Annotated in this window: 63 protein-coding genes (2 of these 63 cut by a window edge); 9 read left to right on the top strand and 54 right to left on the bottom strand. The window is 41.5% G+C overall.

Translation table 11 applies throughout. The annotated features are described in order from the left end of the window. The 6 genes from EV282_RS03870 to cspD form a co-directional block, all read right to left on the bottom strand. Positions 1 to 801, bottom strand: partial view of a phosphoglycerate kinase gene (locus EV282_RS03870; protein ID WP_130293940.1) — the 5' portion only. Its footprint begins 384 nt before the window's first position; 801 of the gene's 1185 nt are visible here — the first part of the coding sequence; the start codon lies at positions 799 to 801; the stop codon falls past the left edge of the window. Between the two features lie 126 nt (positions 802 to 927). Beyond that, a complete protein-coding gene (gene gap, locus EV282_RS03865; RefSeq protein ID WP_077359737.1) occupies positions 928 to 1935 on the bottom strand; it encodes a type I glyceraldehyde-3-phosphate dehydrogenase in 1008 nt (335 codons plus the stop codon). Between the two features lie 81 nt (positions 1936 to 2016). Then, positions 2017 to 3039 (bottom strand): sugar-binding transcriptional regulator, encoded by a 1023-nt coding sequence (locus EV282_RS03860; RefSeq protein ID WP_130293938.1) that lies wholly within the window; start codon positions 3037 to 3039, stop codon positions 2017 to 2019. Between the two features lie 280 nt (positions 3040 to 3319). Further along, positions 3320 to 3565 carry a glutaredoxin family protein gene (locus EV282_RS03855; RefSeq protein WP_130293936.1) on the bottom strand — a complete coding sequence of 82 codons (246 nt, stop codon included), beginning with the start codon at positions 3563 to 3565 and terminating at the stop codon, positions 3320 to 3322. A 234-nt stretch (positions 3566 to 3799) separates the two neighbouring features. Beyond that, positions 3800 to 5122 (bottom strand): RNA polymerase factor sigma-54, encoded by a 1323-nt coding sequence (gene rpoN, locus EV282_RS03850; protein WP_165389347.1) that lies wholly within the window; start codon positions 5120 to 5122, stop codon positions 3800 to 3802. 208 nt (positions 5123 to 5330) lie between these two features. Continuing rightward, on the bottom strand, positions 5331 to 5531 hold the full coding sequence (cspD, locus tag EV282_RS03845; RefSeq protein ID WP_066245685.1) for a cold-shock protein CspD: 201 nt from the start codon (positions 5529 to 5531) through the stop codon (positions 5331 to 5333). Between the two features lie 334 nt (positions 5532 to 5865). Between cspD and yvfG the strand changes: the two genes are divergently transcribed. Both yvfG and clpP read left to right on the top strand, forming a co-directional pair. After that, positions 5866 to 6081 (top strand): protein YvfG, encoded by a 216-nt coding sequence (gene yvfG, locus EV282_RS03840; RefSeq protein ID WP_130293932.1) that lies wholly within the window; start codon positions 5866 to 5868, stop codon positions 6079 to 6081. A 219-nt stretch (positions 6082 to 6300) separates the two neighbouring features. Beyond that, the gene (clpP, locus tag EV282_RS03835; RefSeq protein WP_066245680.1) at positions 6301 to 6903 is read left to right on the top strand and encodes an ATP-dependent Clp endopeptidase proteolytic subunit ClpP; all 603 of its coding nucleotides are present in this window, start codon (positions 6301 to 6303) and stop codon (positions 6901 to 6903) included. A gap of 53 nt (positions 6904 to 6956) precedes the next feature. On the opposite strand, the gene EV282_RS03830 is transcribed toward clpP, so the two are convergent. The 18 genes from EV282_RS03830 to EV282_RS03745 all read right to left on the bottom strand — a co-directional run bounded on the left by EV282_RS03830 (position 6957) and on the right by EV282_RS03745 (position 23805). Beyond that, positions 6957 to 7934 carry a zinc-binding dehydrogenase gene (locus EV282_RS03830; RefSeq protein WP_130293930.1) on the bottom strand — a complete coding sequence of 326 codons (978 nt, stop codon included), beginning with the start codon at positions 7932 to 7934 and terminating at the stop codon, positions 6957 to 6959. A 120-nt stretch (positions 7935 to 8054) separates the two neighbouring features. Beyond that, positions 8055 to 9596 (bottom strand): anthranilate synthase component I, encoded by a 1542-nt coding sequence (gene trpE / locus EV282_RS03825; protein ID WP_130293928.1) that lies wholly within the window; start codon positions 9594 to 9596, stop codon positions 8055 to 8057. A 231-nt stretch (positions 9597 to 9827) separates the two neighbouring features. Continuing rightward, complete coding sequence (locus EV282_RS03820) at positions 9828 to 10127, bottom strand: hypothetical protein (protein ID WP_130293926.1); 300 nt, start codon at positions 10125 to 10127, stop codon at positions 9828 to 9830. Between the two features lie 135 nt (positions 10128 to 10262). Continuing rightward, positions 10263 to 10520: an HPr family phosphocarrier protein gene (locus tag EV282_RS03815; RefSeq protein WP_130293925.1), complete on the bottom strand. Its 258-nt coding sequence runs from the start codon at positions 10518 to 10520 to the stop codon at positions 10263 to 10265. Positions 10521 to 10563: 43 nt separating this feature from the next. Next, entirely contained in the window at positions 10564 to 11505 is a 942-nt protein-coding gene (gene whiA, locus EV282_RS03810; RefSeq protein WP_130293923.1) for a DNA-binding protein WhiA, read from the bottom strand. 36 nt (positions 11506 to 11541) lie between these two features. Continuing rightward, positions 11542 to 12492: a gluconeogenesis factor YvcK family protein gene (locus EV282_RS03805; RefSeq protein ID WP_130293921.1), complete on the bottom strand. Its 951-nt coding sequence runs from the start codon at positions 12490 to 12492 to the stop codon at positions 11542 to 11544. After that, positions 12493 to 13368 carry an RNase adapter RapZ gene (gene rapZ, locus EV282_RS03800; protein WP_130293920.1) on the bottom strand — a complete coding sequence of 292 codons (876 nt, stop codon included), beginning with the start codon at positions 13366 to 13368 and terminating at the stop codon, positions 12493 to 12495. It lies immediately after the preceding gene. A gap of 50 nt (positions 13369 to 13418) precedes the next feature. Then, positions 13419 to 13877: an NUDIX hydrolase gene (locus EV282_RS03795; protein ID WP_066292588.1), complete on the bottom strand. Its 459-nt coding sequence runs from the start codon at positions 13875 to 13877 to the stop codon at positions 13419 to 13421. A gap of 488 nt (positions 13878 to 14365) precedes the next feature. After that, complete coding sequence (trxB, locus tag EV282_RS03790) at positions 14366 to 15322, bottom strand: thioredoxin-disulfide reductase (RefSeq protein WP_130293918.1); 957 nt, start codon at positions 15320 to 15322, stop codon at positions 14366 to 14368. 84 nt (positions 15323 to 15406) lie between these two features. Beyond that, positions 15407 to 17032, bottom strand: coding sequence for a tetratricopeptide repeat protein (locus EV282_RS03785; RefSeq protein WP_130293916.1), 1626 nt, complete (start codon positions 17030 to 17032; stop codon positions 15407 to 15409). 316 nt (positions 17033 to 17348) lie between these two features. Further along, positions 17349 to 17993: a bifunctional phosphoribosyl-AMP cyclohydrolase/phosphoribosyl-ATP diphosphatase HisIE gene (hisIE, locus tag EV282_RS03780; RefSeq protein WP_130293914.1), complete on the bottom strand. Its 645-nt coding sequence runs from the start codon at positions 17991 to 17993 to the stop codon at positions 17349 to 17351. Then, positions 17990 to 18748 carry an imidazole glycerol phosphate synthase subunit HisF gene (gene hisF / locus EV282_RS03775; RefSeq protein WP_130293912.1) on the bottom strand — a complete coding sequence of 253 codons (759 nt, stop codon included), beginning with the start codon at positions 18746 to 18748 and terminating at the stop codon, positions 17990 to 17992. The genes hisIE and hisF overlap by 4 nt, the downstream gene beginning before the upstream one ends. Further along, positions 18748 to 19479, bottom strand: coding sequence for a 1-(5-phosphoribosyl)-5-[(5-phosphoribosylamino)methylideneamino]imidazole-4-carboxamide isomerase (gene hisA, locus EV282_RS03770; RefSeq protein WP_130293910.1), 732 nt, complete (start codon positions 19477 to 19479; stop codon positions 18748 to 18750). Before hisA ends, hisF begins: the two co-directional genes overlap by 1 nt. Further along, positions 19476 to 20117, bottom strand: coding sequence for an imidazole glycerol phosphate synthase subunit HisH (hisH, locus tag EV282_RS03765; protein WP_130293908.1), 642 nt, complete (start codon positions 20115 to 20117; stop codon positions 19476 to 19478). The genes hisA and hisH overlap by 4 nt, the downstream gene beginning before the upstream one ends. After that, complete coding sequence (gene hisB, locus EV282_RS03760; RefSeq protein ID WP_130293906.1) at positions 20118 to 20711, bottom strand: imidazoleglycerol-phosphate dehydratase HisB; 594 nt, start codon at positions 20709 to 20711, stop codon at positions 20118 to 20120. Further along, on the bottom strand, positions 20712 to 21983 hold the full coding sequence (gene hisD, locus EV282_RS03755) for a histidinol dehydrogenase (RefSeq protein ID WP_425590188.1): 1272 nt from the start codon (positions 21981 to 21983) through the stop codon (positions 20712 to 20714). Continuing rightward, the gene (gene hisG, locus EV282_RS03750; RefSeq protein ID WP_066292604.1) at positions 21980 to 22624 is read right to left on the bottom strand and encodes an ATP phosphoribosyltransferase; all 645 of its coding nucleotides are present in this window, start codon (positions 22622 to 22624) and stop codon (positions 21980 to 21982) included. The genes hisD and hisG overlap by 4 nt, the downstream gene beginning before the upstream one ends. Next, positions 22624 to 23805, bottom strand: coding sequence for an ATP phosphoribosyltransferase regulatory subunit (locus tag EV282_RS03745; RefSeq protein ID WP_130293904.1), 1182 nt, complete (start codon positions 23803 to 23805; stop codon positions 22624 to 22626). Before EV282_RS03745 ends, hisG begins: the two co-directional genes overlap by 1 nt. Positions 23806 to 24013: 208 nt before the next feature. On the opposite strand from EV282_RS03745, the gene cax reads away from it, so the two are divergent. Then, complete coding sequence (gene cax, locus EV282_RS03740) at positions 24014 to 25069, top strand: calcium/proton exchanger (RefSeq protein ID WP_130293902.1); 1056 nt, start codon at positions 24014 to 24016, stop codon at positions 25067 to 25069. Positions 25070 to 25466: 397 nt separating this feature from the next. Continuing rightward, positions 25467 to 26489: a TlpA family protein disulfide reductase gene (locus tag EV282_RS03735; RefSeq protein WP_165389346.1), complete on the top strand. Its 1023-nt coding sequence runs from the start codon at positions 25467 to 25469 to the stop codon at positions 26487 to 26489. A gap of 182 nt (positions 26490 to 26671) precedes the next feature. Here the strand turns inward: EV282_RS03735 and EV282_RS03730 are convergent, their stop codons facing one another. From EV282_RS03730 to EV282_RS03645, 18 genes are all read right to left on the bottom strand, one after another. Further along, entirely contained in the window at positions 26672 to 27211 is a 540-nt protein-coding gene (locus EV282_RS03730; protein ID WP_130293898.1) for a histidine phosphatase family protein, read from the bottom strand. Between the two features lie 18 nt (positions 27212 to 27229). Then, positions 27230 to 27694 carry an SRPBCC family protein gene (locus EV282_RS03725; RefSeq protein ID WP_130293896.1) on the bottom strand — a complete coding sequence of 155 codons (465 nt, stop codon included), beginning with the start codon at positions 27692 to 27694 and terminating at the stop codon, positions 27230 to 27232. Between the two features lie 69 nt (positions 27695 to 27763). Continuing rightward, a complete protein-coding gene (locus tag EV282_RS03720; RefSeq protein ID WP_130293895.1) occupies positions 27764 to 28072 on the bottom strand; it encodes a hypothetical protein in 309 nt (102 codons plus the stop codon). A 56-nt stretch (positions 28073 to 28128) separates the two neighbouring features. Beyond that, the gene (locus EV282_RS03715) at positions 28129 to 28575 is read right to left on the bottom strand and encodes a GNAT family N-acetyltransferase (RefSeq protein WP_130293893.1); all 447 of its coding nucleotides are present in this window, start codon (positions 28573 to 28575) and stop codon (positions 28129 to 28131) included. A gap of 61 nt (positions 28576 to 28636) precedes the next feature. Further along, positions 28637 to 30109: a sodium/proline symporter PutP gene (gene putP / locus EV282_RS03710; RefSeq protein WP_130293891.1), complete on the bottom strand. Its 1473-nt coding sequence runs from the start codon at positions 30107 to 30109 to the stop codon at positions 28637 to 28639. A 511-nt stretch (positions 30110 to 30620) separates the two neighbouring features. Next, complete coding sequence (locus EV282_RS03705; RefSeq protein ID WP_130293890.1) at positions 30621 to 31211, bottom strand: hypothetical protein; 591 nt, start codon at positions 31209 to 31211, stop codon at positions 30621 to 30623. 87 nt (positions 31212 to 31298) lie between these two features. Then, the gene (locus EV282_RS03700) at positions 31299 to 31814 is read right to left on the bottom strand and encodes an acyltransferase (protein WP_066292629.1); all 516 of its coding nucleotides are present in this window, start codon (positions 31812 to 31814) and stop codon (positions 31299 to 31301) included. Then, on the bottom strand, positions 31815 to 32456 hold the full coding sequence (gene ppaX / locus EV282_RS03695) for a pyrophosphatase PpaX (protein ID WP_130293888.1): 642 nt from the start codon (positions 32454 to 32456) through the stop codon (positions 31815 to 31817). It lies immediately after the preceding gene. After that, entirely contained in the window at positions 32431 to 33396 is a 966-nt protein-coding gene (locus tag EV282_RS03690; protein WP_130293887.1) for a nucleoside recognition domain-containing protein, read from the bottom strand. Before EV282_RS03690 ends, ppaX begins: the two co-directional genes overlap by 26 nt. A 16-nt stretch (positions 33397 to 33412) precedes the next feature. Beyond that, positions 33413 to 34228: a prolipoprotein diacylglyceryl transferase gene (gene lgt / locus EV282_RS03685; RefSeq protein ID WP_130293885.1), complete on the bottom strand. Its 816-nt coding sequence runs from the start codon at positions 34226 to 34228 to the stop codon at positions 33413 to 33415. Between the two features lie 22 nt (positions 34229 to 34250). Beyond that, entirely contained in the window at positions 34251 to 35186 is a 936-nt protein-coding gene (gene hprK / locus EV282_RS03680; protein WP_066292637.1) for an HPr(Ser) kinase/phosphatase, read from the bottom strand. A 78-nt stretch (positions 35187 to 35264) separates the two neighbouring features. Continuing rightward, entirely contained in the window at positions 35265 to 35768 is a 504-nt protein-coding gene (locus EV282_RS03675; protein ID WP_130293884.1) for a GNAT family N-acetyltransferase, read from the bottom strand. A gap of 63 nt (positions 35769 to 35831) precedes the next feature. Then, positions 35832 to 36335 carry a cytoplasmic protein gene (locus tag EV282_RS03670; protein WP_130293882.1) on the bottom strand — a complete coding sequence of 168 codons (504 nt, stop codon included), beginning with the start codon at positions 36333 to 36335 and terminating at the stop codon, positions 35832 to 35834. A gap of 358 nt (positions 36336 to 36693) precedes the next feature. Beyond that, the gene (locus EV282_RS03665; protein ID WP_242611826.1) at positions 36694 to 39123 is read right to left on the bottom strand and encodes an immune inhibitor A domain-containing protein; all 2430 of its coding nucleotides are present in this window, start codon (positions 39121 to 39123) and stop codon (positions 36694 to 36696) included. A gap of 423 nt (positions 39124 to 39546) precedes the next feature. After that, positions 39547 to 39921 (bottom strand): phage holin family protein, encoded by a 375-nt coding sequence (locus tag EV282_RS03660; RefSeq protein WP_130293881.1) that lies wholly within the window; start codon positions 39919 to 39921, stop codon positions 39547 to 39549. After that, a complete protein-coding gene (locus EV282_RS03655; RefSeq protein ID WP_130293880.1) occupies positions 39922 to 40113 on the bottom strand; it encodes a PspC domain-containing protein in 192 nt (63 codons plus the stop codon). Positions 40114 to 40128: 15 nt separating this feature from the next. Further along, a complete protein-coding gene (locus EV282_RS03650; protein ID WP_130293878.1) occupies positions 40129 to 41208 on the bottom strand; it encodes a DUF4097 family beta strand repeat-containing protein in 1080 nt (359 codons plus the stop codon). 85 nt (positions 41209 to 41293) lie between these two features. Continuing rightward, the gene (locus EV282_RS03645; RefSeq protein ID WP_077361120.1) at positions 41294 to 41596 is read right to left on the bottom strand and encodes a DUF4870 domain-containing protein; all 303 of its coding nucleotides are present in this window, start codon (positions 41594 to 41596) and stop codon (positions 41294 to 41296) included. Between the two features lie 229 nt (positions 41597 to 41825). Between EV282_RS03645 and EV282_RS20105 the strand changes: the two genes are divergently transcribed. Both EV282_RS20105 and EV282_RS03640 read left to right on the top strand, forming a co-directional pair. Continuing rightward, positions 41826 to 41975: a hypothetical protein gene (locus tag EV282_RS20105; protein ID WP_165389345.1), complete on the top strand. Its 150-nt coding sequence runs from the start codon at positions 41826 to 41828 to the stop codon at positions 41973 to 41975. Positions 41976 to 42081: 106 nt separating this feature from the next. After that, positions 42082 to 42285, top strand: a complete 204-nt coding sequence (locus tag EV282_RS03640; RefSeq protein ID WP_130293877.1) for a hypothetical protein — start codon at positions 42082 to 42084, stop codon at positions 42283 to 42285. Between the two features lie 301 nt (positions 42286 to 42586). On the opposite strand, the gene uvrA is transcribed toward EV282_RS03640, so the two are convergent. Both uvrA and uvrB read right to left on the bottom strand, forming a co-directional pair. Next, on the bottom strand, positions 42587 to 45460 hold the full coding sequence (uvrA, locus tag EV282_RS03635; protein WP_130293875.1) for an excinuclease ABC subunit UvrA: 2874 nt from the start codon (positions 45458 to 45460) through the stop codon (positions 42587 to 42589). 6 nt (positions 45461 to 45466) lie between these two features. Beyond that, the gene (gene uvrB / locus EV282_RS03630; RefSeq protein ID WP_130296890.1) at positions 45467 to 47443 is read right to left on the bottom strand and encodes an excinuclease ABC subunit UvrB; all 1977 of its coding nucleotides are present in this window, start codon (positions 47441 to 47443) and stop codon (positions 45467 to 45469) included. 257 nt (positions 47444 to 47700) lie between these two features. Between uvrB and EV282_RS03625 the strand changes: the two genes are divergently transcribed. Then, positions 47701 to 48576 (top strand): sulfite exporter TauE/SafE family protein, encoded by an 876-nt coding sequence (locus EV282_RS03625; protein WP_130293873.1) that lies wholly within the window; start codon positions 47701 to 47703, stop codon positions 48574 to 48576. Between the two features lie 16 nt (positions 48577 to 48592). On the opposite strand, the gene EV282_RS03620 is transcribed toward EV282_RS03625, so the two are convergent. After that, positions 48593 to 48823 (bottom strand): DUF2198 family protein, encoded by a 231-nt coding sequence (locus tag EV282_RS03620; RefSeq protein WP_165389344.1) that lies wholly within the window; start codon positions 48821 to 48823, stop codon positions 48593 to 48595. A 242-nt stretch (positions 48824 to 49065) separates the two neighbouring features. Between EV282_RS03620 and EV282_RS03615 the strand changes: the two genes are divergently transcribed. Both EV282_RS03615 and EV282_RS03610 read left to right on the top strand, forming a co-directional pair. Next, positions 49066 to 49251: a hypothetical protein gene (locus EV282_RS03615; protein WP_130293870.1), complete on the top strand. Its 186-nt coding sequence runs from the start codon at positions 49066 to 49068 to the stop codon at positions 49249 to 49251. Positions 49252 to 49275: 24 nt separating this feature from the next. Beyond that, a complete protein-coding gene (locus EV282_RS03610) occupies positions 49276 to 50070 on the top strand; it encodes a serine/threonine protein kinase (protein WP_242611825.1) in 795 nt (264 codons plus the stop codon). 29 nt (positions 50071 to 50099) lie between these two features. Here the strand turns inward: EV282_RS03610 and EV282_RS03605 are convergent, their stop codons facing one another. The 9 genes from EV282_RS03605 to EV282_RS03565 form a co-directional block, all read right to left on the bottom strand. Then, positions 50100 to 51491: a DUF2254 domain-containing protein gene (locus EV282_RS03605; RefSeq protein ID WP_242611824.1), complete on the bottom strand. Its 1392-nt coding sequence runs from the start codon at positions 51489 to 51491 to the stop codon at positions 50100 to 50102. 162 nt (positions 51492 to 51653) lie between these two features. Beyond that, positions 51654 to 52142 carry a GNAT family N-acetyltransferase gene (locus EV282_RS03600; RefSeq protein ID WP_242611823.1) on the bottom strand — a complete coding sequence of 163 codons (489 nt, stop codon included), beginning with the start codon at positions 52140 to 52142 and terminating at the stop codon, positions 51654 to 51656. Between the two features lie 24 nt (positions 52143 to 52166). Further along, positions 52167 to 52490, bottom strand: a complete 324-nt coding sequence (locus EV282_RS03595; protein ID WP_130293869.1) for an MGMT family protein — start codon at positions 52488 to 52490, stop codon at positions 52167 to 52169. 68 nt (positions 52491 to 52558) lie between these two features. Beyond that, complete coding sequence (locus EV282_RS03590; protein ID WP_130293867.1) at positions 52559 to 54178, bottom strand: ABC-F family ATP-binding cassette domain-containing protein; 1620 nt, start codon at positions 54176 to 54178, stop codon at positions 52559 to 52561. 248 nt (positions 54179 to 54426) lie between these two features. Then, positions 54427 to 54861: a Dps family protein gene (locus EV282_RS03585; protein WP_130293866.1), complete on the bottom strand. Its 435-nt coding sequence runs from the start codon at positions 54859 to 54861 to the stop codon at positions 54427 to 54429. An 11-nt stretch (positions 54862 to 54872) separates the two neighbouring features. Then, positions 54873 to 55322: a TlpA family protein disulfide reductase gene (locus EV282_RS03580; RefSeq protein ID WP_077359847.1), complete on the bottom strand. Its 450-nt coding sequence runs from the start codon at positions 55320 to 55322 to the stop codon at positions 54873 to 54875. A 57-nt stretch (positions 55323 to 55379) separates the two neighbouring features. Beyond that, positions 55380 to 55922 carry a peroxiredoxin gene (locus EV282_RS03575; protein WP_130293865.1) on the bottom strand — a complete coding sequence of 181 codons (543 nt, stop codon included), beginning with the start codon at positions 55920 to 55922 and terminating at the stop codon, positions 55380 to 55382. Between the two features lie 310 nt (positions 55923 to 56232). Then, positions 56233 to 56907 carry a TVP38/TMEM64 family protein gene (locus EV282_RS03570; protein ID WP_130293863.1) on the bottom strand — a complete coding sequence of 225 codons (675 nt, stop codon included), beginning with the start codon at positions 56905 to 56907 and terminating at the stop codon, positions 56233 to 56235. An 83-nt stretch (positions 56908 to 56990) separates the two neighbouring features. Beyond that, on the bottom strand, positions 56991 to 57352 hold the final stretch of the coding sequence (locus tag EV282_RS03565; RefSeq protein ID WP_130293861.1) for a VOC family protein. The gene runs 493 nt beyond the window's last position; only the last 362 of its 855 coding nucleotides appear in the window; its start codon lies beyond the right edge, outside the window; the stop codon is at positions 56991 to 56993.

Genomic DNA, 57352 nt, shown 5'->3' with positions numbered 1-57352 from the left:
TAAAACATCTTCAGCAATCATTAGGTTTACACCGTTCTTCTTTGCTTTTTCCATGAATGCTTTTGCAGTTTCGATCTTATCTTCTTCTAAAAGAGACTTTCCTACATCATGACCAAGAGCCTTAATGAATGTGTAGCCAAGGCCTCCGCCAATGATCAAGTTGTCTACTTTGTCTAAAAGATTGTCAATTACGTCAATCTTGTCCTTAACTTTTGCACCGCCGATAATCGCAGTGAAAGGACGGTCAGGGTTTGATAGAGCTTTTCCAAGCACTTCGAGTTCTTTTTCCATTAACAAACCTGATACAGCAGGAAGATGTTTTGCGATTCCTTCTGTTGAAGCATGCGCACGGTGTGCAGCTCCGAAAGCATCGTTCACATACACATCAGCCAAAGCTGCGAATTTTTCTGCTAGTTCAGGATCGTTCTTTTCCTCACCAGGGTAAAAACGAACGTTTTCAAGTAAGATTACGCCGCCTTCTTCCAGGCTTGCCAATGCTTTTTCTACTTCTTCTCCGTATGCTTCATCTGTTTTTACAACTTCTTTTCCAAGAAGATCGCTTAAACGCTGTGCAACTGGATCTAAACGGAGCTCTTCCACAACTTGTCCTTTTGGACGTCCTAAGTGGCTTGCTAAAAGAACTTTTGCACCTTGCTCTGTTAAGTATTTAATGGTTGGAAGAGCAGCGTTAATACGCGTTTCATCCGTAATGTTTCCATCTTTCATCGGCACGTTGAAATCAACGCGGCAAAATACAACTTTGCCATTTAGATCGATGTCGCGAACACTTTTTTTGTTCATAAGTACATGAAACCTCCTGACAGTCAAAAAGATTAAAAGAATGACAATCCCAGATTATACATGGGAAAGAGGAGTAGAAGCCCTGAAAAATGACTTCTCCCCCTCCTTATTGTTCTTCTCTATCTATTAAAGTCCTTTTTTAGCGATATAGTCAATTAAATCTACAACACGATTTGAGTATCCAGTTTCATTGTCGTACCAAGATACAACTTTAACCATGTTACCTTCCATAACCATTGTAGAAAGTGCATCGATTGTAGAAGAATGAGTGTCGCCATTGTAGTCAGTTGATACAAGCGGCTCTTCAGAATAGCCAAGGATTCCTTTAAGGTTGCCTTCAGCTTCAGCTTTAAGTGCATTGTTCACTTCGTCAACTGTAACTTCTTTGTCTAATTCAACAACTAAGTCAACTAGAGATACGTTTGGAGTTGGAACACGCATTGCCATACCGTTAAGCTTGCCTTTAAGTTCAGGAAGCACTAGAGATACCGCTTTAGCAGCACCAGTTGAAGTTGGAATGATGTTCTCAGCAGCCGCACGAGCACGACGAAGATCTTTATGTGGAAGATCTAGAATTTGCTGATCGTTTGTGTATGAGTGAACAGTTGTCATCATACCGCGCTTCACGCCGAATTTCTCGTGAAGAACTTTTGCGAATGGTGCAAGACAGTTAGTCGTACAAGATGCGTTAGAGATAACATCGTGGTTAGCAGCATCGTACTTGTCTTCGTTAACACCAAGAACTACAGTGATATCCTCATCTGAAGCAGGAGCAGAAATGATTACTTTTTTAGCGCCAGCTTCTAAGTGTTTTGCAGCGTCAGCACGCTTTGTGAAGCGACCAGTTGATTCAACAACAACTTCTACACCAAGATCTCCCCAGCCAAGTTGTGCTGGATCGCGTTCAGCTAAAACTTTGATTTCTTTGCCATCTACAATTAGTGCATTTTCCTTAACTTCTACAGAACCAGCGAACTTGCCATGAACAGTGTCATGCTTCAAAAGGAAAGCAAGAGTGTCTGCATCTGTTAAGTCGTTTACAGCTACAACTTCTACCTCAGGGTTGTTGAATGCTGCGCGGAATACATTACGGCCGATACGACCGAAACCATTAATACCAATCTTTGTTGCCATGTAAAATGACCTCCTTGATTTAAGAGAGAATTTATTTTTTATATAAAGGGAAAATCCCTTAATAACATAATGAAAATAGACTTACGGGCGAACCAATAGTTTTCGAGCTGCTCCCTCGTCTGTAATGAGTACCTTTTTCGGACCATGTTTCATAAAAGCTGCAATCGCATCTGCTTTAGATGAACCGCCTGCTACTGCCATGATGAAATCACTGTTGTGAAGCTCATCAAGCTGCAATCCGATCGTACGGACGCGATGAACGACTTCCCCTTGCTGGTTAAAGTAGTAGCCAAACGCTTCAGCGACGGCTTTTTCTTCATCCAGTTTTTCCAAAAGGGATGGGTTGGAATTCCTGCGTTCTGCCATTGTTTTAGCATCACCAATCCCGTGCAGCACTATACCAGCGGAGTGTATGAGCTCCATCACTTCTTTAACACCAGGTTCAGCCATTAAAGAAAGATAGGTTTCTTTGCTGAGCTGATCCGGCAAATGAAGCAGCCTGTATTCACCGTTGGCTTTTTGAGCCATTGTTGAACAGATCGTGTTGGCCTGGTTTTCAACTTTCTCGCCAAGTCCGCCGCGAGCTGGAACAAACAGCAATTGCTGGCCTTTTTGAATCGGTGTCATCATCTCTGCAACAGAGGCAAGAGTCGTCCCGCCTGTTACGGCAATGATGTTTTTCGCTGAAAGCTGACGTTTAAGTCTGTCAGCAGCAGCTTTACCCATATCGTTCTTGACCCAAAGATCTTGATCACTGTCACCTGGTACTACGATGACTTCAGAAAGATTTAACATTTCCTTCAGACCTGATTCTAAAACATGCAAACCTGACAATTCCTTCATCATCTCAGAGAGTTCTACTAAAATATCATGCCCCTCTGAAGTTAATGACATGCCAGACGTCTGAATGGTCAGAAGCCCTTGATCTTTTAAAAAGGAAACCTCAGAACGCAAAACCCGTTCTGTCATGTTCAGGGTCGAAGCTAAGCTTCTTCTGCCAATGGGCTCATGGATTCTTACCACATTTAAAACGTTGTAGCGTTTCCGCATCGTATCCAGAAGGTCTGGCAGCAATTTTTTTTGAACATCTAATAGATTCTTCATTGCACATTCTCCTGATCCAATGGGATTACGTTACGTTTGTTTGTTTTGGGTAAAAGATGCCTCATTGGACACTTTTCGTCCCGGTTAGTCATTTTTTGTCCCATCAGCGTAAGAAAATAACTTGGTGTTACCCAAGTATGTCATTGCCAATTGTATAATTCCCTGATCGCATGAATTTCAAACGTGCCAGAAATTACTTTTTGTCATAAAAAAGTCAAATTTCCTTCTGGCAAGTTTATATTATCAAATACTTTCACTACATTTCAACAACTTTTACTTATTAAAAATTAGTAAGCGCTTTCTTTACTTTATCAATGGAGATGATCCCATAATCGATTTCTGCGCCTTCCACTTCTATGACGGGGATCATTAATCCGTATTTTTCAAGAAGTACGTCGTCTTTATATATGTCTACCGTTTCCATTGTGAACGGTATCTCTTTTTGCAGGTCTTGTAATAGTTTATGCGCCTTATCGCAGAGTGGACAATGTTCTTTTGTATAAAATATCAAGTTTTTTGTGCCCATTTTCGATTCTCCTTTTTAAACGATTGTTTAACTATGCTGTTAGTTTATCATGAAATTATTGGTTTAAAGGAAAAACCGTTTTCGTAAGCTTAGTTGCTCTTGAATGTGGTTGATTTCCGCTCCAGTTTGCTTCAATCAACTAGTCAAAGAAGACTACTCAACAAACCAACTCTCTTTAAAATGAATCAAAGAAAAAGACCTCTTCCGCCTGGAAAAGATCTTGGCTAACATTTATCAAGAGTAGCGTTTTCTTTTTGAAGAGGACGGAATGTTTAATTCTTCTCTATATTTTGCAACGGTTCTCCGCGAGATGCTTAGTCCGCTGTTTTGTTCTAAAAGGGCTGCAAGAACTTGATCAGACAATGGCTTTAGTTTGTTCTCGCTTTCTACCAGCTTTTTAATCTCTGTTTTAGCGGATGTTGCTGAAGCACTTCCGCCATCCTGTGTATATATTTTTGCTGAGAAAAAGGACTTTAGTTCAACTGCCCCTTTGGAAGTCTGCAAAACTTTATTCTTCACAGCGCGGCTTACCGTAGATTCATGCACGCCTATTTGATCAGCTACATCTTTTAAGGTTAAAGGGATGAGGTCATTTTTCTCAAATGAATGAAAATATTTCTCTTGGACTCTAACGATCTCAGAAGTAATTTTAAGAAGGGTCTCTTTTCTTTGTTCCAATGCTTTTTTCAGCCAGTTGAACTTTTGATACGATTCATCTATAAATTTTGACCTTATATTTTTATCCCTTAAAAGAGATGAATAGCTGTTATTCAGCTTCATGACTGGTGAATATTGTTCGTTGATCGAAATGTGAAGCTTTCCGTTTTCCATTGACACGGACACATCTGGATATAAATATGACTGCTCATCTGCTGGCGAAAAAGCTGCCCCCGGCCGTGGATCTAATGTCTGCAGGAAATCTGCCGCTTCTTCAATCTGCTGCGGTGAGACTTTAAGCAGTTCAGCTAGTGTTTTAATTTTTCTTTCTCCTAGCAGTTCTAAATACTGATCGACGATTATGTAGCTTAATGTATTTTCAAATTTTAATTCTGAAAGCTGTATTAAAAGACACTCTCTTAAACTGCGGGCACCGATTCCAGTTGGTTCTAACTTCTGCAGCATCGAGATAAGTTCTTCACACTTCTTTATGGAGACTGTAAATCGTGCTGCTGTTTCTTGCGCCGTTACAGTCAGATAACCGCTCTCATTTAAGCTTAATAAAAGATAATTAAATATTTTGCGGTCCTGTTCCTGAAGAGGAAGCAGAATGGATTGCTTATATAGATAGTCATACAATGTTTCTTGTTCAATGATGAGATGGTCGTAACTTTGTTTATCGGCTGATTGACTGCTGACTCCATTTTTACGTCCGCTTTTTTTCAGCGTTGTAAACATGCCTTTAGGCTCCGCAATTTCGATTAACGGATTTTCTAACGCCTGCTCTTGCAGATAGGAAGTAAGTTCATAACTAGGAACTTGTAAAATGGCGATGGCTTGGCGTAGTTCAGTTGTCATGACAAGATTCATGCTCTGTTGCTGGTACAATCCCATTTCCATTTTGTATCCCTCCCCTTTATTTATGATACTACAGATGTAAGCGCTGTACATCCTACAAAATTTGGCGGAGAAATAACTTGACATGAGAATTGACTGGGGTCTGTCCCGGGACAGACCCCAGTCAATTCTCACACAATTATCACGCATTTTAGGATACAAAAAAATGCCAGCACCGCCCTAGGGCAGTCTGGCATTCTAAACTTTACTATTAAAGTTTTGTTACGTTAGCAGCTTGTGGTCCACGCTCGCCATCAACGATTTCGAAAGATACTTCTTGTCCTTCTTCAAGAGACTTGAAGCCTTCTGATTGAATCGCAGAAAAGTGAACGAATACGTCGTTTCCGCCTTCAACTTCGATGAAGCCGAAACCTTTCTCAGCGTTAAACCATTTTACTTTACCATTTTGCATGGGTGTTTCCTCCTTACAAACGCTATGTAAGCGTTTTAACTCTTTTAACCGTATTACTATGTAAATAAAAAGGCATAAAAAAATGCGTACTCATCTGAATAATCAGAAGCGGATTTAAGTGTTCCACTTCTTATTCAAAAAGTACGACCGCTTTAAATCCAAAAAATATTCACACCGTAAATGGTTAAATAAACTATAACATGCCCAAATACAATTGTCAAAACAAGGGATGGATTTTTTTATTTGATTTTGATTAGGCACAAGAATAGGCTATGATAGATAAGGGTTTTATATACATAAAATTTGCTTTCCACTTAAATTTAGGAGGATAAACATGAGCGAAGCATTTTCAGTTCCTTATTTTAAAGAAAACTTTCAGCAATATATAGAAAGAAATAAAGATGTTTTTACAAAAACACATGCGATGAACGCCTATTACCGCTCTATAGTCGGGACACTGATCAACGACAACTTGAATAAAAACAGTGAGATCGTTCGCCGCATCCGTAATTTAGAAACAGCTTATATCGAAATAAAAAATCAGAATTAAGCTTACTTATTTATAAAAAAGGGTAATGTTTTCACATCCAGAGGTTTAAAATCCTACTCCTCGCGGGCATTATGATGATAGCCCATACATAAGGTTTAAGAAGGATATTTCGCAGATTTGGCGAAATGAAAAGTTAAACAGCATATCGTTTGACCTTGTTTGACCTTTTTTGTATGATGACAGTACAGTTTAAAGTGAAAAAGGAGAAGGAGGATTTCCATGAACTTAATTCCAACAGTAATTGAACAAACGAACCGTGGGGAGCGCGCTTACGATATCTACTCCCGATTATTAAAAGATCGTATTATTATGCTAGGAAGCGCGATCGATGATAACGTATCAAACTCTATCGTCGCACAGCTTTTATTCTTAGCAGCTGAAGATCCAGATAAAGACATCTCGTTATACATAAACAGCCCAGGTGGATCGATCACCGCTGGTATGGCGATCTATGACACGATGAACTTCATCAAGCCGCATGTATCAACAATCTGTATCGGTATGGCTGCATCTATGGGTGCTTTCTTGCTTGCTGCAGGTGAAAAAGGAAAGCGTTACGTTCTTCCAAATTCAGAAGTAATGATTCACCAGCCGCTGGGCGGAACTCGCGGTCAAGCGAGTGACATCGAAATCCACGCTCGCCGCATTATTCAAATGCGTGAACAGCTAAACAAAATCTTGGCTGAAAAAACTGGCCAGCCGCTTGAAGTTATCGAGCGTGACACTGATCGTGACAACTTCTTAACAGCTGAAGCTGCTGTAGAATACGGTTTAGTCGATAAGCTGATCACATCAGTAGACAGCACAGATATTAAAAAATAGAACTTATTAAAAACAGGACCGCTGAGGCGATCCTGTTTTTTTGTTGCACATATTTAGATGACAGCGACAATTTTCCCTTTAACATGTCTTTCTGAAAGTTTGATAAGAGCTGCTGGCACTTTTTCTAACGTGACTTTTTCTGAAATCATAGTAGATATCTTGCCTTCAACAACGAGCTTAGCTAATTCCTCATTCATTGTTGCTAGATCTTTTTGCGCTTCTCTATTGTTTGAAAAATGAGCTGCACCAAGTGCGATCTCATGGAAAGACAGAGCCTGGCTAAATGGTTTTACTGCAGAATAATCTGGGTTACCGGCAATGAAAGCAATTCTCCCATTAAAAGCAATGCTTTTAAGTGATTGTGTAGCATTATCACGGCTCACTGTATCAAGAACAGCATCCACACCTGTATTTTCTGTTATTTCTAAAATGCGAGCATGAACGTCTTCTGTTTTATAAAAGATTGCATCATCTGCGCCGAGCTCTTTCACGTACTCTTCATTTTCAGGAGAACATGTTGTAATTACTTTAGCACCGATGTTTTTGGCGAGCTGGATGGCAAACCCGCCAACACCGCCTGCTCCGCCATGAATAAGAATAGTTTCTCCGGTCTGAAGGTTCATTTTACGAATGAGAGCTTGGTAAGCAGTCATACCCGCACAAGGAAGAGCAGCAGCCTCTTCAAAAGATAACTCATCAGGCATTTTTGCAACGGTGTGAGCAGTAGTTACAGCAAATTCAGCAAAACCACCTTTTTTGGTCAAATTGCCATGATAAAATACACGGTCTCCTTTTTGAAAACCTGTAACACTTTCTCCTATTTCTTCGATAACACCTGCTGCATCCACTCCCAGAATGTGTGGATATGACCAGTTCGGATTTCCGTTGGTCGCAGTCTTGTAGTCTACCGGATTAAGACCCGCAGCCTTTACCTTAACGAGTACTTCACCTGGTCCAGGAGCAGGTTTCTCCGTCTCACTTACCTTCATTTCACGCCACATATTTTTATCTTCAAGCAGCAATGCTTTCATATATAAGTCCCCTTTATGTTATGAGTTATATAATCGAAAAAAATTGATACAAGGGACAGTATATCCATTTTCAGAGAAAGCGAGTAGAAAAGTGCTCAGGCCACTAAATGTAGGGTGTCCTCACTGAATGGACAAATGGGGGATTTGTATTTGTGTGGGGTCTGTCCCCCCCTCTATTGCCTTGAGCATGGCTTTGGCTTTGTTGACGGTTTCTTCGTATTCACGCTCCGGTACAGAATCTGCTACAACTCCTGCTCCGGCTTGGACATACGCTTTTCCGTCCTGGAAAACGATTGTCCGAATAGCGATACATGAATCCATTTGGCCATTAAAACCAAGATAGCCGATTGCACCTCCATATACACCGCGTGCTTCTTTTTCAAGTTCGGAGATAATCTGCATCGCTCTTACTTTAGGTGCACCTGATACGGTGCCTGCTGGCATACATGAACGAAGCGCATCAAAGAAATCTTTGTCTTCTCGCATTTTTCCTTTCACATGCGAAACGATGTGCATCACATGGGAATATCGTTCGATCTCCATGTAAGAGTCGAGTTCAACTGTTCCAAATTCGCTCACCCGGCCAACGTCGTTACGCCCCAAGTCAACAAGCATCACATGTTCCGCACGTTCTTTTTCATCTGCTAAAAGGTCTTCTTCAAACGCCAAGTCTTCTTCACGCGTTTTACCTCTTGGCCGAGTTCCTGCGATCGGCCGGTTCTCTATGCAGCCCTTATCCACTTTAACAAGAAGTTCAGGTGACGCTCCAACGATGTAAGTATCTCTCGACTTGTAATAGTACATATATGGTGAAGGATTCATCGAACGAAGCAGTCTGTACACATCAAAGGGATCTGCTTCCGTTTCCTGCTCGAACCGCTGTGATAGAACGACCTGGAAGATGTCACCTGTTTTAATATACTCCTTTGCTTTTTCCACCATTGAGCAGAACTCTTCTTTTGTGTGAGAAGAACGGACTTTTCCGGTTTGCTTATTATTTTCAAATCCCAAGTCGCTTTTTATAAAAGTCTTTTTTGAAGTCTCCTGTAATTCCCGATAGGTCTTACGGATGTTTTCGCAAACTAGTTCATATTTCGTTTGAATGGTATCTTCTTGGTCGTCAGGATTAACGTGCATATTGCAGAGTATCGTTGTTTTTTGTTTAAGATGATCAAAAACGATCATTTCATCTGTAAATAAAAATTCCATTTCATTTGTCTGATTGGATGGGGTTGGAGGTGAAGGAACATTTTCAAAAGTATGAATAAGATCATAGCCGAAGAATCCGACAGCACCTCCTGTAAATGGCGGCAGATCAGAGAGTTTAGGAGATTTGTAGCGTGTTATATGCTGTTTAACTATGTCTAAAGGAGAACCCTGTTCTTGAATGGTTTTGCTTTCATTACCGTTTAAATAGGTTAGATTCACCTCATACCCTTTTGAAGAGATTACAAGGAAGGGCTTCCTGCCAATATAAGAATACCTCGCCCATCGTTCTCCGCCTTCTACACTTTCGAGTAAAAACGAATAGGTTTCATGACGGACCTTTTCAAATTGCGAGATACACGTTTCATGATCGGATAAGTATGTAAAACCGATCGGGATAACATTATAATTTTGTTTTGTAAGAGACTTAACGTCCTCTATCGATGGGGTAAACATTTTGAACCACCTCTTTCCAATAATAAAAGCCTCGCGCTTTTTACAGCGGAGGCTTGGCTTTTAATGCAACATTAATAAACTAAGAAAGAGGTTTAATCCAGGATTAAATACTCTCAGCTCAGCTCAAGCTATGCTCTCTTCTCTCCACTCATCTCAACTAACTGCTATTCTCCTGATTAGTGATTAATATAAAGGCTAGCCCTTTGTCTGTCAACTGTTCTTTAGAGCGGATCAGCGGTAAAAGGAATGCCTGATGACCCAGATCCAGCACACACTGAAAAATAATAGGATGCTGAAGGTTGCCGTGATCCCGAAGGCAAGACTTAAGAATAGACCGGGGTTTGAAGGGTCTTCAAATGAATAACTGAGCAATGCGAGCGGATAGATAATGATGAAAATAAGCATGAACACCCAATAGATTCTCCTGAGCGTGCTCTTCTTAGGTTTAAGGATATACAGGGTTAAGAGGATGTTGATCAGTGTTAAACCAGCGGCAAACGACCAGTCATACATAATGCTCGTATGGTCCAAAGCAATCGCCCCCCCTTTCCTCTTTATTACTATATTAAGAAACTGTATGCGGCCAACCCTGTAAAATAAAAAAACCGCCACTCGTCCTTCCCATATGGACAAAATGGCGATTTGTATTTGTCTGGGGTCAGACCCCTACTCAGTTTTTGAGACAAACTCCGCGAGAGCTTCGATTGCTTCCTCTTCATCAGGGCCGTCTACAGCTAACACAAGCTCAGATCCAGAACCCACCGCTAAGCTCATGATCCCCATGATGCTTTTTGCATTGACCTTCTTGCCTTCTTTTTCAACGAAAACATCTGAAGTGAAACGGTTTGCTTCTTGAACAAAAAGTGCTGCTGGACGTGCCTGAAGTCCGCTTTTCAACTGGACAGTTACTTTTTTCTCAACCATTCTATTCTACCTCCTCTAGCCATCTTCTCTTTATATCGAAACATCAATTGATGGGTTGACCCGTTCTAAGTTTCTCTGCAATTTCATCAATTTTTCGCAATCGGTGGTTTACACCTGATTTGCTGACTGGGCCGGATGATACCATCTCTCCCAGCTCCTTAAGCGTGATTTCCTGATGGGTTACACGAAGCTGGGCAATTTCCCGCAGCTTGTTTGGGAGCACTTCAAGTCCTACTTGATCATCAATGAATTTAATATTTTCCACCTGTCTCATTGCGGCTCCAACCGTTTTGTTCAAGTTTGCCGTTTCACAGTTTACAAGGCGGTTAACCGAGTTTCGCATATCTTTTAAAATACGAATATCTTCAAAGAATAGAACGGCATGGTGAGCGCCGATCAGTGTTAAGAACTCTGAAATTTTTTCCCCGTCTTTTAAATAGATGATATACCCTTTTTTACGCTCGAGTACTTTGGCTTTCAGCTTAAACTTATTCATCAGTTCAGCCAATGCAACCGTATGCTCTTCGTACATGGAAAAGATCTCAAGATGGTAGCTTGTCTCAGGATGGTTCACTGAACCACCTGCTAGAAAAGCGCCCCTCATATAGGCACGGCGGCAGCAGCTTTTTTTATTAAATTCCTCTGCAATATTGCGAGTAAACGTGAACGATCCGTCAATAATCTTCAAATCTTCCAACAATGCTCTCGATTCTTCTGAAACACGTACGATGTAAACGTTGTTCTTTTTCAAGCGCATCTTTTTTCGTACTAACAGCTCAACGTGATAAGGATACACACGCTTGATCAGCGTATAAATTCTTCTTGCAATTGCAGCGTTCTCAGTTGGAATATCTAGAATCAGCTTTCTGTTGCTGAAAGAGATGGAGCCATTCATTCGAATCAATGCAGCCAGCTCTGCTTTTTTACAGCAGTCCTTCAGTTCAAGCTGCGTTAATTCTTTCTTTGTATCTGCAGCGAATGACATCTGCTTCACCACCTCTCTTTTGTTCCTCTAACTTAACTATTTCTCAATAAGTCCTAACAGCAGATCAGAGACTCTTCTTGCATCATGTCTGACGAGAGTTCCATACTGTATGATATTATCGCAAACCAATCCGATGCCGAACGACTTTAGACGCTCCTCATCGAATAAAACTTGATTTGCGCCTTCTTCCAGATAAAGATCCAGAAACTCAGAAGGGATCTTTTCATTATTCACGATTACGACATCTATAAAATTATGCCCAACATGATCAATTAAAGCCTGAATGTGATCCCCTGCTGTGTAATCCGTTGTCTCACCTGGCTGTGTCATGACGTTGCACACATACACTCTAGGTGCCGTTGCCTCGCGAATTGCCTTTGAAATTCCGCCAACAAGAAGATTCGGCAGAATGCTCGTATAAAGACTTCCAGGTCCGATTACAATCAGGTCGGCTTCCTGAATAGCTTTAACACTTTCACGAAGCGGTTCGATATGTTCATCATTTAAGAAAACTCTTCTAATCTTTTTATTCGACAGCGGGATTTTAGATTCCCCCTGTACAATCGTCCCATCTTCTAATTCAGCACTTAAAATAATACTGTTCTTCGCTGCAGGCAGTACTTGACCTCTTACGTTTAATACGCGGGAAAGTTCCCGGATTCCTGTTAAAAAATCTCCCGTAATATCATGCATCGCAGCTAAAAGAAGGTTCCCGAGCGAGTGGCCGGTTATACCGTCACCCACTTTGAACCGGTGCTGAAACATTTTTTCTACAAGCGGCTCTACTTCAGAAAGCGCAGCGATCACGTTTCTGACGTCGCCAGGAGGAGGCATATCATAATCCCTCCTCAGTCTTCCTGAGCTGCCGCCGTCATCTGCAACCGTAACGATAGCAGTAATATCTACAGGGTAGTGCTTCAAACCGCGAAGGAGAACGGAAAGACCCGTTCCTCCACCAAGCACTACCACTTTCGGCTGCTTCTTCATCTATACTTTATCCTTTCCCATATCTCTGTGGCTGCTGAATGTAACGTATTCTTTGGATAGCGCGTTTCCGATATATTCAGCAAGGGCTACAGAACGATGCTTACCGCCTGTACAGCCGATACCAATAATAAGCTGACTCTTTCCTTCACGTTTGTATTGCGGCACCATAAAGTGAAGAAGGTCAAGCAGCTTCTCTAGAAATTTGTTTGTTTCCGGCCACTTTAAAACATACTCAGAAATGTCAGGTTCGAGCCCTGTTCTCGGTCTCATATGCTCGATATAGTGAGGGTTCGGCAAGAAACGAACGTCAAATACCAAGTCTGCATCGATCGGCATGCCATATTTAAAACCGAATGACATGACATTGATCGTAAACGGATGTGCAGCGTTCGCAGAATAGCGCTGGATGATGCGCTCACGCAATTGCAGCGGTTTAAGGTCTGATGTGTCAAGCACTTGCTGAGCTCTTCCCTTTAACTCTTCTAGCATTTCACGTTCCTGCGTGATCCCTTGAAGGGGGTTTCCGCTTTTCGCCAGTGGATGTGAACGGCGAGTTTCCTTATACCTGCGGACAAGTGTAGCATCCTTACAGTCTAAATATAAAATCTGCGGCTGAATGTCTGATGAGACCGCAAGCTGATCAAGCGTTGAAAAAAGCTGATCAAAAAACTCACGGCCGCGAAGGTCCATTACAAGTGCTACCTTATTCAATTTGCCGGCAGATTCTTGCATCAATTCTACAAATTTAGGGAGTAGTGCAGGCGGCAGATTATCTACACAGAAGAAGCCTAAATCCTCGAAGCTCTGCATGGCCACCGTTTTTCCGGCTCCTGACATTCCTGTAATAATCACCATTTGTACGTCTTGTCTTTCCATGCCATATCCCCCCTGTAAACTATGTTCAATTCTTATGCTGCGGCTCCTTATTAAGCCGGATCTAATCGATAGGAAAGCAGTTCAAAATCAGGTGTATACGTAAATGTGCCAAAAATCATATTGCTTCCTTTTGTCACATAATCCAAAATGTGATGATCCCCTGGTGCCATCGGAAGTTCTCTTACTTCATCAACCGGCTTCCAGGCTAATTTTCCTTCTTCACATTCTTCTAGCGCTTCACCTTCAGAATCTGTTGCTAAAAAGGTAAACATCATCCATTCCGATACGATTTTGTCACCTTGTTTAATAATAAAATTAAATACACCCTTTAATTGCGGGTTCTTTAAATAAATACCTGTTTCTTCACGGTATTCCCGGATAACTGTGTCACGAATGGACTCTTCAGATTCCATTTTACCTCCGGGTGCTACCCACCAGCCCCGTCTAGGCTTTTGCAGCAAAAGCACTTGATTATCCTTGATTAACACACAGTTTGTTACTCTTTGCACATCATTCACCTCAGGGCTTTGTCTATATCGTTTAGTATACTAAATTATGTAACCCCTCACAATACTGACGCCTCAAGGGTTTATCGGATTCAGTATTCTTAGTTTTAAAGTATCGTTTTTGTTTTATTATGTGAAAAAGTTCATTGAAATAAAAACCCTCTTTTTAATGGATCATTGCAAAGGTGGATTGAAAGCCGTTGATTTCCGTTACAGGTTGCTCGCTTTCCGAGGGGCGTGCGGTGAGCCCATTCGTCGCTTTGCCACATTGAATGGTCTCACCTGTCCCGCTAATCCCTCAGGAGTCTCGCACCTTGCACTCCATTCAACTTATCAACGATGCAAAAATGTCGAGAGTATTACTTTAAAACTAAACATAAAAAAAAGGACACGAAGCATAGCTCCGTGTCAAAGTCTTGCCTTTATAAAAAGGGGGTCAATTTCTTATTTTTATATTACCCCACAATTGTTTCACCACTGTTACAAGTTGATTAATTAGAAGTTACGTTTTTTAACTTTTCAGCCAAATTTTCCACATAGTGCTGTGCAGCCTGTGCAGCGATACTTCCATCACCTGTTGCCGTAACAATTTGACGAAGCGTTTTTTCACGAATATCACCAGCAGCAAAGATACCTGGGATCTTTGTTTCCATCTGTTCGTTCGTTTCTACGTATCCGTTCTCGTTCGTGATACCTAAGTCTTTGAATGCTGCATTTAACGGAAGCATTCCGATATAAATGAATACACCGTCTGTTTTAAAGTCTGACTCTTCCCCAGTTTCAGTGTTCACAAGGGTTACATTTCCAACTTTGTTATTTTCAGCGTGAATTTCTTTTACAGAATGATTCCAGATGAAATCAATCTTATCATTGTCAAATGCACGCTGCTGAAGGATTTTTTGAGCACGAAGCTTATCGCGTCTGTGAACGATCGTTACTTTTGTTGCAAAACGTGTTAAGTACACGCCTTCCTCAACTGCTGAGTCTCCTCCGCCGACAACAACCAGTTCACGGCCTTTAAAAAATGCTCCGTCACAGACCGCACAATACGATACACCGCGTCCTGATAATTCTTTTTCACCAGGTACACCAAGTTTTTTGTATTCGGCACCTGTAGAAATAATGATCGAGCGGGCTTTGTATGTTTTACTGCCTGCTTTGATCGTTTTGTATTCTTCACCGTCGATAATTTCTTTTACATCGCCATACGCATATTCAGCACCAAACTTTTTTGCGTGCTCAAACATTTTGTTTGAAAGCTCTGGTCCTAAAATGTGGTCAAATCCAGGGTAGTTCTCAACGTCCTCTGTATTTGCCATCTGACCGCCCGGAATTCCGCGTTCGATCATAATCGTATCCAGATTCGCACGGGATGTATAAACCGCAGCAGTCATACCCGCTGGTCCTGCACCTAATATTGCTACATCATAAATTTTTTCTTCACTCATTAAAGTACACTCCTTATATAAGGAAATTCTTATTTACTATACGTCTATCCTATCGGCTCATAGGAGCAAAGTCCAAGATTCTGCTCATACGTTGCGATTTACCCAGCTGATCAGCTTTTTAATCCTTAACGACAGTACAGAAACCGAAACTTCGTACAATTCAGCTATTGCTTTTTGCGTCGATTTTCCTCTTTGCTTACGTGCTAAGTGATCGATCGCAGCAGCGATAGCTTTTTCGTTATCAAAGATTTTTTCGCCGTTAACTTCTGACAGCTTTATAGCTTCTGACCAGTAAAAAAGAACTTGCTCATCGATTGCAGAGCCGCTTTCTTTAACAATCTGAAGAACATCAAGTGCCTGAGTTAATAGAGCTGAAGGACTCCCTACTTCTACAAGAGCTTCTTCATGTGCTAATTTAACCGGAAGCTCCGGATGATGCTCAAGCATGATGTTTGCAGCAATTTCTTTTACGAAAAGAGATTCTTCTTTGCGCATACAAAAATCACGAAGAGTCTCGTAGGCCTCTTCATTTTTATTCCCTCTAAGTAAAAATAAATGCGTGATTTTGTTTTTTTCCAGCCCTTTACGTACTTGCTGGATATGTTCCATCGCTTTAATCTGACGGTCTTTTTTCGGCTTGCTCTGATTTTTCGCAGGAATGCGGTACTGATAGTCTCCGCCTGTCACCGTCAGTTCACCGTTTTGTGCCTTTTCCATATAAAATGGTGCAACATTGCCTTCTGGATCTAAGTCGATCACTTTTTTCCACGTCTTTAAAGACAGCTCTTTATGACCCAGCGCAAAATAAGAAACGGCAAGCATGTGAGTCGTTACAGGATCATAGACGAACGATGATTTTCTTAATGTCTGCAGCCATTTATTCGCATAAACATGCTCCTCTAAAAGACCAAACGTGTTTCCGAGCTTGTACCTGTGCTCTGGGTGCATCGGGTGTACCATTTTCAGCCGTTCCACAAGCTTCCCGCCAGGTTCGTCCATGCCTAAATGGAATAAAAAGATCGCTAAATTACATAAAGCGTTCAGATTACCAGGGTTCTTATCCAACACATCCTGAAGAACATCCATCGCTTCATCAAATTCGCTTTTATAAAAATGAGTAAGGGCTAAATTATTGTATGCTGCCCAAAACTTCGGGTGATTTTCGATGATATCACGAAGCTGCTCTTGTGCAAGCGGAAGGTCTCCGCGCTCGATCGATTGTCTTGCTTCATCATGAGATTTGATCAGCTCCTCTTCTGTCGAAAGAGGCAGACCGTTCGTTGACTTGCTGCCTGTTTCAAGACTGATCAGATCAAGCAGTTCCTGCGTGTCATCAACAAATTCACCATCTGGATCGTATTGCATGTATAACAAAGCATGTTCTTCTGCATCAGAATACATGCCTAAATGAGCAAAATTGTTCGCAAGGAAGAAATGGCATTCTGACATATCAGATCCATTCTCGATTACGTTCAATAAATGCCTATTGGATTCTTCATATTCACCGATCTCAGCAAGCGTTGAAGCCAGCTGACATAAAAAAGAGGGCTCTTCCGGCTGGAAGGTAACGGCCCGCTCAAACATTTTTTTTGCTGTATATAAGTCACGCCTGTTATAGGCTTTAATTCCTTTTTCAAAAAAATAGTCCCCATCTTGGATAAAGGGAAGAACGCGGCCGCCTGCTTCAGTGACCCTATTTCTTTTATACATATACTAGTTCCCCCATCTACTATGTAAACTCTTTACTTCTTTATCGTTCAGTTCACAAAGTTTTCAACCCAAAAATTATAACACAGGCTAAAAATACTAACACCCCTTTGACTGTAAATAATGTGCAGGAAACTTTCGACAAAAAATGGATTCAGGAGGATTCAAGATTGCGAGGGCCGCGCTTGTAGCTCGCGAGTGGAATCTCGCTGGCGAGCATATATCCTGGTGAACGCGCATAAATCCCTGCAAACGCGCGTAAATCCCCGCTAGCGCGCATATCCGCTATCTAAACAAAAAACAACCGAGAATCAGCTCCTCAGTTGTCCTTTTTTGTATGTCTTTCCTTCAATGTAGCTAAAACGTCGTCCAACGGTACCTTTTGCTCCTGCAAAAGCACCAATACGTGATAAAGAAGATCGGAAACTTCCCACTTCAGCTCGTCGGGGTCACGATTTTTTGCGGCGATGATGACTTCTCCAGCTTCTTCCCCCACTTTTTTAAGAATCTTATCTACCCCATGCTCGAAAAGATAAGTGGTGTAAGCTCCCTCAGGCATCTCATGCTCTCGCTGCGCGATGATTTCCTGCAGCTCACTTAAGATCGCGTATCTGTCTGGGTTCGGTCCATCATTCTTTTCATCAGCACTATAAAGTGTCTCTGAAAAACAGCTGTACGATCCGGTGTGGCAGGCAGGTCCTTGGGGCTCTACTAAAACCACTAGTGCGTCCTGATCACAATCGTACCTGATGCTTTTCACATTTTGTGTATTACCGGACGTTTCGCCTTTGTGCCACAATTTTTTTCGCGATCTTGAAAAAAATACAGTTTCGCCGATTTCGACTGTTTTTTCGAGCGACTTTTCACTCATGTATGCGACCGTCAAAATCTCTTTTGACTGATAATCCTGCACCACAGCAGGGATTAAGCCGTTTTCGTCAAATTTTAGTTTTTCCCATTTCAACGTACAGACACCCCCAACTTTTGCAATTCTGACTTTAGCTCTCCGATTGATGTATCTTTATAATGAAAAATGCTAGCGGCAAGACCAGCATCTGCTTTACCTTCTGTGAACGCATCATAAAAATGATCAGCGTTTCCTGCGCCGCCTGATGCAATTACAGGAACAGTTACGGCTTCACTGACTGCTTTTGTAAGAGCAAGGTTAAATCCAGATTTTTCTCCATCCTTGTCCATGCTGGTCAGAAGAATTTCTCCGGCACCTCGCTTAACTGCCTCTTGCGCCCATTCAGTGACTTCCCACTGAGTGGGTTTGCGCCCCCCATGTGTGTATACGCGCCATGAGCCAAGCTCTTCATCATACTTAGCATCAATCGCAACGACGATACATTGGGCGCCAAAGTAATCGGATCCTTCTGAAATCAATTCGGGTCTTAAAATGGCTGCAGTGTTTACTGAAACTTTGTCAGCACCAGCTCTTAAGACTCTTTTCATATCTTCTAGTTTGTTAATGCCGCCTCCGACTGTAAAAGGAATGGCGAGTTCAGCCGCAACGCGTTCCACCACTTCAACCATCGTATCTCGGCCTTCATGACTGGCTGATATATCTAGAAACACAAGCTCGTCTGCTCCTGCTTTATCGTAAAACCTAGCAAGCTCGACGGGATCTCCTGCATCTACTAAGTTTAAGAACTGAATGCCTTTTACAACCCTGCCTTCTTTTACATCCAAACACGGAATAATTCGTTTTGTCAGCATTACTTCACACTTCCTAACGCATCTGAAAGAGTAAATCTTCCCGTGTAGAGGGCTTTTCCGATAATCGCACCTGCAATATTCCGGTCATCCTTCTTTAAGCTTACTAAGTCATCAATCGAGCTGACACCGCCTGAAGCGATCACTTCTTTTCCCGTAATACGTGCGAGTTCACCGATCGCTTCTACATTTGGCCCCTGCAGCATGCCATCTTTAGAGATATCCGTAAAAATAAACGTTTCGGCGCCTTCTTCTACAAGTCTCTTTGCGAGATCAACCGCCATGATGTGAGAAGTTTCAACCCAGCCTTCAGTTGCAACAAACCCATCCCTCGCATCAAGTCCGATCGCAACTCTTGAGCCGCTATATCGATTTAAGGCTTCTCTCACAAAATCAGGATTGGAAACCGCAGCACTTCCTAAAATAACCCGGTCAACACCGTTTTCTAAATAGTACGAAACATCCTCCATCGTCCTAATGCCGCCACCGATTTGTACCTTTGCAGCCAATTCTTTTGCCACACGAATAACATGTTCATGATTCACTTTTTTGCCATCCTTAGCACCATCGAGGTCTACCATATGAATCCACTCGGCACCTTGATCTGCAAACTGTTTTGCCATATCAAACGGTGAATCGCCATAAACAGTCTCCTGGTTGTAGTCACCCTGCAAAAGTCTTACACATTTTCCGCCGCGCATATCAATAGCTGGATATAGTGTGAATGAACTCATCTTTGTTTTCCCTCCTCAACGAAACGGCAAAAGTTTTTCAGCATCCCCATGCCAGTCTCTGAACTTTTTTCAGGGTGGAACTGCGTCCCCATAATATGATCGCGTCCAACAACAGCTGGCACTTCCACATCTTCATATTGTGCGGCCGCAGCTAAGACGTTTCTGTCGTCTGTTTGCACAACAAATGAATGCACGAAATATACATAGCCTTCATCCAGCCCTTTTAACAAAGGCTGATCTTCTTGTAAGAAATGAAGGTTGTTCCAGCCCATATGAGGTACTTTATAGGCTTTGCCTTCAGCAGTAACTCCGCTAAAACGGTCGACACGTCCGGGCAAAAGTCCGAGTCCTTTTGTCAACCCGTTCTCTGTACTTTCTTCAAACAGAAGCTGCATGCCTAAGCAGATGCCGATAAGCGGTTTTCCGTTCTCTGTTTCTTTTTTTATAAAATCGATAAGACCTGTTTCCTTAAGCTCATTCATCGCATCTTTAAACGACCCTACCCCTGGAAGCAGCAAACCATCTGTTTCATAAAGTTCCTCTGGATTGCCGGAAAGAATGTACGGCTGTTCGATTCGTTTTAATGCGGAACAGACAGAGTGAAGGTTGCCCATTCCATAATCAATAATTCCAATCATCTATAACATTCCTTTCGTTGAAGGCACTCCTTTAACACGCGGGTCGATCTGTGTGGCTTCGTCCAGCGCTTTTGTAAAAGCCTTAAATACCGCTTCGATCATATGGTGCGTATTCGTTCCATAATGGACGATCACATGCAGGTTCATTCTGGCTTCTAACGCCAGTTTCCAAAAGAATTCATGAACAAGTTCTGTATCAAACGAACCGACCTTCTGGCTTGGAAACTCTGCACGAAACTCTAAGTGCGGACGGTTTGAAAGATCAATAACCACTTGAGCCAAAGTCTCATCCATCGGTACAAAAGCGTTTCCGTAACGCTTGATTCCTCTTTTTTCACCTAGTGCACCTTGAATGGCTTGTCCAAGACAGATACCCACGTCTTCTGTCGTATGGTGGTCATCGATCTCGACATCTCCCGCTGCGTTCACCGTTAAATCGAAGTGACCATGACGGGCAATCGCATCAAGCATGTGGTTTAAAAATGGGACAGGCGTCTGGATATCTGCTTGTCCTTCTCCATCAATATCAAGTGATAAGCTAATTTGAGTTTCTTTTGTGTTTCGTTCGATCGTATGCTGACGTCTATTCTCCATTTATTTATCCTCCAGTCGGTAATCGATCGCTCTCGCGTGTGCTTCAAGTCCTTCTAATCGAGCAAAGGCAGATATTTTACGGCCATTTTCTTTCATCGCCTGTTCGCTATAGCGGATTACGCTAGATTTTTTCGTAAAATCATCCACGTTTAGCGGGCTAGAAAATCGTGCTGTTCCGCTAGTAGGAAGAACGTGATTGCTGCCAGCAAAGTAATCGCCGACAGGTTCAGAACTGTATTCACCAAGGAAGATCGCTCCAGCATGCTTGATTTTACCGAGCAAATCAAACGGATCTTTTGTCATAATTTCTAAGTGTTCAGGAGCGATTCTGTTAATGACATCGGCACCTTCAGCGAGCGAATCAACGATATAAATGGCTCCATAATCTCGTACCGCTTGAGCAGCAATTTCTTTTCTTGGAAGGGCTTCAAGCTGGCTTTCTACTTCTGTTGCAACTTTTTCTGCAAGATTTTTTGAAGTTGTTACTAAAAATGCTGCAGAGCGAGGATCGTGTTCCGCTTGGGAAAGCAAGTCCGCTGCAATATATTTAGCATTCCCTGTCTCATCTGCAAGTACGGCAATTTCGCTAGGACCTGCGATCATATCAATATCGCAAACTCCGAACACTTCACGTTTTGCGAGTGCTACAAAAATGTTTCCCGGACCTACAATTTTATCTGTTTTTGGTACGGTTTCGGTTCCGTAAGCGAGTGCACCGATCGCTTGAGCGCCGCCGATTTTAAACATCCGTTTAACGCCCGCGATTGAAGCTGCAGCTAAAACGGCAGCAGGAAGCTTGCCGTCTTTTCCTGGAGGTGATACAAGTATGATTTCTTCAACACCTGCTACAGCGGCGGGAATGACACCCATCAATACAGAGGAAGGGTATGCCGCTGTTCCCCCCGGTACATATACACCCACAGAGTCTAAAGGAGTTACTTTTTGTCCGAGCATCGTTCCGTCTTCTCTTGTGAAAAACCAAGACTGCCGCTTCTGTTTTTCGTGGTATTCGCGAATGTTTAAAGCCGCTTCAGAAATAATATCGATCATCTCTTGATCCAGAGATGCGACGGCTTCATCAATTTCCTCTTTTGTTACTTCTAGAGAACTCAAGCTTACACCATCAAACTTTTCCGTATAGTTTAAAAGTGCTTTGTCCCCTTCACGTTTTACATTTTTCAAAATTTCTAAAACCGCTTTTCGCTGTTCTTCTGTATTTTGTTCAACACTTCTTTCTAACATTTTCAATTCAGATACAGGCTGGATTTTCACTGGACATCCCCCTTGTTTTCTACGAGTTTACGCATGCGTTCGACCAGTTCGTTAATTCGCATCGCATGAAGTCTGTAGCTTGCCGGGTTTACAATGAGTCTCGATGTAATATCTGCAATTTTTTCAAGCTCGACCAATCCATTTTCTTTAAGGGTTCGTCCCGTAGACACAATATCTACAATGCGGTCTGCAAGTCCAATTAATGGAGCAAGCTCTATGGATCCGTTCAGTTTGATCACTTCCACCTGCTGTCCTTGTTCCCGAAAGTAATGAGAAGCAACGTTCGGATACTTCGAAGCAATTTTTGGTGCGACTTTTTGATAATTTCCCCCGGGCAGACCTGCTACAGCCAAGTAACAGGCGGAAATCTTCAGATCAAGCACCTCATAAACATCCCGCTCTTCTTCGAGCATCACGTCTTTACCCGCGATTCCAATATCCGCAACCCCGTGCTCCACATAGGTCGGAACATCCATTGGCTTTGCGAGAATAAATCGAAGTCCGGCTTCAGGAGCATCAATGATCAATTTGCGTGATTCTTCAAATTCAGGAGGCAGCGGATAGCCTGCTTGTCTTAACAGGTCGACTGCTTCTTCAAATATTCTTCCTTTAGGCATCGCCATCGTTAAAACTGTGTTCATTACAAGTCCTCTCCTTGCTGACTTCCGATCAAATAATGAATTTCATCGAAACGTTTGCTGAACTCATCGACATTTCTTACACCCGATAAGTCTTGCATCACTACATTGCCGCCCTCTGCCCTTTTTGACTTGGCTAATTGCAGCGCTTCTTTTCTTCGTTCTGGTGTAAACAAAATGCAATCCTTTTTCGTTGAATCATTTTTACTGCCTAATGCTTCTATAAAATAATCCATTCGGATCGCAAAACCGATTGCTGGTGCTTTGCGGTCAAAACGGCTTAAAAGGTCGTCGTATCTGCCCCCGCTCGCGATCGGCGCACCGATTCCAGCAGCATACCCTTCAAAAACGATGCCTGTGTAATAGCTCATATGGCTGAACAATGTAAAATCGAAAACAATATTTTGCGCCGCATCATAATCCTGAAGAAGCTTATATAACGTTTTGAGTTCTTCTAAAGCTTGCTGACCTTTGGTGTTGGGTGCCAATCTAGAAGCTTCATCCAGCACTTCGATTCCGCCTCTTAAATCCAGAAGTTTTAACAGGCGCTGTGTATCGATAGAAGATAACGGAAGCTCTTTTACATGAGACGTATACCCCACATAGTTTTTCTCATTAAGGTAGCGAAGAAGTTCCGCAGCTCTGTTATCGTTTCCTAAAATGTCAGCTAAAAGCTCTTGAACGAAGCCGATGTGACCGACAGCTACCGTAAAAGATTGGACCCCGCTCTTTTTTATTACTTCCGTCATTAAAGCGAGTGCCTCAGCTTCTGCACTGGATGTTCCCTCACCGATCAGTTCGATTCCAACCTGTTCAAATTCAGCCGGTCTTCCTCCTTCACGCTGCTGCGCGCGAAAAACAGGTGAACTGTAGGCTAGGCGAAGCGGATAAGCAACATTTTTCATGCTCGATGAAACCACACGTGCAATAGGAGCTGTCATGTCGGGTCTCAATACAAGTGTTTTCCCTTCCATATCGAGAAGTTTAAACAGCTGTTGATCCAAAATAGCTGAAGCTTCGCCAACCGTTTCGTGATATTCCAGTGTCGGGGTCTGGATGAACTGATAGCCCCAAGACTCCATCTCTTTTTTTATTGTATTTTTGATATCTTCATTTTTTTGATAAAAAGCAGGAAGTGTATCCCGCATGCCTGCAGGCTTTTCAAAAACAAATGGTTTAGACATTTTCCTTCATCCTTTTATATGTGAAGTGAATTTTCGATAAACACTTTAGTTCGCTAATATACTACCACGATAAAGATTTAGTTGTTAGTCTACACGTACCCTCGAAACATGTCAACCGATATACCTGAAAAATCTGTAGTTAAGAAAATAAATTTCAGGGAATAGTATGTAAAAATAAATACATACATATGAAAGGATGGAATGCGTCTTGTTTAATCGCATCTTTTTTCTTGCCATCATTATTGGTGTTCCGCTATCCGTTTTCGGCAGTATGCAGCATTGGCCTGCCGTTATTTTATTTGTTATCTATTGTGCTACCATCATTGCACTGGCGGGTTATATGGGTCGCGCGACAGAGAGTTTGGCAATCGTTGCTGGGCCGCGTATCGGCGGACTTTTAAACGCCACCTTCGGAAATGCCGTTGAACTTATCATTTCTATTTTTGCCTTAAAAGCAGGACTCATAAGTGTAGTATTAGCATCATTAACGGGTTCCGTACTAGGAAACCTTTTACTCGTAGGAGGACTTTCCTTTTTTGTAGGAGGGCTAAAATTCAAGCAGCAAAAGTTCAATGTGTATGATGCCCGGCATAACGCTGGATTGCTTATTTTTGGAGTCGTTGTCGCTTTTGTTTTCCCTGAGGTGTTTTCCTATAAACTGAACGATGCCGATTCACTCACTTTAAGCGTTTGGGTTTCTGTCATTATGATTATTTTGTACATTGCGGCACTCTTGTTTAAGCTTGTTACGCACAGAGGGGTCTATCAAACAGAGCATGATGAGGGACATGAAGAAGAAACTGCCGAATGGAGCAAGATGAAAGCACTTATCATCCTTGCTCTGTCTACTGTAGCTGTTGCTTATGTTTCTGAAAAATTGGTTCATACGTTCGAAGAGGTTGGTGAAACACTCGGCTGGAGTGAAGTATTCATTGGGGTAATCATTGTCGCGATTGTCGGGAATGCGGCAGAACACGCCTCAGCGATCATCATGGCCTATAAGAACAAAATGAACGTAGCTGTTGAAATCGCGATCGGTTCCACCCTTCAAATCGCTATGTTCGTTGCTCCCGTTCTCGTATTGATCTCGCTTTTCTTTGAAAAATCGATGGCACTCGTTTTCACGCTACCCGAGCTGGTCGCAATGGTGCTGGCCGTATTCTTGACGATTTCCTTAACGAACGACGGAGACACGAACTGGTTCGAGGGTCTCACATTGTTAGCAGCCTACATCATCATGGGTGTTGGGTTTTATCTTCTATAAAATAAAACGACTGGCGGCGGAGAATTTAATTCTTCGCCGTTTTTCTTTTGCACAAAAAAAGATTGAATCAGAGCAGTATGAAGGAGGTTTTGTCGAAATTCGTTTATATTTTTATTAACGTGCGATTTTAATTACTTAACGTGTGTTTATTTTTGATAACGTGCGTATTTTGAAGATAATGTGCGATTAATTTTTATAAACTAACACTGTTCATATAAGCTAAACAAATTTAATAATTTGTACATATGAAGAGTACAGCTTCCTTTAAACGAACATGATATTCTAATTTCAGTACAACTGGTCTTAAAATAAGTAAATTTCAGGCGATTATTAGGAATAAATATAATGAACCTTAGATAAAGTTTAGAATAAGGACAAGTTTAGGGACGGTGTGATGATGGAGAATTACATTTCAATTGGGTCTTTTCCTGTAAAAATGGTTTGGCTTGCGATTCTTGGCTCTGCTTTGATCGCTTATGGAATACTGTCATTTAAATTAAGAAAAGAACCTGATAAAAAGCAGATTCTCGATGTTTTAACGAATGCCATCGTAATCTACTGGTTTTTATGGAAAATCAGTTATGTGCTCTTCCATCCGGTACTAACTATTAAACATCCGTTTAATCTTTTGTATTTTAACGGCGGTGAAACAGGTATCGTTCTTGGCATTATCGCAGCCGTACTCTATTTATTGAGAGCAGCAGGAAAAAGAGAGCTTGATCGAGATCGTATTTTTTATAGCGGGATTTTAGGTCTAACAATCTTTTTTGCGGTTTATTACGGCGCTCATTTTGTATCTGAAAAAGCAGCAGCAGACGGTCTGATTTCTCTATTTTTTACGATTCTATCTTTTTATCTTTACACATATGGATCGTTTCAGCTCAAAAAAACCGTTCTTTCTATGCTTGTCACTGCCCTTTTCTTTTCCGTCATTAACAATACTCCGCTTGGTGGTAAAAAGGAAGAAACTGTGGCTGTTGAAACGGTTGCTACTGGTATTAAGCCAGGAAACAAAGCACCCGATTTTGACCTTAAAACGATCGATGGAGAAACGATGCGGCTATCTGATTTAAAAGGAAATGTCGTCTTTGTTAACCTCTGGGCAACTTGGTGTCCGCCATGCCGTGCAGAAATGCCTGAGATGGTGCGTTATTATAATGAGCACTCAGCTGAAAAAATTGAAATTCTCGCCGTAAACTTGACTGATAGTGATTCGGAAAAAGAAGTGAAACAGTTTGCCGATGATTATAAGATTAACTTCCCTATCCTGCTGGATTCTGAAGGCAAAGTCGGTAATCTGTACAAAACCGTTTCCATCCCGACCACTTTTATTGTAGATAAAAAAGGAATCATTCGTGAAAAACATATCGGTCCGATGAGCTACGAGATGATGGAGGAGTTTGTGAAGGCAGCGCAATAAATAAGGATTAAATGCGGAGCGTTTGTTAAACAAACGTGTACATTTTTCAATAGAACAGAAGAAAAGCTGGTTTTCGCCGCCTTTTTCAGGTGCTGGAACCAGCTTTTTGCAGTAAAAATGCTCTCTTAACTAAAGAATCCCACGTTAAAAACAATAAAACCACGAGTCGACATACCGCGCTATCACTTCTCAAACAAATAGAGCTTCGCATTCTCCGGCTGTCCAAGCTTCGGTCCTTTAAAGCCGCGGCGGATCAGTTCTTTTCGCATAAACATCATAAGGGCTCCGTGGCTTACGACCAAAGCATTCTCTTCACTCTCTTCTAAAATACGATCGACAATTTTAGAGATACGCTCCTCCACATCCGTTCTGCGTTCCAGCTGTGATTTGTGGTTAAAGAACCAAGCGGCGCGAATGCAAAGCGGATATAGAATCATCGGGATTTTAATGTCCCGCTTAAAGAAAGGATATACTGCGATTTCGCGTAGCTCATCAGTCTTAATCAGTTCGCCTTTATAGATTTTTTCAGCAGTAATTGAAGCTCGCCGAACGGTACTAACGTAGCATTTTTGCCACTCAATCCCGCCTAAGTCCACCTCGGATTCTTCCACATCAGATTCTTCATATTCTTTCATCCATTGATCAAATTCTGAAGGAGTGATCCATTTTTCAGTTGGATATCCCCTAGTTACTTTAAAATGCCTGACCAATCCGATTTTCATTATTCCACCTACTGCCCTCTATCTATTTTTTTGATAATTTTCCGCTATCTCTTTTAAGGCTTTTGCTCGTCTCACAAGAAAATCTGTCATATATTTTTCTAGGAATAGCCGGTCTGCTATTTTCCCAATCACGCCGAATGGTGATTTATATACAAAATGGTCCGTCATAACAGTCCCATCATCTTTCCGCTCAAATGTATGCGTATGCGTGAAAGAATGAAAAGCTCCTTTTACCATCACATCAACGAACCGATGGGGTCTGTCCATATCGATGATTTTGGCGGTAAGTCGTTGTTTCACCCCAAAATGTATGGCTTCCCAAGTCACTGATTCACCCTCATCAATGAGTCCAGTCGTAACTCCGCCGACTGCTCTTTCCTTTGTATGAGAAGTGGTTTCTGTATGTACGTCTATGTTTCTAGCAAGATCAAAACAAACTTCAATAGGTGCTTTTATGTATTCGTGGTGTGTGATAACTGGCATTGCAATCTCTCACTTTCAAATGATTCAAAAACAACACCCCACAAAGTGAGGTGCTGCACATTTTATAATTTAGTTATTCCACGTATAAAATGAAATTCCTTCACTCATCTGATCTTTGAAGAAGGTGATGAGGTCTGGCAGTGTAAAATAGCTGCGATAATCGTCATTGACACCGAAAACGTCTTTTACGTAAACGATGCCCAGCTGATCTTTTTCCTCAAACAAAATCAGCCCGTATCCGTCTCTCATCCTAAAAATAACTGGACAGCCAAGCTTCAATCTTTGCGTGAACTGCTCTCGATCTTCGATTGGTATTAATGACTCCTGCGTATAAAGCGGCCCTATAAACCACTGCTTCACTTTATCTATTATACCCATGTCATCCACCCCGCTTATCTCATCATATGCGGGCGTTGCTGAATGTTACTTCCGGTTTAGCTCAGCAAATTTTTTTCTAAGATAATTTTATGTAATCCTTTTTTGTTCGTGTACGTTTCAATAATATCAAACCCGGATTTGATATTTAAGATCAGCATGCTTCGCCACTTATTCATGGTTTTCGTTTGAACAATGTGATATCCGTTTTCCTTTAAATACTGATGTTGCTGTTCCATTAGTTTTGAAGCGACACCATGACCTCTAAAACGAGTGTCGACTCCCCCTAGCCAGCTATAAAACTTTTTTTTATCGAGTTCATAGCCAATTTTATAACCGATGAGTTGGCTGTTGTTCCATGCAACGTTTACCAACAGTCGAGGCTTACCATCCATCTTTTTCACTAAATCATCTGATTCTCCAAAAATACGTTTATGTAAATCTATAATCCCCTCTAAAATACCCTTTTCTGGCATTGAATCAAAAAGCAGGTACTTAACCTCCATGACAACAACCCCTATCTAATAAAACAAAGAATCTCTCTTTTAAAAGAGAGATTCCTATTATTTATTCATTCACTAATCTTTTTGATTCTTCAAACTCACGCTGAATCACTTCACCAGGTTCCTTCGTCATTAGACTGACGACTACGATTGTAATGGTACAAGCAATGAATCCTGGAATGATCTCATACACATCTGCAAATGCCGGGATCAGCTCCCAGACGATAACCGTGACTGCACCAACTACGATACCTGCAAAAGCAGCCCACTTCGTCATGCGTTTCCAATATAGACTTAACAATACGACCGGACCGAAAGCAGCTCCAAATCCTGCCCATGCATAACCTACTAGATTTAAGATGGTTTCACTCGGGTTAAGTGCCAAGACAAAAGCGATCACTGAAACGATTAGAACGGCCAAACGTCCTACAAAAACAAGTTCTTTATCAGATGCAGAACGTTTTACAAACGCTTTGTAAAAGTCTTCTGTCAGAGCACTTGATGTAACAAGCAGCTGAGACGAGATCGTACTCATAACGGCTGCAAGGATCGCAGCCAGCAAGAAGCCCGTGATGATCGGATGGAACAATACATCCGATAATAAAATAAACACGGTTTCAGCATTTGACTCATCTAATGGCGCGCCTGCCTGGTTGAAATAAGCGATACCAACGAGTCCCGTGAACATTGCGCCAACGATCGAGAAGATCATCCAGCCCATTCCGATTCGTCTCGCGCTCTTCATTTCTTTTACAGAAGTGATCGCCATAAAACGAACGATGATATGAGGCTGGCCGAAGTAACCAAGTCCCCAAGCAAGTAAAGAGATGATACCGATTAAGCTTGTCCCTGTAAATGCGTCCAATAGAGCAGGGCTTACACTTTCAATCTCGTTAAACGTTGTATCCCAGCCGCCAACTTTCATAATGGCTACTAGTGGAACAAGTATAAGTGCAGCAAACATGATCGCACCTTGAACAAAGTCCGTGTAACTTACAGCTAAAAATCCGCCGAATAGCGTATAAAGGATCACGACACCTGCTGTAATCAAGATTCCCCACATATAATCCAGCTTGAATGCCGTTTCAAAAAGCTGGCCCCCTGCTACCATTCCGGAAGAAGAGTAGAATGTAAAAAAGATAACGATAACTAAAGCTGAAGTGATTCTTAAGATGCGGGAAGTATCTTTGAACCGGTTCTCAAAATAGTCAGGAATCGTAATGGAGTTATTCGCAACCTCCGTATACGTTCTTAGTCGAGGAGCAACATACAGCCAGTTTAAATATGCCCCCACACTCAAACCAACAACAATCCAGCCGCTGCTCAATCCAGAGATATACATCGCACCCGGCAGACCCATCAACAGCCATCCGCTCATGTCAGATGCCCCAGCACTAAGCGCTGTTACAGCCGGTCCGAGATTTCTTCCGCCCAGCATGTAATCGGTAAGGTTATCTGTCTTGCGATAAGCATACAAACCGATCAGCAGCATCCCGATCATATAAACACTAATAGAAAAAATAACACCATAATCCATATTCAGTTTTCCTCCTGCTCTTACATGTTGTTAAAACGCTTTCAATTTTTTAAAAATTAGAAAAAGGAACATTTTTATTATAAATACATTTTTCGACAAAAGGAATATAATTTTTTTGGAAATGCATTACATAGGTGCTTTATAGGGGAAAAACATCAATTTCAGGAGGATTCGCTACAAAATCGAACGCAATAAGGAGGCTTGGCGGTCAAATCATGGGTTAGAGAGTGTGTGCGAGAGGGCAAACAGAAGGCTAGTTAACTATAATCCGTCCAAAGAGTTAATCAATCCACGAGATTCGGCAGTGAATCCAAAAATTTTGATGCTGAATCCAAAAGTATTGATGCTGAATCCAAAAGTTTTGGCTGCTTATCCACGAGTCTACAATCCTCAACAAATTTCACCATCCGCCCACTTGCTTTTCATTGCTACCCCGCCCCCTTACAGAACAACAAAAAAACCGGCACCCAGTCATAAGGCGTTTGGGCGCCAGTTTTCGCAAGAATATTTATTATAGCTTTTTACGTCTTAATCGTTTTACTTTTACAAATTGATTCGTGAACTGATCCAGTTCCTCATCGCGATAGATGTAGAAGAAACGATGATGATGGCCATCCTTCATCTCAGTGAGTTCACAGTTCATGTAGTGATCCATCTCTTGTCGGGTCAGCTCAACTGTGTATAGTTTGCCGTGACTCGGAATATCGAGTTGGATCTCGTTTAAAAAATGGAGTTCTTTAAATAAATAAATAGAAGTATCAAGGAGAAATTCACAGATTAAATCTTCTGAACCAAAGTAGTGTTGAAAATGTTCGCGAGTAAGCGAAGTATGGGGTACGTAACGCTTGCAGGTAGAATAATCGCCGTAAAAGACCAGCTTTGCACGTGTGCTTTGAAGTTCATAATGCTTAACGAGGCCGCTGCCTTTCATTTTTGAAACAGCCGTGCGGAAACGATATGTATCACGGGCTGCTAATTGTTCGGCCTTGTTTGCTGGATGTGCTGCTTTCGGTGCATGCTGAGACTGGCAGTTGTCTTCTACAAGGTGTCCAATCTTAAATGAATTCTTCATATAAACGATCGAGAATGATTTCCTTCTCATGGTATGCGCCTCCAGCTTTCGCTTTTTTGCCTAATTTAAGTATACGACGAAATTTTAGAAAACCCAAGAGGGGAACATCCGACAAATTTAGATGTTTTCCGCTTCCCTCTTGGATCGCTCTTCTTTTGTATAAATCACTTGCATCGGGTTGCCTCCGACAAAAGATCCTTCAGGGACGCTTTTGTGAACGAGCGTACCGGCTGATACAATCGCTCCGTCACCGATCGTGACACCCGGAAGGATTGTGGAGTTCGCTCCGATCATCACTTCGTCCCCGATGATCACATCGCCGAGTCGATATTCTTTTATTAAATACTCATGAGCAAGAATCGTTGTATTGTAGCCGATCACACAGTTTTTCCCGACCGTGATCCGCTCAGGGTACATGATGTCCGGCATTACCATTAAGGCAAAAGCTGTGCCCTCACCGACTTTCATTCTTAAAAAAGTGCGGTAAAGCCAATTTTTCATCGGCAAAAAGGGTGTGTATCGAGCAGCTTGAATGGCAACAAAATTTTTCACGACCTTCCAAAATGGGACCGTGTCATATACCTGATATAACGAGTTCCTGCCTTTTACAGGATAACGCTCCGTATCACGCACTTATCTCTCCCCTAAAACATCCAGCAAATCCGTCATTTCATTCAGCATGTAATCCGGATTAAACTGCTGCAGATAATCATTGCCGCGAATCGTCCAAGCTACACCTGCAGTCTGTGTTCCTGCATTCTGGCCAGCAAGGATGTCATACTTGCTGTCACCTACCATGATTGCACGATCTGGAGTGGACTGAAGCAATGCTAACGCTTTTTGAACCGGCTCTGGATCAGGCTTTGCTTTTTCAACATCATCAAGGGTCACAACTGTCTGGAAGAACTGATCGAGCCCTGTTAGCTTTAAGCCCATCTTAACGGTGTTTCTCATTTTAGTTGTTACAATGCCCAATTTGTAGCCTTTTTTATACAATTCTTCTACCGTTTCGAAAACTCCTTTAAACTCTGTCACAAGCTCATCATGATGGGCGATGTTATGTTCTCTGTAGGTTTGAACAAGATCCTGAACACGTTCTTTATCAAACAGTTCCATCGTTTCGACAAGCGGAGTTCCCATTAAAGGCAGGATGTGTTCACGGTTGTATTGTTCAGGAAAATATTTATCAAGTGTGTATAGAAAAGAAGCGATGATCAATTCATTCGTGTTGATCAGCGTTCCGTCCAGATCAAATAGTATGGTGTCTCGTTTCATGGTGTGAGTCCTTTCTTGCTGAATTTTTTCGTTCCATCTGGTTCCACACATAAGCCACAACAATAGTGAGCAGGATGGCGGTCACAAGCCTGATTATTAAGAGCGGCATGACCGGAATTCCGAGTGGAACAAAAATCAATGTATCTTCAACAACAGCATGACAGCTTACGAGAAAAATAAATGCTAGATAGAGGTCCTTTTTTGAAACTCCATCTTCCTTCGCTGCCTGCATCATAATCCCTGCGCCATAAGCCAGACCAATCGTAAGTCCTGCAGCCATCGTCATCGACGTATTTTCTTTCATGCCTAAAAGTTTCATAGCTGGAGCCATCCAGTTCGAGAAGCGGTTCAGCCAGCCTTTGTCTTTCAGATATTGCATGACAATCATAAGCGGAATAACGATAAGTGCTAATTGAAGAATGCCCAGTGACGCTTTTTCAAGCGCGGTTAAGGTGATCTCTCCCCATCCGTTCGGTGCAGCTTCTGGCTTTGAGATAAAACCATACTGAGCCTTTTCCGTTCCGCCATCCCAAAAAAGATTGATCATAAATGCGGAAAAAAGAGCCAGACCGACACGAACAAGTAAGATTACCCATAACTTAATGCCAACACTCGCTGCAACACCTGATTCAATAAAAAGGTTATGAGAGAATGAGAGCATGACAGCCAAGATAAAAACATCCTGAACCGTAAGTGTATCAAGAGTTAAAATTCCCCCAATTCCAGCGTAGAGGTTAAGAAAATTCCCGAGTACGAGCGGGATAGCCGCTTCACCTGGCAGTCCGATCCATTTCATCGCTGGTGCGATTGCTGATATGATCCAATCGAGCACAGGTGTATGGCTTAATAGCGTAATGATCAGTGTTACAGGAAATATGATTTTCCCAAGCGTCCAAGTGGTTTTCAAGCCTGCAAGTGTGCCTTTTTTTAATGTGTCCACTTTTCATTCGCCTCCCTTAGCTCTCTAAATATCTTTTTTCAGCCAAACCTGCTTTTCTTCTATAGATCCAGATGATGACCGCAGCAGCGATCCAGATCAAGCTCATGACTTGAGCGATTCGAAGAGAAGTTTCCCAAACGATCAAGCTGTCTGTACGCAATCCTTCCACAAAAAAGCGTCCGATCGAGTACCAGATGATATACGTTAAGAACAGTTCCCCTCTATGAAGGTTCACTCTTCGTAAATAAAGAAGGATGATGACACCCGCGAAGCTCCAAAGAGATTCATATAAAAAAGTCGGGTGGTAATAGGTTCCGTCAATGTACATCTGATTGATGATAAAATCAGGCAGCATCAGTGATTCGAGAAAATCCCTTGTAACAGGTCCGCCATGAGCTTCCTGGTTCATGAAATTGCCCCAGCGGCCGATCGCCTGACCGAGCAGAATACTAGGTGCTGCGATATCTACGAGTTTCCAAAAAGAAATACCTCTTCTTTTACAGAAAATAAGCCCCGTTAAAAAAGAACCGATCAATGCTCCATGAATGGCGATGCCGCCTTCCCATACGGCCAGGATCTTACCAGGGTTATCTTTGTAAAAGTCCCATTCAAACGCAACATAATAAAGTCTTGCACATAGAATCGCAACAGGAACAGCAATCATGACCACATCTACAAATGTGTCTTTCGCAAGCCCCCGGCGTTCTGATTCTCTTACGGCGAGCCATAGCCCGAGCATCGCACCTAAACCAATAATAAGACCGTACCAATAGATCGTAATAGGACCTAACTCCAGCGCTACACGGTCCAACGGCTGAATCGTTTGTTCCACATTCTCCACTTCCTTTTAGTTCTTATAGATCGTCATCGTCTCCAGCTTCGATTACATCCGTCAGCCTCTCGGAAAATTGCTGTGCAGCGTTCATGCCCATTCGCTTCAATCGGAAGTTCATGGCTGCTACCTCAATGATTACCGCTAAGTTCCGCCCAGGGCGAACAGGAATCGTCAAGATTGGTATCTCTGTATCGATGATTTTCGTTGTCTCCTCTTCCAATCCTAGTCGGTCATACACCTTTTTAGAATCCCAAGCTTCGAGATTCATAACAATTGAGATTTTTTTATAGTTGCGGATCGCTCCAGCACCAAACAGCGTCATTACATTGATGATGCCAAGACCTCTGATTTCTAAAAGATGCTGAATCAGTTCAGGTGCGCTTCCAATCAGCGTATCTTCATCTTCCTGACGGATTTCAACAGAATCATCGGCTACGAGTCTGTGACCGCGCTTTACAAGCTCAAGGGCTGTTTCACTCTTACCAACTCCGGAGTTACCAGTAATCAGCACACCAATACCATATATATCCACAAGCACACCATGCTTCGCAGTCGTCGGTGCGAGGCGGCTCTCAAGAAAGTTCGTGATGCGGCTTGAAAGACGTGTCGTCGTTACAGGTGAGCGCATGATCGGCACACCAGTTTTGTGTGAAGCCTTCAACAGCTCTTTTGGCACCTCGATATCTCGTGAAACGATGATTCCAGGCGTTTCATCTGTACACAGCAGGCTCAATCTTTCCATGCGTGTTTCAGGATCCAGCTCAGAAATGAACGACAGCTCCGTTTTTCCTAATAACTGAAGACGCTCTCCTGGATAAAAAGTAAAATACCCAGCCATCTCAAGACCAGGACGTGAAATATCGCTCGTACGGATCGTGCGGTGTATGCCTTCCTCACCACTGACGAGCTCCAGTTGAAACTTATTGATTAATTCATGAATATGTACCTTCGCCATAGGGTCCTCCTTGACATTTTCCAATGATTCTATTGTATCACTTCACAACCGTATTAACCAAAAGGTTACGTTTGAAATTTATTGGTCAGACGTCCACGTATAAACATTTACAGGAATCGTGTTAAATGTCGTGTTTTTCTCATGTACCATGCCAAGTTTACTGGCAACACTGATGGACCGTTCATTTTGCTGCTGAATGAGGCAGATGAGTCTCTTTAATCCTAGCTGCTTTGATGCGTATTCTTTAAAAAAGGATGCCGCTTCCGTCGCATATCCGTTTCCCCAATATTCTTTGGCGAGCCAATAACCGATTTCAAATTCTTTCTTGCCGTCCACAGCTTGCTGAACCACTCCTGCATGCCCGATTGGCTGCATGGTTTCTTTATGGAGAATAAGATACAGGCCTCTTCCTTCCCGGTAGCCTGGCAGAAGCCATTCTTGAAAACTCTTATGAGCTTCCTCTGTGGATCTTGTCATACCTTTTCCGATGAATTGAACAACATCCGAATCCGCCCATAGTGAGGCGAAAAACGGAAAATCATCATTTGTGTAGCACCTGAATTGAAGACGTTCTGTTTCCATATTGAATTGCCCCTTTTAAAAACAAGGACCGTTTGAAAAGTACAAACGGCCTTGGATTGTTGTTTATTCATTTATAGTTATTGAAATTCTATCATGAACAGCTAACTTTTGACTCGGTTTCGTTAAACAATCGTTTAAAAGGATCGTACCGCTTTTAATCTTTTGTGCTATTTCTGTACGGCTCCATTCTTCGATATGATCAGCAAGCGTGCGGTCTAACCGGAAATTCCCTTCAGCACCTGTAATATTGATTTCAAAGGAATCGCTGCCTGATTCAGAAAGAGCTATTTTTTCTCCTTCCTCTATCGGCTTAAACTCAGAAGGAACAAGTGTCGCAGGATCGACGTGATTGGTAAACGATTTATAAATATCGAGCTTTTTGTTCCACGAATGATTCTTCGGACACTTATAAATCGCAAACTGATAGATGTTTTTACCGTTCGCATTATGTCTTCGGATTGTCGTATCTGTAAAAATCGTGACCTTTCCGCACATCTTGCATTGCTTTTTTACCGTATCGGCTTCTTGTTTTTTAAGAAGCATTAAAGAGTATTGTTGAGTTTGCATATTGATTTCACCTCGTAATAGTAGCGAGGGAATACAACTTCTATTTGAAAATCTTGCAGAACGAAAAAAAGCCCCCCTTTAACAAGGAGGGCCTGGAACGCATCGTTAAAGAACGCAACGGACTGCAGTTCGCTGTATTTCCTCTGTAATGGGATATAGACAGACTTCTCCCGTGGTCAAAAACACGTTGTTTTTTAACGGCTGAGAAGCGATCCAATTGTTTTCCATTACAGATTAAATGTTGGCATACAGGTCACTAAAGTTCCTTTCTTTCAAACAGATTGGTTTTATTTTACCACAATTTAACTAAACTGGGTACAAAAAATACCTCCCGCTTTTTGGCGAGAGGTATTCGAAATTACTTGTAGATTACTACAGATCCAACGGATTTGTCTTTTGCTTGTCCGATAACTTTAATTTTCAAACCGTATTCCGTAATGTTACGGCCAGCATCATCCATGTACGGATTTGCAAACGAATTGCTATCATCAAATAACGGAACTGCTGGCTGGCTTGCAAGCTTTAATGTTTGTAAACCAGGATAGTCTAAATTTAATCCAGAAGTTTTATTCAAACCAAACGCAGCATCAGCAATATGGTAACGTGTGCTTGCTTGCGCTTTTGTTCCATCAGCGAAGTTCCATTGCAGGTCAGTATTAACGTGAGCATCAACAACACCTACAAAACCATCTCCTGGGTGGACGCCAGTCCAGTTATCAGTAAATGAAGGATCAACATACCAAACTACTAAACCACCATCATAACTCATAAGAGAGGCACCACGTCTAATATTTTTCAGACCCATATCTACTCCCGCATGATTTCTCCACTCAAGTAAATAATAATGATCACTGTATTTGTTGCCATCGTTCTTTTCAAATCCATTAAAAGTAAATGGTGAAGCAGCTTCTGCGCCATCTTCCACAATTGTTTGACCATCTGCTACTACATTGATATTGTCTGCAAAGAAACCAAGCTGGCTTGTCCCCCAATCTGTTGCATAACGAAGGCGAAGCTGAATTTCTTTTCCTGCATAATCTGAAAGATCAAATGTTTGCTGTTCCCATCCATCAGACATTCCCGTAAATCCAGGCATTGAATCTAGAATTGTTGGATAGCCTTGAGAAGTTACATCAGAGCGTGTATTTTCATTCCCTAGAGATTTCCATGTTGCACCGTTGTCTTCAGATACTTGTACAAAAGCAAAATCCCATTGCTCTTCAATGTCATACCATGCATCAAATGTTAAAGTAGCAGAAGACTTACCAGTTAAGTTAACATTTGTCACCATATTTGTATCGATCTCATCCTGCTGTCCGCCCCAATATTGGTAAGAGCCTGTTAGCGGTGCAGTAATTGGTGTCTTTTTCTGAGGAAGATTTACTTTAATAGCTTGATTGTTCTTCCCATTTGGTGAATTAGCTTGATCAAGTAAGAATTGCTTTCCTTTAGACTTAACATCCTCTAAATCAATTTCAGTTGGCGTTGTCCAGTTTCCACCTAAAGTAGACTGAAAAAAGGTTTTAGCTAATGGAGAGAATCCAGTTGGTTCTGTTCCTCCAATTTTACCAGCCCATGAGCCACTCGCCATAATAGACCAGTAACCTACGGCCTCACCTGTTCCTGAATAGATTGTGTCATATTCATCAGGATATCCTAGATCATGTCCATATTCATGAGCGAAAACTCCTGTCGCTCCATCTTCAGGCATCATCGTATAATCATAGAAACCAGGTTTACCTTTTGGAGAACCATCTTCATTAATGCGGCCATCATTATCTACAAATTTCGCTGAACGGTGTGACCATATTGCATTATTACCTAGAGACCCCCCACCTGCTTCTTGTCCAACACCAGCATGAATAATCATGAGATGATCGACTAGACCATCCGCCTCAAGAACATTTCCATCACCATCTAAATCATGCGGATCTTCAACATCATAATCTTCAACTGGGACACCTGCGGCTAATGCAGCATTGTAGGCATCAACAACCAGCTGTTTTGATCCACCTTTATTATTTTCATCTACTACATTATCATGTCCGCCTGAAGCTTTGTCTGCTCCGTAATAAGCAGCTGTTCCAGGAACTTTCAGCCAGCCATATGCTTTACCTTGTACAGAATATGTGCCACCTGATTGCTGTTCATAGAACTGTTTCATAGAAACAAAATTTTCACCGTTTGGACCTTTAACACCATTATCACCAAAAATCATATCTTCATAGTGTGAAAGTGGATAGTCAGAATAATAGTTGTCTGTTTCACTTGGATCAATGTTATTATGCTCAAAGTCAGAATACTCTACTGATAATACAAGTACTTTGTCTTTTCGAACTTCACCTTTGTAAGGTTTTTCTTTTACAGGATCAGGATTTTTTGTTTTTACTCCTTCATCTTTCTTACCTTTGAGTCCTTTGAATTTCTTCTCCTTTTTAGCATCGGAAGCTTTTACTTTCGCAGCAAGCGGATCATTTCCTTTTGCCCCTGTTTCTTCTCCTTTTAAGTCAAGATACTTATCAAGAGCTGCTTCCTTTTGTTTTGCAGATGCGTTTTTAGAAACAACACCTTGCTTAACCAATAAATCTATTAATCTTTCTTTATTCACAATCGCTAAGTCCAAACTAGAATGCGAATGGTTATGGTTTTTAATTCCTTTCAACACCTCATCCATAGCTGATTGTGCATTAACATTTGTTGAGCCTGCGAACAATGATGATGAAGCTAGTCCTAACGACAAACTCGTTGCAAGCAACGTTTTACCCCATTTATTCTTCCCTATCCCCATTATGTCCCCTCCTGATTTATATGAATGTTCAGAATTTTGTTGCTTTTAAAATGTACCATATCATCCAAATTTTGAAATTGGACTTTGGCACTAAGAAACGACAAAAATATTATTTTATAATAGTTCTAAATACTTAGTTTTAAGACAAAACAGCACTTTTTCCCCAAAATAATAGGCTGTTTTCTACAGAATTGTTACTTTTTGATACCTCTCTTCCTTGCAAGTTGATTGGAGCGGAAGGTGCGAGACTCCTGCGGGACTAGCGGTCAGGTGAGACCCCGCAGGCGAAATTTGCCGAGGAGGCTCACCGTTCGCCCCGCGGAAAGCGAGCATCCTAAAGAGGAAATCAACCACTTACAAGAGCGACAAAGATTGCAAAAACACTAAACAAAAAAACACCTCTCCTTGAGAGGTGTCGAATCATTATCTTCTTTTCTTTTTTCTCTTCTTCATAGGCTCTAAGATAAAGTTAGTGAGGAACATATTGAGTAGGGAGATGATTATGGCCGCAAGGAGTGCCATTCCAAATCCATCGATATTAAAGGAGTCACCCATCAGTTCAGCCGTCAGTGATAATAGTGCAGCATTGATGACGATAAGAAATAATCCTAAAGAAATGATGGTCACTGGCAGCGTCAAAAGCACTAATACCGGTTTTAAGAAAACGTTAAACAGTGACAGCAACACGCTGGCTATTAGTGCAGCACTGATATTTTCGATATGAAATCCATCGAAATACCCAGCGACAACCATTAAAGCGATTGTATTAATAAGTAAGGAAGCCAGCCAGCTTTTCATTTAAAAGTCGCTTTCTTCAGGCATGACTGCCATTGCAATAATATAGGAAAGCCCTACGGGAATGACCGCTGTAAAAATAGCAAGAGCTACGGTTCCGAGCCGTACAACCGTTGGATCGACATTCATATATTCAGCGAGTCCGCCGCACACACCAGCGATCTTCGCATCAGTAGACCGTTTTAGCTTTTTCATAAAATAACATCACCTCTATTTGGCTTTTAACACCGCAACTGAACCTGTTTTCGCTTCAGCTTCAAGCTTGAACTGCGGCCATGCTGCTCCTTTATTCGCGATAAAAGAGAGGAACTTACGCGTGACTTCCTTTTTCTCTTCTCTAACTTCTACTGAATCAAAGTCACAAATAAATCCTCCAACAATCGTTTTCAGCACCGCATCAAGTTCTAGTGTTTCCGGGAATTCAGTTTCTATTTTTCCCGTCACCGTTTTAAAAGATGCATACCCTTCAACAGTTGAAGCAAAACGGCAGTAAATCGATCCGTTAATGGTTTCAGAACGGACCTGTGAAGCATCTACCGTAAGCCTGACTGGGCCGTTCATCGTGTCTGCTTCAACGTCTTTGTATTCACAGTCTTTTAATGTTAACGAACCATTCGCAGCTGTTGCTTTAACTGTTTCCCCTGAGCAATGATTAACAGCAATAGCACCTACTGTCGTTTTTACCGTTAATGTTTTTGCCTGGCAATCACTGATTTTAACAGGACCATTAAAAGTAGTAATCTTGATTACCTCATAAGAATCTCTTGGAACCGATATAACCGCGTTTACTTTTTGATGTTTGTTTCTAGAGTAAAAACGCATTTTGGTAGCATCACAATCGTAGAACGTCTCATTTCTGAACTTTGTTTTTGCAGAAGATCCTTCAGGAACCTTGTAAACATGCGCGTCACATTCAACTTGGACGTCTTTGCGATCCCAAGGCACAACCGTGACAGATCCGTTATAGACTTCGATGTCCATCTCTTGAAACATCACATGGCTGTCCTGAAAAACATATTGCACAGGTTCTGATGGTCCAAAGTTTAGGTCAAAATCAACGGTTTTAATCCGTTTAACAACACGATCAAAAAACTTAGCCACTTTATATCCGGACGATGGAAGCTTCACAGCCGTAGCTCCGTTCACGGCTTTCTTTTTTAGACTGATCGGGCTTAGTGAGCTGATTTGAGTTTTCTTCTTGTCGTTTAAGGCATATAACAACTTTTCAGCCTCTTCCGCTGAAATTTTCCCTTCGTTTAACATGTTTAAGATCATTTTCCGTTCTTCCATGCATTGACGCCTCCCTTTTGGATTCCGTCACCGGCGCCGGCTGATTCTAAGATGTCTGATACGTTTCCGGTATTACTTGTACGATTTATGAGAGAATTACCTTTATCCCTTTAACAATATTCCAGATGGTCACAATTAATGTCAAAGTACCAAAAATGAGTGCACTGATAATGATTGCAGCTAAATGATATTGTGTTTCAAAAACGATAATAATCCCGAGTGGTACTGCGACAATTGGTAATAAGTGCGATAAGAAAGATTTTTTCGCATGTTCCATTACTTCCGAATCATCTACAACTAAGTAGACGACGATCGGAAACAGAAAAGGTGCAAAAAACAAACTAAAATAACATATAGCAGAAACTGCTTTTTTCGTGCCTTCTTTCATAACATGACCTCCTGCTCTGAATGAAAAACGAAAACCGACCATGAATGCAAGCAAAAGGCATGTGCCTTTTTTTACTTCGACCTCATGAAACAAACTTCCTTTTTCCCTATACCCATTCGACATAACTTCTAAAATTCCGTATGATAATGACAAAAACCCCAAAGGGAGCGTCTTCCATTTGAAAAATATAAAAACCTTAAAGGTACTTTTTATAGTATTAACCATGCTAATGATCACTAGCATTGTATTCGGTGTTATGACTGAGAATGATAGGAATTTAGGTGTATCTGATCGAATCATTGCCGGTGTGATCGGCTCGATTATTGCTGCAGCAATTAATTATGTAATATACAAACTTCTTTCTAAGATATGGAAATAAATCACTCATCTATTTTATATGAAAATTGTCGATTTGAGGAGAAATTGTTTGAATTTCGAGTAAAAAAGGAAATGATACGTAAAAACAGGAACAGGAGTGATGTCTAATGTCTGAAGAGAAGAAAAAACAAAAAGGAAAAATGGACAATCCTGAACAATACGACACAGATAAAGAAAGCCTATTCGATAAATTTGAAAGCGAAAAAAATGTAGATCCTATTCCGATGGAGGATCTTAAACAAGAAAAACGTGAAGAAAAAGATAAGAAGAGGACGAAAGATTCTTCGTCCAGTGAGAAGAAATACAAGTAATTAAAGAAACAGTGCCTTGCTTAACGAGGCGCTGTTTTTTGTTGTTAAGACAGTTTTTGAAAGTGGTTGATTTCCGCTCACACGTGCTCGCTTTCCGCGGGACGTGCGGTGAGCCTCCTCGACGCGAAGTGTCCATAGGAGTCTCACCTGTCCCGCTAATCCCGCAGGAGTCTCGCACCTTGGGCTCCAATCAACTTGTCATGGAAGAAATAAAAAAAATGAACAAAAAGGAACACACTTTTAAAATATTTACATGAAAAAAAGACCAAATCATCTGTTTATGATTTGATCTCTACGAAGTTTATTTAGCTAACTTTTCTTTTTCTTTGATTTTACCTGTCATGCGCTTCTTATCTCGTTTTAAGATCGGTGCAAGATAGCGGCCGGTATGGGATTCTTCAATCTCAGCAAGTTCTTCAGGAGTTCCTGCTCCAACGATCATGCCACCTTTGTCCCCGCCTTCTGGTCCTAAGTCGACTAGGTGATCACACTGTTTGATGACATCAAGGTTATGTTCAATGACCAGAACAGAATCTCCATTGTCAACGAGACGTTGAAGGACAACAAGCAAACGTGAAATATCATCCACATGAAGTCCTGTTGTAGGTTCATCGAGAATGTAGATCGTTTTCCCTGTCGAACGTTTATGCAGCTGAGAAGCCAGTTTTACACGCTGCGCTTCCCCGCCGGATAATGTTGTTGCTGACTGACCAAGCTTGATATAGCCAAGTCCAACATCAAGAATGGTTTGCAGCTTGCGTTTTATCTTAGGGATATTCGCAAAGAACTCTACTGAATCCTCAACAGTCATATCAAGAATGTCTGCGATGTTCTTTCCTTTGTATTTCACTTCAAGCGTTTCTCGGTTATATCTCTTTCCATGACACACTTCACACGGAACATACACATCCGGTAAAAAGTGCATTTCAATTTTAATGATTCCGTCTCCGCGGCAAGCTTCACAGCGTCCGCCTTTTACGTTGAAAGAGAAACGGCCTTTCTTGTATCCGCGCACCTTTGCTTCATTCGTTGATGCAAACACATCACGAATATCATCAAAAACACCTGTGTACGTTGCCGGATTCGAACGTGGTGTACGACCGATCGGTGACTGATCGATATCAATAACTTTATCGATATGCTCGAGACCCTTAATGGTTTTATGGGCACCTGGCTTATCTTTTGCACGGTGAAGCTTTTGCGCTAGCGCTTTATGCAAAATCTCATTAACTAGCGTACTTTTCCCAGAGCCAGAAACACCTGTAACGCCAGTGAACAATCCTAGAGGGATTTTAGCAGATACATTTTTCAGGTTGTTTTCTGTCGCGCCCTTCACTTCAATGTAACGGCCATCCGGTTTACGTCTTTTCTTCGGAAGCGGGATAAACTTTTTACCAGAAAGATACTGACCCGTCAGTGATTCAGGGTCTTCCATAATCTCCTGCGGTGTCCCTTGTGATGTGATCACACCGCCATGAGCACCCGCACCAGGACCGATATCAATGATATAGTCCGCCGCAAGCATCGTATCTTCATCATGTTCAACTACGATTAGTGTGTTTCCAAGTGAACGCATTTCTTCTAATGTGCGGATCAGTCTGTCGTTATCGCGTTGGTGAAGACCGATCGAAGGCTCATCCAGAATATAAAGAACGCCCATCAAACGTGAACCTACTTGTGTAGCAAGACGAATACGCTGTGCTTCCCCGCCTGACAACGTACCAGCTGATCGGCTGAGTGTCAGATAATCGAGTCCAACGTTAATAAGGAAACCAGAACGATCCACGATTTCTCGTAAAATTAACTTAGCAATGGCTTGCTCTTTTTCTGTAAGGTCAAGGTTGTCGAAAAATTGTTTAGCCTCCGTAATCGAAAGGGAAGTTGTTTCTCCGATATGTCTTCCGTTGATTAAAACGGACAGTGCTTCTTTCTTCAGACGATGCCCTTTACAAGTCGGGCACGGCTTTTGTGCCATGTATCCTTCCATCTGTTCACGGATATAATCAGAGCTCGTCTCTCTGTATCGACGCTGAATATTTCCTAAAACACCTTCAAACTGAATCTCATTTTTACGGACTTGTCCAAAGTCGTTTTTATAGCGGAACGTAAGATATTCCTTACTTCCGTTCAATATCTTATCGATCTGATCTTTTGGCAGATTTTCAACTGGCACATCCATATCAATACCAAAATGGTTACAGATGCTCTCTAAGAGCTGAGGATAATACTGTGAGCTGATTGGTTCCCATGGTGCAATAGCATTTTCGCGCAAAGAACGGGTCCAATCCGGGATGACCAATTCAGGATCCACCTCAAGCTTAACTCCTAAGCCGTCACAAGATGAACAAGCCCCGAACGGACTGTTGAATGAAAACAGGCGGGGTTCGAGTTCACCGATAGAAAATCCGCAATGCGGACATGCATGATTTTGAGAGAATAGAAGTTCTTCTTCTCCCATCACATCAACCACTACACTGCCGCCTCCAAGATTTAAGGCAGCTTCCAGAGAGTCTGCTAAGCGAGTCGCGATACCCTCTTTAACTACGATCCGGTCGATGACGATTTCAATAGAGTGTTTTTTATTTTTTTCGAGTTTGATTTCCTCTGAGACTTCGCGCATTTCTCCATCAACACGAACACGGACATATCCTTGCTTTTTAATATCTTCTAAGGCTTTAACATGCTCGCCTTTTCGTCCAGAAACGACTGGTGATAAAATTTGCAGCTTCGTACGTTCCGGGTATTCTAAAATTCGGTCTACCATTTGTTCAATCGTTTGAGATGTGATCTCTACGTTATGAACGGGACAAACCGGACGTCCGATTCGTGCGAATAAAAGACGCAGGTAATCATAGATTTCCGTAACGGTTCCAACCGTTGAACGCGGGTTTCGGCTAGTGGTCTTCTGGTCGATCGAGATAGCCGGTGAAAGACCTTCGATAGAATCAACATCCGGCTTGTCCATCTGTCCGAGGAACTGACGGGCATACGCAGATAGAGATTCAACGTAACGACGCTGCCCTTCTGCATAGATCGTATCGAATGCCAGTGAAGATTTTCCCGAACCAGATAAACCGGTTAGAACAACGAGCTTATCACGCGGGATCGTAATATCTATATTCTTTAGATTATGGGCTCTTGCACCCTTAACAATTATGTTTTGATTGGTTGCCAACTGCAATCATCCTTCCGCTTTTAACTCAAGAATGAGGTCACGAAGCTCTGCTGCACGTTCGAAATGAAGGTTCTTGGCAGCGTCCTTCATCTCTTTTTCCATACGCTCGATAAAGGCTTCGCGATCTTTCTTGCTCATCTTTTGCTTAGGAGCTTGTGCACCTGTATAGGTTTCTGTATCTTCAGCAGCTTGTGTTGCACGAATAACATCACGAACTTCTTTTTTGATCGTAGTCGGTGTGATGCCGTGCTTTTCATTGTGTTCCATCTGCTTTTGACGTCTGCGCTGGGTTTCATCAATCGCAATCTGCATGGATTTCGTTATTTTATCTCCATACATGATAACGTGCCCGTTTGAGTTACGGGCAGCACGTCCGATCGTCTGAATAAGCGAACGCTCCGAACGAAGGAAACCTTCTTTATCTGCATCCAAAATAGCAACTAGTGATACTTCAGGGATATCAAGTCCTTCTCTTAAAAGGTTGATTCCGACGAGGACGTCAAACACACCTAGGCGAAGGTCACGTATGATCTGAATCCGTTCAAGAGTTTTGATTTCTGAGTGAAGATAACGGACTTTTATACCGAGCTCTACAAAATAATCGGTTAAGTCCTCAGACATTTTCTTCGTCAATGTTGTGACTAGTACTCTTTCATTTTTAGCAATTCTCTCGTTTATTTCACCGAGTAAATCGTCAATCTGTCCTTTAATAGGTCGTACTTCTAATGTAGGGTCAAGCAACCCTGTCGGACGAATGATCTGCTCAACAGGTTCTGGTGCATGTTCGAGCTCATATGGCCCTGGTGTCGCTGATACATAAATGTGCTGAAACTTCGTATATCTTTCAAATTCCTCAAAGGTTAACGGACGGTTGTCTTTTGCTGAAGGCAGACGGAAACCATGATCAACAAGAACACTTTTTCTCGCCTGGTCTCCATTAAACATTCCACGAATCTGCGGAAGTGTAACATGAGACTCGTCGATAACGATTAAAGAGTCATCTGGGAAGTAGTCCAGCAAGGTATAAGGAGTAGATCCTAAAGGACGAAGTGTTAAATGAACAGAATAGTTCTCGATTCCGGAACAGAATCCCATTTCAGCCATCATCTCAAGATCGTAGCGGGTACGCTGTTCAAGCCTCTGTGCTTCGAGCAGCTTCCCTGCTTCATTAAGTTCCTTAAGCCTGTCCTCAAGTTCAGCTTCAATTCGTTTGATCGCAAGCTTCATCTTTTCTTCACGGGTTACGAAGTGAGACGCAGGGAAAATAGCAACGTGTTTACGTTCACCTAAAATTTCACCAGTAAGTGCATCTACTTCTGTAATCCGGTCGATCTCATCACCAAAAAACTCCACCCGCAAACAGTGTTCGTCACGTGAAGCCGGGAAGATTTCCACCACATCACCGCGAACACGGAACGTACCACGGGTGAAATTGATATCGTTTCGGTTGTACTGAATATCGACTAAATCTCGTAATAGCTGATCTCGGTCTCTTTCCATTCCTTCTCTGAGCGAGATTACCATGTCACGGTATTCATCTGGAGATCCTAGACCATAGATACAAGAAACACTGGCAACAATAATAACGTCTTTTCTTTCAAAAAGAGAAGAGGTTGCGGAGTGACGAAGCTTATCGATCTCATCGTTGATGCTGGCATCCTTTTCGATGTAGGTGTCTGAATGAGCAATGTAAGCTTCAGGCTGATAGTAATCGTAGTAGGATACAAAATATTCAACCGCATTGTTCGGAAAGAACTCTTTAAGTTCACTGTAAAGCTGACCAGCTAATGTTTTGTTATGAGCGATAACAAGCGTTGGTTTATTCACTTCCTGGATGACATTTGATACGGTGAACGTCTTCCCTGTTCCGGTCGCACCAAGCAATGTCATGCTCTTTTTTCCTGCATTAATATTGTTCACAAGATGTTTGATCGCTGCGGGCTGATCTCCTTGTGGCTGATAATCAGATTTGATTTCAAACATTTGACTTTGACTCACAAAACCGAACCTCCGTTCCTAATTTCTGGTTACTCAAATTATAGCACAGCACCGATCCAAAAACCTAATAATTACGAACAAATATTCGCAGAAGTTTCTGGAAAGAATTCATCGTGGTATACTTATAGTTGGGCGCTTGTTGGGAAATAAATTGTTTGGGGTCTGACCCCATTTCCCATCAGCTGTATCAACGGTTTCGGGGAAATTGTAGCAGGTGTGTCCCCAAAAGGAGATGCTTTAAATTGGAATTTTTCTATATATTGCTTGGGTTGTGCATTGGTATATTCTCTGGATTCTTCGGCATTGGCGGAGGCTTTATTCTGACGCCGGTTCTTATTTTGTTTGGTATCCCTCCACTGTCTGCAATTGGAACGAGTTTGATGTATTCGATCGGAACGAGTGTTTCAGGAGTGGCTGCTCACCTGCGATTTAAGAATATTATCTGGAAAACAGCTGCTGTGATCGGCTCTGTAGGTGTCCTGGCGACTCAGGTTGCTCATCCGCTCGTTGTGTGGCTTGAGAAAAAGGGTTACGACGATACAATCATCCCAGTTTTCTATATTTTGCTTCTTGCATACTTTGCACTTTCCCTGCTTTATAAACAATCAAAACACAACAAAAGTAATGAATCAGGTGAAAAGCAAATTTCTTTTTCTTTAGTGAAAGCTGTCTTCATTGGATTTACCGGAGGTTTTATTTCTACCACTCTAGGTGTGGGCGGAGGATTTGTAATGGTGCCTTTATTGATCTCAATGATGAACTTTCCGTCCAGAAAAGCAGTAGGCACAAGTTTGGTCAGTGTTTTCTTGATCGTAACAGCTGGTTTCTTAACGTACGCGACATCCATTCAGCTCGACTACAAACTTGGCATCCTCTTAATCCTGGGAGCATTAGTAGGGACTCAGCTAGGAGCAAAACTGACAACGATCTATTCAAACGAACAAATTCAAAAATACTTAGGAGCTCTGTACATCACGATACTAGCTTCTGTAGTATTGAAGCTAGTTCATTTCGATAAGGCAGGTCTGGGAGTAATCACGATCTATGTACTTACACTTCTCATTCTCTTCCTAAAAGAAACGATCTCGCATACAAAAAGAAAGACGTCTACCTCATAAAAGGTGCCGTCTTTTTCTATTTTACTTTTCTCTTTTGTTTTTCATAAATTTTCAACCCTAGTAAAAAGCCTATGATTGTAGAAATTCCAGCTATGATTTGGAGCGGCAGCGGCTGATGCAGGCCATCCAATCCGAAAATTAATATTAGTATGGTGATCCCTAATGGCAGAAACTTTGAAAATAACACTCTGTTAAATAACAGCAGCAAAAATATTGGAAACAGAGCCGCAAAAACATACTCCAACATGAAACAATTGACCCCTCTCATCTGAACGCTCAAAAACCCAACTTTAGTAAACGTCCATCTATACCTCTCTAAATTTAACCAAACTCCCTATACAAAAACAAGGAAATTGTTAAGGGAAATAAATTGTTTGGGGTCAGACCCCATTTCCCAGCGAAACTTTCTGTCTATTTGGACGTACAGTAGGATAAGGTATACAAAGTTCGAATATGATTAACAATGTATCTTTAAGGAGATGATTTGATATGTTAAAGAAAATACTTAAATCGTTATTGGGACACAAAAGCTATAACAAATACAGCAGCTCTGGATACAAGTACAAGAAAAGCTATAAAAAGTACAGCAGCAGTGACTTTGGGAAGAAGCATTATGGCGGCTACGGTCATAAGCATTACAAGAAGAAAAAGAGAAGCAGCTTTTTCAGCAGCTGATTATTCCTAGGATGATGTTTCCTAATGATCACTGAAATTCTGAAAGGTCTTCAAAGAACGTTATTTGATCGACCTCTTAAACCGGTTCTCCTCCTTCAAGGTCGTTATCGCATTAACGAAGTGCTGGGGATGGGGAGTTACGGAATTACTTATTTAGCGCAGGACCATTTAACAGACACTATCGTCGTTCTAAAACAGCTCAGGACCACAAAAGCGAAAACCGAAAGCGGACTCCGTTCTTTTAAAAGAGAGTCTGAAATCCTTAAAGCTGTACAACATCCTCAAGTGCCGAAGCTTTTAGATGAATTTCAGAATGATAGAGGTTTTTTTATCACGATGGAATGGATAAATGGAGATACTTTTGAGGACCTGATTTTTCGCGATCAGCACACGTACAGCGAAAATGAAACCATCACGATCTTCCTAGAGCTGCTCAATATTATTGAGACGTTTCACGAAAATGGGATCATACACCGTGACCTTCGCATACCAAATATCATTCAGCGCAACGGAAAACTGTACATCATCGATTTTGGACTTGCTTGCTTTTTATCAGATCGAGAAACTGCAGATCCTGATGATCATCCTGAGAAACTGCGGATGCGTGCGGTCACCGTTGAAAGTGATCTTTTTGCACTTGGTCATTTCGCCTTGTTCCTCCTCTATTCTACCTATGAACCTCAATCTAAGGAGGAAAGAAGCTGGGAGGAAGAACTCAATATTTCAAATTCATTGAAAGCTGTTCTTCGCAAGATGCTGCAGTTAGACGACCCCTTTCATTCCGTTGCGGACGTCCGAACTGCATTACTCCAAATATGAAGGCCCGGACATTATTATTCCGGGCCTTGTTATGTGGACTTGAATCGATTTTGTTTTTCTTTTTCCAAGAACTCTTCAAACTCTTTTTCATGTTTTGTTGTAACAGCCAAGTTGTGCATCGCTCGGTGAAATTGCTGATAATCTAACGTGAATAAAAAAAGATCTTCAAAACCGCTTGCTGTGAACACCCCAAATTCCCATACCGCGTTATAATCACGCTTATTGAGAGATTTCGCCATTAGATCCAGCACTTTGAGGATTTCTGTGCAGATGATGACATTATCTTTCGCATAGTGCCTGATATACCCAAAAGCATTATAAAGATAATGACTAAAGTCTCTTTCTTGCAAAACCACACGCAGATTATTGTTGTGATCCACTAAGTACTTTGAGAATATCGAATTCCGCGAGATGGAAGCAAGGACTTCTCCTAGTTGATAGATAGCAGTAGTCGCGGTCTTCGGATCATAATTTCCAAGAGATCTTATTGCAACTTCCACTAGTTTATTGATACTGAACTCTATATCTTGAACTTCCGTCTGCCTTCTTCCGATACTGATGAGTGACAAATATTTTTGTTCATCTACTTCATTTTCACCTTTCTTCCAATATGTTATGAATGGTGTTGAAGCAAACACGTAACTTCCGATCGTATATTCCAACTGAATGACTATATCATCTTTTTCAGCCTCTTTTATAATAGAAATAAAATCTACCAACTGAATAAAGCCAGATTTTCTTGCCGTTATCGTAGTTCCTTTATTCTCGCAGATATCACTGTTTACCGTGCTTAGATCATTTACCTTATAAGGATCTACTTCATCCTCTAACGTATTTTTCACTATGGATAGCGCTTCGTTTTTCATATCATATGTCATCTGGTTTACTTGCAGCCAGGCGACCGCATGATTAATAAAAAAGATAAACGTTCCCATCGAGAATGCTGCGATAATCGCAGCGAGCAAAGGAACAGCAAAATAATACTCGGCCATTCTTTTGTTCAAAAATAGAAAACTCAATAACATATAGATGAAACTCGATGTAAAGATGCCAAGCACTCGCTGAGTTGATTTACTAGCAATAAAGTTTTTGAGCATCCGGGGTGAAAACTGCCCCGAAAATGTCGTAAAAACAACGAGAATCAAGTTAAAAGTAAAGGTAGTCAGCGTTAAGATCGCAGCTGTAAGTGTCCCCACCAAATTTCTTGTAAGGTCATAGTCTACCGCAAAAAATGGCCGCATCTGATTTCCTAAATCGTACTTTAAATCTGTCGTTAGCGTAACACTTACTAATAGAGAAGAAAAAATAACATATAGAACTGGAGTAAACCACATATTCGATTGAACAGTATGAGATAGTTCCCTCTCAGACATTTTTGTATATTTTTTTAAATAATTATCGAGCAGATTCATTCTAAACATATTTCCGTCCTCTCATGATTCCATGCAATAAAAAATAGATTTAAACCAAATGCTCCTATCCTATTTTGCCCTAATCACAAAAAGTAAAACTTCTAATATCGTTTTACTGCAAAAATAAAAAGCGATCCTAATCAAAGGATCACCCTAATAATAGACCGCGTCTTAACTACAAAACTCTTGGATTAGACTTCCCTCTTCTGTCCTCTCCACAAATTCTCCATGGGTATATTCAGAAATCACTTTTCTCCAAAAAGCTTGGGCAGGTTTGTTACTCTCAATCTGGAAAACTTCCCAATTTCCTTTATGCTTCTCGAAAACTTGGTGTGCCGCATGTTTGCCTAACCCGCTAAGCCGAAATTTCTTCATAATAAAGAATTCAGCTATCGACCAGTGACGTTTACCGTCCTCTTGAACTTCTCTTACTAAGATAAAACCTGCTATTTTTCCGTCCTTTTCGATAAGATAAGGAAATCTCTCTCTTTCTTCCCAATAGTTGTTCAAATACTTATACTCATCAAACAAGCCGTCATTTCCAACGTACGCTTCAACAAACTCTGAGAAGTCGTAAAAATAGAATTGCATAAGATTTTTAATCGTTTCTTTATCTTTCAACTCTGCTTTTTTAATTACCGGATTCTGCATAGTTTTCATCGATCAATGGCTCCCTATGTTCTATTAAAAATATACATCCTCATCTGGGTGGTATCTATATTCTTCCATATCAATCTTGTTTTTCCCTTTAAATTGCACGCCTTCATCTTCCAGCAGCGATTTTTGAGTAAAAAACAGTTCCTCATCCTGAATACCGATTTCACCTTTTGAATTGATTACTCGATGCCATGGCAAGTTGTATTTTCCGCTCATCGAATGCAGGATACGAACGACCTGTCTTGCACCTCTAGGACTTCCTGCAACTTTGGCGATTTGACCATAAGACATAACCTTGCCAGGCGGTATATTTTTAATCACATGAATCACCGCTTCAGTAAAACGCTCCACACTTTCTCCCCCTAAACAAAAAGAAGTGCTAAATCTTTTTACAGACTTAACACTCCTTTCACATAAAATTATTGATACATCAATTGGCGCTGTTTCTTTAGATCTTCGTTTGCCAAGTACTCATCATAAGGCATTTCCTTATCGATGATTCCTTTAGGTGTAATTTCGATGATACGGTTCGCAATCGTTTGAACGAACTGATGGTCATGGGATGTGAACATCAATGAACCTTTGTAGCTGATCAAACCGTTGTTTAACGCTGTGATCGATTCAAGATCCAAGTGGTTCGTCGGATCATCAAGAATCAATACGTTCGATCCGCTCAGCATCATCTTAGAAAGCATACAGCGAACTTTCTCTCCACCTGACAATACAGCTGGCTTCTTCATAACTTCTTCACCAGAAAACAGCATACGGCCAAGGAATCCGCGAAGGAAGCTTTCCGTTTGGTCTTCTGGAGAATATTGACGCAGCCACTCAACAAGTGTCGGCTCGTTGCCTTCAAAATACTTAGAGTTGTCACGCGGGAAGAATGCTTGTGAAGTCGTTACACCCCACTTGTAAGTGCCGCTGTCCGCTTCCATCTCACCCATTAGAATTTTGAACAATGTTGAGATCGCGATTTCCTCTTTACCAACAAAAGCAATCTTGTCGTCTTTATTCATTACAAAGCTCACGTTATCCAGAACTTTAACACCGTCAATCGTTTTCGTTAACCCTTCAACACGAAGAAGGTCGTTTCCGATCTCACGGTTGATGCCAAAGTGTACGTAAGGATATTTACGAGAAGAAGGTCTGATATCATCAAGTGAGATCTTATCAAGTAGCTTCTTACGTGAAGTAGCCTGCTTTGATTTAGATGCATTCGCACTAAAACGGGCAACGAACGCTTGAAGTTCTTTAATCTTCTCTTCTTTCTTCTTGTTCTGGTCTTGTGCCATTCTAAGAGCCAATTGAGAAGACTCGTACCAGAAATCATAGTTTCCGACATAGATTGTAATTTTACCGAAATCAAGGTCAGCCATGTGCGTACATACTTTGTTTAAGAAGTGACGGTCATGGGATACAACGATAACGGTGTTCTCGAAGTTGATCAAGAACTCTTCCAGCCATTGAATCGCTTGTAGGTCCAAGTTGTTCGTAGGCTCATCCAGCAATAGTACGTCAGGTTTTCCGAAAAGAGCTTGTGCTAATAAAACTTTTACTTTTTCAGAACCAGTCAGTTCCGCTAATTTTTTCGTGTGAAGATCCTCTTTAATGCCAAGTCCTTTTAAAAGGATCGCCGCTTCGGATTCTGCTTCCCAACCGTTAAGCTCAGCGAACTCACCTTCAAGTTCAGCAGCACGGATGCCATCTTCGTCTGAGAAATCAGCTTTCATGTAGATCGCATCTTTCTCCTGCATCACTTCATAAAGACGTGTATGTCCCATAATAACGGTCTGCATAACCTCTTGATCTTCGTACTCGAAGTGGTTCTGCTTCAAAACCGCTAGACGCTCGCCTGGAGTCATGTGTACGTCACCAGTCTGCGCTTCGATCTCACCTGATAAAATTTTCAAGAAAGTAGATTTCCCCGCACCGTTCGCACCAATTAGACCATAACAGTTTCCTGGTGTGAACTTTATATTAACGTCTTCAAACAGCTTGCGGTCGCCGTAGCGAAGACCTACGTTAGTAACAGTAATCATTTAGTTCTCTCCTTTATAAAAACACATTCCCAATGATTGTATCATAAATGCACAGTCTTCAACTTTACAATCTTGTACAGTCTGTAAATATTTCATACAAAAATGAAGAAATTAATAAGCTAGTTAGAGCAAGCTGCATTATATTTGAGATATTAATCACCGTATCCGTTACAACCACTCAATAAAAAAGACAAAAATAAAGCCCTAACTTGCAAAATGCAAATTGGGGCTTTGATCATCTAAATTATTTAACTAACAAAAGCTCGAAGCATCCAGTTGTGTTTTGCCAGGCTTTCACGAACGGAAAGCAGCATGTCATGGGTAACTTCATCGCCTTCGCGCTCCGTTACTTCCATACCCTCTTTAATCTCAGAGATCAATAGCTCAAAATCATTGATTACGTTATGGACCATCTCTTCCGCTGTTTCTCCGCCTTTTGCTTCTTCGACTGTAGCCATCTCTAAATATTCTTTCATCGTGGCGACAGGTGTACCCTTTAAAACAAGCAAGCGCTCAGCAAGTTCATCAATGTTCGTTGCAGCTTCATTGTATAGTTCCTCAAATTTTTCATGAAGGGTAAAGAAATGAGGACCCTTTACATACCAATGATAGTTATGCAGTTTCACAAAAAGCACGTTCCAGTTCGCAACCTGTTTGTTTAGTACATCTTGAATGGAATTCATAAAAGACCCTCCTATTTTGTTTCTTCGTTCAAAACACGGTTCAAGCGTTTGCGAAGCATGTCCATTCCGCTTCCGCCCGCTTGGAAATGACGCAGTTTTCCTTCTTTATCAAAAACATAATATGCCGGAACATATTTATTTTCAAAAGCATCAGTCAGCTTATGTTCACTGTCCACATAGATCGGCTGAGAAATATCGTGTCCCATTGCCATCTGTTCGATCACGCTCATATCAAGATCGTTTTCAGAACGAGGCATATGAACCGCTACTACATTTAAGTCATCTTCATACTCGTCACGAAGTTCGTTCACATCTGGCATTGCTTCTTTACAAAGCCCACAGCTTACTGACCAAAAATGAATCAGCGTTGCTTTTTCTCCTACAAGGTCTTCTTTTTTCACTTCATCGTTCAACCATGTTGTTGCACCATCTAATTCAGGCATCTGTTCACGTAACTTCATCTCTTATAACCTCCATATTTTAAACAGGTGTTTAATTTTCTTGATTTTTTTCTATTTTTATAGAGTCTTTTGACCTGGCTTCCAGTTAGCCGGGCAAAGACCGCCAGTTTGAAGTGCTTGTAAGACACGCAATGTTTCGTCAGCATCTCGTCCGATGTTGTTATGGAAAACAACCTGGTACATCATTTCACCTTCAGGGTTGATAATGAACAAACCACGTAATGCAACGCCCTCTTCTTCAATTAAAACACCATAGTCACGGGATACTTGGTGGTTTGTATCTGCAGCAAGCGGGTAGTTCAGTTCACCCAGCCCGTTGTCTTCACGCTTAGTGTTGATCCACGCCAGATGCGTATGAACCGTATCCGTTGAAACTCCGATCACTTCAGCATCTAAGTCTTGGAATTCATCGTATCTGTCAGATAACGCCGTAATTTCTGTCGGACATACAAAGGTAAAGTCCATTGGATAAAAGAAAAGAACTGTCCATTTTCCGTTTTTCATGTTCTCTTCTAAACTTACTTTTTTCGTCTCTTTGTTCGGCATGATCGCTTCCATCTCAAAGCGAGGAGCCTGTTTGCCAACCATTCTTTCTGCCATGATTACTTCAACTCCTTTTATCTTTAAATGATAATGAATATCATTATCATATTTTAATCAACAATCTTAATTATACTGATTGCTTTTTTGAAGTCAATACTAATTTATAATAATTATTAATAAGGAACAAGTATTGTGCTCAAAAGCACCGACGTTCTATTATACAGACCACCCGTTCATTCTTAATCTCGCGTTAATCCAATTAATCCCCGGCTTAGCGGAAACAAAAAACAATAAAACCACAAGGCGACAAAGCTCGATAACAGGTAAGCATTCCACAACAAAAAAACCTTGCTAAACTTAGCAAGGTTTACGCGTTATCTTCTTTTTGAGTTTGAATCTGTCCTGATAGGAGGCTTTTATTTTTTAAAAGTATAGGAATGCAGGCTGCTAAAATCACGAGACAAACGGCAATGGCAATGGCTGTTCCGTTTCCTTTTATAAAACTATCCCCCAGCAGGTTATACGCGAGTGTTCCCGGCAGCACCCCGAGCATGGTTGCAAAAACATAGGAACGAAACTTTAATCGGGATATCCCTGCTACATAACTTATAAGATCAAAATTCAAAATCGGAATGATCCTGAGGAGGAAAATATAAAAGAATCCCTTTTCTTTTAATTGTTTCTGCCATTTTTCAATCCTGGATGGAGCATCTGTTGTTTTTTTCAGCCAGCGGGCTCCCAAATGCTTGGCGAGATAAAAAGAAATAACTGCCCCAAGTGTCGCGCTGAAAACCGTATACACCGTTCCCCAGACAGCACCAAACGCTAGTCCGCCAGCAAGTGACAGAACAGAAATAGGAAAGAGCGTAAAGGGACGAATCACATTGATCAAGACATATATGATAGGTGCTACCATGCCAAAGGACAGCACCCAGTCGCGTAAAGACATAGGGGTAAGTTTGAAAACAAAATGGTTGAGTGCGAACAAAAGAATAACAGCAGCAAATAGGACTGTTAACTTCACCCAAGTTTTTTTCTTCATAAAGACCCCTTCTTTACTGACAAATTTTTAAAAAGATCCGTTTATGAACTATTCCCTTATATTTACTTTAAATAACAAACTTTCTAACTAATTTTTATAATTATGCCATTTCCAGCTGGATCCTTCACAAAAATTTGGTTGGATTCAGCAATGAACGCTATATTATGCTGCTCCAGGGAATTTTTCAGCGATTCAAAAACCTCAGCACTCGGCACAACGATTTCATAATGCAAAAGACCCGTTGCATCTATTGGTGAAGGAATAGCGTTCGGACCGTTCCAGATATTCAAAGCAATGTGGTGATGATATCCACCAGCTGAGATAAATAAGGCATGATGAGCCATTCTTGTTTGTTCTTCAAAACCGAGCACATTCATATAGAACTCTTCAGCTTCAGGAATGTTGGTCACGTTTAAATGCACATGTCCCATTACCGTTTTTTCCG

This window comes from Fictibacillus sp. BK138 (assembly GCF_004216955.1).
Taxonomy (GTDB): domain Bacteria; phylum Bacillota; class Bacilli; order Bacillales; family Fictibacillaceae; genus Fictibacillus.
Note: the sequence above shows the minus strand (reverse complement) of the source record. Positions and strands in the feature narration are given on the sequence as shown.

Excerpts from the sequence above, each read along its gene's own strand:
- EV282_RS03745 (WP_130293904.1), bottom strand. The coding sequence starts at position 23,805 with ATGTCTAAACCATTTGTTTTTGAAAAGCCTGCAGGCATGCGGGATACA.
- whiA (WP_130293923.1), bottom strand. The coding sequence starts at position 11,505 with ATGTCATTCGCTGCAGATACAAAGAAAGAATTAACGCAGCTTGAACTG.
- EV282_RS03705 (WP_130293890.1), bottom strand. The coding sequence starts at position 31,211 with ATGAGAAGGAAATCATTCTCGATCGTTTATATGAAGAATTCATTTAAG.
- EV282_RS03610 (WP_242611825.1), top strand. The coding sequence starts at position 49,276 with ATGATCACTGAAATTCTGAAAGGTCTTCAAAGAACGTTATTTGATCGA.
- EV282_RS20105 (WP_165389345.1), top strand. The coding sequence starts at position 41,826 with ATGATCACTAGCATTGTATTCGGTGTTATGACTGAGAATGATAGGAAT.
- EV282_RS03645 (WP_077361120.1), bottom strand. The coding sequence starts at position 41,596 with ATGAAAGAAGGCACGAAAAAAGCAGTTTCTGCTATATGTTATTTTAGT.
- EV282_RS03815 (WP_130293925.1), bottom strand. The coding sequence starts at position 10,520 with ATGGTTGAGAAAAAAGTAACTGTCCAGTTGAAAAGCGGACTTCAGGCA.
- EV282_RS03715 (WP_130293893.1), bottom strand. The coding sequence starts at position 28,575 with ATGGAGGTTAAGTACCTGCTTTTTGATTCAATGCCAGAAAAGGGTATT.
- EV282_RS03830 (WP_130293930.1), bottom strand. The coding sequence starts at position 7,934 with ATGAAAGCATTGCTGCTTGAAGATAAAAATATGTGGCGTGAAATGAAG.
- EV282_RS03670 (WP_130293882.1), bottom strand. The coding sequence starts at position 36,335 with ATGCAAACTCAACAATACTCTTTAATGCTTCTTAAAAAACAAGAAGCC.
- EV282_RS03600 (WP_242611823.1), bottom strand. The coding sequence starts at position 52,142 with ATGAAAACTATGCAGAATCCGGTAATTAAAAAAGCAGAGTTGAAAGAT.
- putP (WP_130293891.1), bottom strand. The coding sequence starts at position 30,109 with ATGGATTATGGTGTTATTTTTTCTATTAGTGTTTATATGATCGGGATG.
- EV282_RS03660 (WP_130293881.1), bottom strand. The coding sequence starts at position 39,921 with ATGAAAAGCTGGCTGGCTTCCTTACTTATTAATACAATCGCTTTAATG.
- EV282_RS03735 (WP_165389346.1), top strand. The coding sequence starts at position 25,467 with ATGGAGAATTACATTTCAATTGGGTCTTTTCCTGTAAAAATGGTTTGG.
- EV282_RS03580 (WP_077359847.1), bottom strand. The coding sequence starts at position 55,322 with ATGAAGTTACGTGAACAGATGCCTGAATTAGATGGTGCAACAACATGG.
- EV282_RS03720 (WP_130293895.1), bottom strand. The coding sequence starts at position 28,072 with ATGGGTATAATAGATAAAGTGAAGCAGTGGTTTATAGGGCCGCTTTAT.
- EV282_RS03640 (WP_130293877.1), top strand. The coding sequence starts at position 42,082 with ATGTCTGAAGAGAAGAAAAAACAAAAAGGAAAAATGGACAATCCTGAA.
- hisG (WP_066292604.1), bottom strand. The coding sequence starts at position 22,624 with ATGAACACAGTTTTAACGATGGCGATGCCTAAAGGAAGAATATTTGAA.
- EV282_RS03655 (WP_130293880.1), bottom strand. The coding sequence starts at position 40,113 with ATGAAAAAGCTAAAACGGTCTACTGATGCGAAGATCGCTGGTGTGTGC.
- clpP (WP_066245680.1), top strand. The coding sequence starts at position 6,301 with ATGAACTTAATTCCAACAGTAATTGAACAAACGAACCGTGGGGAGCGC.
- EV282_RS03575 (WP_130293865.1), bottom strand. The coding sequence starts at position 55,922 with ATGGCAGAAAGAATGGTTGGCAAACAGGCTCCTCGCTTTGAGATGGAA.
- rpoN (WP_165389347.1), bottom strand. The coding sequence starts at position 5,122 with ATGGAAATGGGATTGTACCAGCAACAGAGCATGAATCTTGTCATGACA.
- cspD (WP_066245685.1), bottom strand. The coding sequence starts at position 5,531 with ATGCAAAATGGTAAAGTAAAATGGTTTAACGCTGAGAAAGGTTTCGGC.
- EV282_RS03730 (WP_130293898.1), bottom strand. The coding sequence starts at position 27,211 with ATGAAAATCGGATTGGTCAGGCATTTTAAAGTAACTAGGGGATATCCA.
- EV282_RS03805 (WP_130293921.1), bottom strand. The coding sequence starts at position 12,492 with ATGAAGAAGCAGCCGAAAGTGGTAGTGCTTGGTGGAGGAACGGGTCTT.
- hisH (WP_130293908.1), bottom strand. The coding sequence starts at position 20,117 with ATGATTGGAATTATTGATTATGGAATGGGCAACCTTCACTCTGTCTGT.
- EV282_RS03585 (WP_130293866.1), bottom strand. The coding sequence starts at position 54,861 with ATGAATTCCATTCAAGATGTACTAAACAAACAGGTTGCGAACTGGAAC.
- EV282_RS03860 (WP_130293938.1), bottom strand. The coding sequence starts at position 3,039 with ATGAAGAATCTATTAGATGTTCAAAAAAAATTGCTGCCAGACCTTCTG.
- EV282_RS03650 (WP_130293878.1), bottom strand. The coding sequence starts at position 41,208 with ATGGAAGAACGGAAAATGATCTTAAACATGTTAAACGAAGGGAAAATT.
- hisB (WP_130293906.1), bottom strand. The coding sequence starts at position 20,711 with ATGGAGAATAGACGTCAGCATACGATCGAACGAAACACAAAAGAAACT.
- gap (WP_077359737.1), bottom strand. The coding sequence starts at position 1,935 with ATGGCAACAAAGATTGGTATTAATGGTTTCGGTCGTATCGGCCGTAAT.
- EV282_RS03675 (WP_130293884.1), bottom strand. The coding sequence starts at position 35,768 with ATGGAAACAGAACGTCTTCAATTCAGGTGCTACACAAATGATGATTTT.
- EV282_RS03615 (WP_130293870.1), top strand. The coding sequence starts at position 49,066 with ATGTTAAAGAAAATACTTAAATCGTTATTGGGACACAAAAGCTATAAC.
- EV282_RS03725 (WP_130293896.1), bottom strand. The coding sequence starts at position 27,694 with ATGCCAGTTATCACACACCACGAATACATAAAAGCACCTATTGAAGTT.
- uvrB (WP_130296890.1), bottom strand. The coding sequence starts at position 47,443 with ATGTTTGAAATCAAATCTGATTATCAGCCACAAGGAGATCAGCCCGCA.
- EV282_RS03590 (WP_130293867.1), bottom strand. The coding sequence starts at position 54,178 with ATGATTACTGTTACTAACGTAGGTCTTCGCTACGGCGACCGCAAGCTG.
- EV282_RS03605 (WP_242611824.1), bottom strand. The coding sequence starts at position 51,491 with ATGTTTAGAATGAATCTGCTCGATAATTATTTAAAAAAATATACAAAA.
- EV282_RS03620 (WP_165389344.1), bottom strand. The coding sequence starts at position 48,823 with ATGTTGGAGTATGTTTTTGCGGCTCTGTTTCCAATATTTTTGCTGCTG.
- EV282_RS03785 (WP_130293916.1), bottom strand. The coding sequence starts at position 17,032 with ATGTATAAAAGAAATAGGGTCACTGAAGCAGGCGGCCGCGTTCTTCCC.
- hprK (WP_066292637.1), bottom strand. The coding sequence starts at position 35,186 with ATGGCGAAGGTACATATTCATGAATTAATCAATAAGTTTCAACTGGAG.
- EV282_RS03570 (WP_130293863.1), bottom strand. The coding sequence starts at position 56,907 with ATGAAGAAAAAAACTTGGGTGAAGTTAACAGTCCTATTTGCTGCTGTT.
- hisA (WP_130293910.1), bottom strand. The coding sequence starts at position 19,479 with ATGAGTTCATTCACACTATATCCAGCTATTGATATGCGCGGCGGAAAA.
- trpE (WP_130293928.1), bottom strand. The coding sequence starts at position 9,596 with ATGTTTACCCCATCGATAGAGGACGTTAAGTCTCTTACAAAACAAAAT.
- yvfG (WP_130293932.1), top strand. The coding sequence starts at position 5,866 with ATGAGCGAAGCATTTTCAGTTCCTTATTTTAAAGAAAACTTTCAGCAA.
- EV282_RS03665 (WP_242611826.1), bottom strand. The coding sequence starts at position 39,123 with ATGGGGATAGGGAAGAATAAATGGGGTAAAACGTTGCTTGCAACGAGT.
- ppaX (WP_130293888.1), bottom strand. The coding sequence starts at position 32,456 with ATGAAACGAGACACCATACTATTTGATCTGGACGGAACGCTGATCAAC.
- EV282_RS03855 (WP_130293936.1), bottom strand. The coding sequence starts at position 3,565 with ATGGGCACAAAAAACTTGATATTTTATACAAAAGAACATTGTCCACTC.
- trxB (WP_130293918.1), bottom strand. The coding sequence starts at position 15,322 with ATGAGTGAAGAAAAAATTTATGATGTAGCAATATTAGGTGCAGGACCA.
- rapZ (WP_130293920.1), bottom strand. The coding sequence starts at position 13,368 with ATGGAAAGACAAGACGTACAAATGGTGATTATTACAGGAATGTCAGGA.
- hisF (WP_130293912.1), bottom strand. The coding sequence starts at position 18,748 with ATGCTGACAAAACGAATTATTCCGTGTTTGGATGTAAAAGAAGGCAGG.